Origin of the sequence: Candidatus Villigracilis proximus (genome assembly GCF_016717045.1) — a bacterium.
GTDB lineage: Bacteria > Chloroflexota > Anaerolineae > Anaerolineales > Villigracilaceae > Villigracilis > Villigracilis proximus.
In genome coordinates this window covers 1-57,671 of sequence record NZ_JADJUO010000009.1, presented here as the reverse complement: position 1 = coordinate 57,671, position 57,671 = coordinate 1, and the positions used below count along the sequence as shown (strand labels likewise).

General features: G+C 48.7%; 62 protein-coding genes and 1 pseudogene (1 of these 63 running past the window's edge). 10 read left to right on the top strand and 53 right to left on the bottom strand.

Annotated elements, in window-relative coordinates; genetic code table 11:
- On the top strand, positions 1–1,115 hold the 3' portion of the coding sequence (locus tag IPL71_RS11345; protein WP_345321637.1) for an NAD(P)/FAD-dependent oxidoreductase. The gene continues 106 nt to the left of window position 1, outside the view; 1,115 of the gene's 1,221 nt are visible here — the last part of the coding sequence; its start codon lies off the left edge, out of view; the stop codon is at positions 1,113–1,115.
- A gap of 29 nt (positions 1,116–1,144) precedes the next feature.
- On the opposite strand, the gene IPL71_RS11340 is transcribed toward IPL71_RS11345, so the two are convergent.
- The 11 genes from IPL71_RS11340 to IPL71_RS11290 all read right to left on the bottom strand — a co-directional run bounded on the left by IPL71_RS11340 (position 1,145) and on the right by IPL71_RS11290 (position 8,457).
- Positions 1,145–1,321: an SDR family oxidoreductase gene (locus IPL71_RS11340; protein WP_345321636.1), complete on the bottom strand. Its 177-nt coding sequence runs from the start codon at positions 1,319–1,321 to the stop codon at positions 1,145–1,147.
- A 75-nt stretch (positions 1,322–1,396) separates the two neighbouring features.
- Positions 1,397–2,179, bottom strand: a complete 783-nt coding sequence (locus tag IPL71_RS11335) for a hypothetical protein (RefSeq protein ID WP_345321635.1) — start codon at positions 2,177–2,179, stop codon at positions 1,397–1,399.
- 16 nt (positions 2,180–2,195) lie between these two features.
- A complete protein-coding gene (locus IPL71_RS11330; RefSeq protein WP_345321633.1) occupies positions 2,196–3,131 on the bottom strand; it encodes a hypothetical protein in 936 nt (311 codons plus the stop codon).
- A gap of 87 nt (positions 3,132–3,218) precedes the next feature.
- Positions 3,219–3,986, bottom strand: coding sequence for an SDR family oxidoreductase (locus tag IPL71_RS11325; RefSeq protein WP_345321631.1), 768 nt, complete (start codon positions 3,984–3,986; stop codon positions 3,219–3,221).
- Positions 3,983–4,492 carry a DUF3592 domain-containing protein gene (locus IPL71_RS11320; protein ID WP_345321630.1) on the bottom strand — a complete coding sequence of 170 codons (510 nt, stop codon included), beginning with the start codon at positions 4,490–4,492 and terminating at the stop codon, positions 3,983–3,985. The genes IPL71_RS11325 and IPL71_RS11320 overlap by 4 nt, the downstream gene beginning before the upstream one ends.
- A 161-nt stretch (positions 4,493–4,653) precedes the next feature.
- Positions 4,654–6,024, bottom strand: a complete 1,371-nt coding sequence (locus IPL71_RS11315) for an alpha-amylase family glycosyl hydrolase (protein WP_345321628.1) — start codon at positions 6,022–6,024, stop codon at positions 4,654–4,656.
- Positions 6,025–6,077: 53 nt separating this feature from the next.
- On the bottom strand, positions 6,078–6,449 hold the full coding sequence (locus IPL71_RS11310; protein ID WP_345321626.1) for a nitroreductase family deazaflavin-dependent oxidoreductase: 372 nt from the start codon (positions 6,447–6,449) through the stop codon (positions 6,078–6,080).
- A gap of 8 nt (positions 6,450–6,457) precedes the next feature.
- The gene (locus IPL71_RS11305; RefSeq protein WP_345321624.1) at positions 6,458–7,033 is read right to left on the bottom strand and encodes a hypothetical protein; all 576 of its coding nucleotides are present in this window, start codon (positions 7,031–7,033) and stop codon (positions 6,458–6,460) included.
- A gap of 45 nt (positions 7,034–7,078) precedes the next feature.
- On the bottom strand, positions 7,079–7,531 hold the full coding sequence (locus tag IPL71_RS11300; protein ID WP_345321622.1) for a YqhA family protein: 453 nt from the start codon (positions 7,529–7,531) through the stop codon (positions 7,079–7,081).
- 92 nt (positions 7,532–7,623) lie between these two features.
- A complete protein-coding gene (locus IPL71_RS11295) occupies positions 7,624–7,941 on the bottom strand; it encodes a hypothetical protein (protein ID WP_345321620.1) in 318 nt (105 codons plus the stop codon).
- A 3-nt stretch (positions 7,942–7,944) separates the two neighbouring features.
- Complete coding sequence (locus IPL71_RS11290) at positions 7,945–8,457, bottom strand: MBL fold metallo-hydrolase (protein WP_345321618.1); 513 nt, start codon at positions 8,455–8,457, stop codon at positions 7,945–7,947.
- Positions 8,458–8,608: 151 nt separating this feature from the next.
- Between IPL71_RS11290 and IPL71_RS11285 the strand changes: the two genes are divergently transcribed.
- The 6 genes from IPL71_RS11285 (at position 8,609) to IPL71_RS11260 (ending at position 16,857) form a co-directional block, all read left to right on the top strand.
- Positions 8,609–9,934, top strand: coding sequence for a hypothetical protein (locus IPL71_RS11285; RefSeq protein ID WP_345321616.1), 1,326 nt, complete (start codon positions 8,609–8,611; stop codon positions 9,932–9,934).
- The gene (locus IPL71_RS11280) at positions 9,885–10,292 is read left to right on the top strand and encodes a transposase (RefSeq protein ID WP_345321615.1); all 408 of its coding nucleotides are present in this window, start codon (positions 9,885–9,887) and stop codon (positions 10,290–10,292) included. Before IPL71_RS11285 ends, IPL71_RS11280 begins: the two co-directional genes overlap by 50 nt.
- A 90-nt stretch (positions 10,293–10,382) precedes the next feature.
- Positions 10,383–11,126, top strand: a complete 744-nt coding sequence (locus tag IPL71_RS11275) for a 5'-3' exonuclease (protein ID WP_345321614.1) — start codon at positions 10,383–10,385, stop codon at positions 11,124–11,126.
- Positions 11,127–11,132: 6 nt separating this feature from the next.
- Positions 11,133–13,205, top strand: a complete 2,073-nt coding sequence (polA, locus tag IPL71_RS11270) for a DNA polymerase I (RefSeq protein ID WP_345321804.1) — start codon at positions 11,133–11,135, stop codon at positions 13,203–13,205.
- 106 nt (positions 13,206–13,311) lie between these two features.
- On the top strand, positions 13,312–15,624 hold the full coding sequence (locus IPL71_RS11265) for a tetratricopeptide repeat protein (protein WP_345321611.1): 2,313 nt from the start codon (positions 13,312–13,314) through the stop codon (positions 15,622–15,624).
- 204 nt (positions 15,625–15,828) lie between these two features.
- Positions 15,829–16,857: a COX15/CtaA family protein gene (locus IPL71_RS11260; RefSeq protein ID WP_345321609.1), complete on the top strand. Its 1,029-nt coding sequence runs from the start codon at positions 15,829–15,831 to the stop codon at positions 16,855–16,857.
- Positions 16,858–16,992: 135 nt separating this feature from the next.
- Here IPL71_RS11260 and IPL71_RS11255 read toward each other — a convergent pair whose 3' ends face one another.
- The 7 genes and pseudogenes from IPL71_RS11255 to IPL71_RS11225 all read right to left on the bottom strand — a co-directional run bounded on the left by IPL71_RS11255 (position 16,993) and on the right by IPL71_RS11225 (position 25,785).
- On the bottom strand, positions 16,993–17,454 hold the full coding sequence (locus tag IPL71_RS11255) for a hypothetical protein (RefSeq protein WP_345321607.1): 462 nt from the start codon (positions 17,452–17,454) through the stop codon (positions 16,993–16,995).
- Between the two features lie 280 nt (positions 17,455–17,734).
- Positions 17,735–18,739, bottom strand: a complete 1,005-nt coding sequence (locus IPL71_RS11250) for an ABC transporter ATP-binding protein (protein ID WP_345321802.1) — start codon at positions 18,737–18,739, stop codon at positions 17,735–17,737.
- Between the two features lie 87 nt (positions 18,740–18,826).
- Entirely contained in the window at positions 18,827–19,408 is a 582-nt protein-coding gene (locus IPL71_RS11245) for a DinB family protein (RefSeq protein WP_345321605.1), read from the bottom strand.
- 273 nt (positions 19,409–19,681) lie between these two features.
- Complete coding sequence (locus IPL71_RS11240; RefSeq protein ID WP_345321800.1) at positions 19,682–20,638, bottom strand: ABC transporter ATP-binding protein; 957 nt, start codon at positions 20,636–20,638, stop codon at positions 19,682–19,684.
- 47 nt (positions 20,639–20,685) lie between these two features.
- Positions 20,686–22,029 (bottom strand): annotated as a pseudogene (locus tag IPL71_RS11235) (ABC transporter permease).
- A complete protein-coding gene (locus tag IPL71_RS11230) occupies positions 22,026–23,159 on the bottom strand; it encodes an ABC transporter permease (RefSeq protein WP_514130770.1) in 1,134 nt (377 codons plus the stop codon). The pseudogene IPL71_RS11235 and the gene IPL71_RS11230 overlap by 4 nt, the downstream one beginning before the upstream one ends.
- Positions 23,160–23,223: 64 nt before the next feature.
- Positions 23,224–25,785 carry an ABC transporter substrate-binding protein gene (locus IPL71_RS11225; protein WP_345321603.1) on the bottom strand — a complete coding sequence of 854 codons (2,562 nt, stop codon included), beginning with the start codon at positions 25,783–25,785 and terminating at the stop codon, positions 23,224–23,226.
- A 372-nt stretch (positions 25,786–26,157) separates the two neighbouring features.
- Between IPL71_RS11225 and IPL71_RS11220 the strand changes: the two genes are divergently transcribed.
- Both IPL71_RS11220 and IPL71_RS11215 read left to right on the top strand, forming a co-directional pair.
- Complete coding sequence (locus tag IPL71_RS11220; RefSeq protein WP_345321601.1) at positions 26,158–29,931, top strand: sensor histidine kinase; 3,774 nt, start codon at positions 26,158–26,160, stop codon at positions 29,929–29,931.
- Positions 29,928–30,599 (top strand): response regulator, encoded by a 672-nt coding sequence (locus IPL71_RS11215; protein WP_345321600.1) that lies wholly within the window; start codon positions 29,928–29,930, stop codon positions 30,597–30,599. Before IPL71_RS11220 ends, IPL71_RS11215 begins: the two co-directional genes overlap by 4 nt.
- Before the next feature lie 72 nt (positions 30,600–30,671).
- On the opposite strand, the gene IPL71_RS11210 is transcribed toward IPL71_RS11215, so the two are convergent.
- The 35 genes from IPL71_RS11210 to IPL71_RS11030 form a co-directional block, all read right to left on the bottom strand.
- Positions 30,672–31,418 (bottom strand): thioredoxin domain-containing protein, encoded by a 747-nt coding sequence (locus IPL71_RS11210; protein WP_345321598.1) that lies wholly within the window; start codon positions 31,416–31,418, stop codon positions 30,672–30,674.
- A 92-nt stretch (positions 31,419–31,510) separates the two neighbouring features.
- Positions 31,511–32,188, bottom strand: a complete 678-nt coding sequence (locus IPL71_RS11205; RefSeq protein ID WP_345321596.1) for an alpha/beta hydrolase — start codon at positions 32,186–32,188, stop codon at positions 31,511–31,513.
- Positions 32,088–32,351, bottom strand: coding sequence for an alpha/beta hydrolase (locus tag IPL71_RS11200; RefSeq protein WP_345321594.1), 264 nt, complete (start codon positions 32,349–32,351; stop codon positions 32,088–32,090). Before IPL71_RS11200 ends, IPL71_RS11205 begins: the two co-directional genes overlap by 101 nt.
- 1 nt (position 32,352) lies before the next feature.
- Positions 32,353–32,958, bottom strand: a complete 606-nt coding sequence (locus IPL71_RS11195; protein ID WP_345321592.1) for a V4R domain-containing protein — start codon at positions 32,956–32,958, stop codon at positions 32,353–32,355.
- Positions 32,955–33,824: a GNAT family N-acetyltransferase gene (locus IPL71_RS11190; protein ID WP_345321590.1), complete on the bottom strand. Its 870-nt coding sequence runs from the start codon at positions 33,822–33,824 to the stop codon at positions 32,955–32,957. The genes IPL71_RS11195 and IPL71_RS11190 overlap by 4 nt, the downstream gene beginning before the upstream one ends.
- Entirely contained in the window at positions 33,821–34,342 is a 522-nt protein-coding gene (locus tag IPL71_RS11185) for a hypothetical protein (RefSeq protein WP_345321588.1), read from the bottom strand. Before IPL71_RS11185 ends, IPL71_RS11190 begins: the two co-directional genes overlap by 4 nt.
- 114 nt (positions 34,343–34,456) lie before the next feature.
- On the bottom strand, positions 34,457–35,131 hold the full coding sequence (locus IPL71_RS11180) for a helix-turn-helix domain-containing protein (protein ID WP_345321586.1): 675 nt from the start codon (positions 35,129–35,131) through the stop codon (positions 34,457–34,459).
- A 54-nt stretch (positions 35,132–35,185) separates the two neighbouring features.
- Positions 35,186–36,505: a TadA family conjugal transfer-associated ATPase gene (locus tag IPL71_RS11175; RefSeq protein ID WP_345321584.1), complete on the bottom strand. Its 1,320-nt coding sequence runs from the start codon at positions 36,503–36,505 to the stop codon at positions 35,186–35,188.
- On the bottom strand, positions 36,492–36,800 hold the full coding sequence (locus tag IPL71_RS11170) for a DUF6812 domain-containing protein (protein ID WP_345321582.1): 309 nt from the start codon (positions 36,798–36,800) through the stop codon (positions 36,492–36,494). Before IPL71_RS11170 ends, IPL71_RS11175 begins: the two co-directional genes overlap by 14 nt.
- 280 nt (positions 36,801–37,080) lie before the next feature.
- Positions 37,081–37,668: a response regulator gene (locus IPL71_RS11165; protein ID WP_345321580.1), complete on the bottom strand. Its 588-nt coding sequence runs from the start codon at positions 37,666–37,668 to the stop codon at positions 37,081–37,083.
- A gap of 38 nt (positions 37,669–37,706) precedes the next feature.
- Positions 37,707–38,156 (bottom strand): response regulator transcription factor, encoded by a 450-nt coding sequence (locus tag IPL71_RS11160; protein ID WP_345321578.1) that lies wholly within the window; start codon positions 38,154–38,156, stop codon positions 37,707–37,709.
- Positions 38,125–38,403: a response regulator gene (locus IPL71_RS11155; protein WP_345321576.1), complete on the bottom strand. Its 279-nt coding sequence runs from the start codon at positions 38,401–38,403 to the stop codon at positions 38,125–38,127. Before IPL71_RS11155 ends, IPL71_RS11160 begins: the two co-directional genes overlap by 32 nt.
- 32 nt (positions 38,404–38,435) lie before the next feature.
- The gene (locus IPL71_RS11150) at positions 38,436–39,623 is read right to left on the bottom strand and encodes a GAF domain-containing sensor histidine kinase (protein WP_345321574.1); all 1,188 of its coding nucleotides are present in this window, start codon (positions 39,621–39,623) and stop codon (positions 38,436–38,438) included.
- 1 nt (position 39,624) lies between these two features.
- Positions 39,625–40,647, bottom strand: coding sequence for a sensor histidine kinase (locus tag IPL71_RS11145; protein ID WP_345321572.1), 1,023 nt, complete (start codon positions 40,645–40,647; stop codon positions 39,625–39,627).
- Positions 40,648–40,717: 70 nt separating this feature from the next.
- Positions 40,718–42,310 (bottom strand): amidohydrolase, encoded by a 1,593-nt coding sequence (locus IPL71_RS11140; RefSeq protein ID WP_345321571.1) that lies wholly within the window; start codon positions 42,308–42,310, stop codon positions 40,718–40,720.
- A gap of 87 nt (positions 42,311–42,397) precedes the next feature.
- Complete coding sequence (locus IPL71_RS11135; protein ID WP_345321569.1) at positions 42,398–43,279, bottom strand: ParB/RepB/Spo0J family partition protein; 882 nt, start codon at positions 43,277–43,279, stop codon at positions 42,398–42,400.
- A gap of 58 nt (positions 43,280–43,337) precedes the next feature.
- Complete coding sequence (locus tag IPL71_RS11130; RefSeq protein ID WP_345321567.1) at positions 43,338–44,108, bottom strand: ParA family protein; 771 nt, start codon at positions 44,106–44,108, stop codon at positions 43,338–43,340.
- A complete protein-coding gene (locus IPL71_RS11125) occupies positions 44,105–44,962 on the bottom strand; it encodes a PfkB family carbohydrate kinase (protein ID WP_345321565.1) in 858 nt (285 codons plus the stop codon). The genes IPL71_RS11130 and IPL71_RS11125 overlap by 4 nt, the downstream gene beginning before the upstream one ends.
- A gap of 102 nt (positions 44,963–45,064) precedes the next feature.
- Positions 45,065–45,925, bottom strand: a complete 861-nt coding sequence (jag, locus tag IPL71_RS11120; protein WP_345321563.1) for an RNA-binding cell elongation regulator Jag/EloR — start codon at positions 45,923–45,925, stop codon at positions 45,065–45,067.
- A gap of 12 nt (positions 45,926–45,937) precedes the next feature.
- Entirely contained in the window at positions 45,938–46,723 is a 786-nt protein-coding gene (locus tag IPL71_RS11115) for a YidC/Oxa1 family membrane protein insertase (RefSeq protein WP_345321561.1), read from the bottom strand.
- A gap of 12 nt (positions 46,724–46,735) precedes the next feature.
- Positions 46,736–47,083: an outer membrane protein assembly factor BamB family protein gene (locus IPL71_RS11110; RefSeq protein ID WP_345321559.1), complete on the bottom strand. Its 348-nt coding sequence runs from the start codon at positions 47,081–47,083 to the stop codon at positions 46,736–46,738.
- On the bottom strand, positions 47,047–47,811 hold the full coding sequence (locus tag IPL71_RS11105; RefSeq protein WP_345321557.1) for an outer membrane protein assembly factor BamB family protein: 765 nt from the start codon (positions 47,809–47,811) through the stop codon (positions 47,047–47,049). The genes IPL71_RS11110 and IPL71_RS11105 overlap by 37 nt, the downstream gene beginning before the upstream one ends.
- Positions 47,812–47,866: 55 nt before the next feature.
- On the bottom strand, positions 47,867–48,073 hold the full coding sequence (yidD, locus tag IPL71_RS11100) for a membrane protein insertion efficiency factor YidD (protein ID WP_514130773.1): 207 nt from the start codon (positions 48,071–48,073) through the stop codon (positions 47,867–47,869).
- A gap of 82 nt (positions 48,074–48,155) precedes the next feature.
- The gene (gene rnpA, locus IPL71_RS11095; RefSeq protein WP_345321555.1) at positions 48,156–48,506 is read right to left on the bottom strand and encodes a ribonuclease P protein component; all 351 of its coding nucleotides are present in this window, start codon (positions 48,504–48,506) and stop codon (positions 48,156–48,158) included.
- 44 nt (positions 48,507–48,550) lie between these two features.
- Positions 48,551–48,721, bottom strand: a complete 171-nt coding sequence (rpmH, locus tag IPL71_RS11090; protein WP_345321553.1) for a 50S ribosomal protein L34 — start codon at positions 48,719–48,721, stop codon at positions 48,551–48,553.
- A gap of 173 nt (positions 48,722–48,894) precedes the next feature.
- Complete coding sequence (add, locus tag IPL71_RS11085; protein ID WP_345321551.1) at positions 48,895–49,908, bottom strand: adenosine deaminase; 1,014 nt, start codon at positions 49,906–49,908, stop codon at positions 48,895–48,897.
- Between the two features lie 66 nt (positions 49,909–49,974).
- Positions 49,975–51,225, bottom strand: coding sequence for a Zn-dependent hydrolase (locus tag IPL71_RS11080; RefSeq protein WP_345321549.1), 1,251 nt, complete (start codon positions 51,223–51,225; stop codon positions 49,975–49,977).
- A gap of 182 nt (positions 51,226–51,407) precedes the next feature.
- Positions 51,408–52,133 (bottom strand): response regulator transcription factor, encoded by a 726-nt coding sequence (locus IPL71_RS11075; protein WP_345321547.1) that lies wholly within the window; start codon positions 52,131–52,133, stop codon positions 51,408–51,410.
- A gap of 1 nt (position 52,134) precedes the next feature.
- A complete protein-coding gene (locus IPL71_RS11070) occupies positions 52,135–52,377 on the bottom strand; it encodes a hypothetical protein (RefSeq protein WP_345321545.1) in 243 nt (80 codons plus the stop codon).
- A gap of 16 nt (positions 52,378–52,393) precedes the next feature.
- Entirely contained in the window at positions 52,394–52,906 is a 513-nt protein-coding gene (locus IPL71_RS11065; protein ID WP_345321543.1) for a double zinc ribbon and FHA domain-containing protein, read from the bottom strand.
- A complete protein-coding gene (locus IPL71_RS11060) occupies positions 52,903–54,222 on the bottom strand; it encodes a vWA domain-containing protein (protein WP_345321541.1) in 1,320 nt (439 codons plus the stop codon). The genes IPL71_RS11065 and IPL71_RS11060 overlap by 4 nt, the downstream gene beginning before the upstream one ends.
- Positions 54,191–54,385, bottom strand: a complete 195-nt coding sequence (locus IPL71_RS11055) for a DnaJ domain-containing protein (protein ID WP_345321538.1) — start codon at positions 54,383–54,385, stop codon at positions 54,191–54,193. Before IPL71_RS11055 ends, IPL71_RS11060 begins: the two co-directional genes overlap by 32 nt.
- A gap of 6 nt (positions 54,386–54,391) precedes the next feature.
- Complete coding sequence (locus IPL71_RS11050) at positions 54,392–55,309, bottom strand: PP2C family protein-serine/threonine phosphatase (protein WP_345321536.1); 918 nt, start codon at positions 55,307–55,309, stop codon at positions 54,392–54,394.
- Between the two features lie 11 nt (positions 55,310–55,320).
- Complete coding sequence (locus IPL71_RS25900; RefSeq protein WP_514130769.1) at positions 55,321–56,406, bottom strand: outer membrane protein assembly factor BamB family protein; 1,086 nt, start codon at positions 56,404–56,406, stop codon at positions 55,321–55,323.
- Positions 56,406–57,068 carry a serine/threonine protein kinase gene (locus IPL71_RS11030; protein WP_345321534.1) on the bottom strand — a complete coding sequence of 221 codons (663 nt, stop codon included), beginning with the start codon at positions 57,066–57,068 and terminating at the stop codon, positions 56,406–56,408. Before IPL71_RS11030 ends, IPL71_RS25900 begins: the two co-directional genes overlap by 1 nt.
- Positions 57,069–57,334: 266 nt before the next feature.
- Here IPL71_RS11030 and IPL71_RS11025 point away from each other — a divergent pair.
- The coding region (locus tag IPL71_RS11025) for a metallophosphoesterase family protein (RefSeq protein WP_514130768.1) at positions 57,335–57,671 on the top strand (337 nt) is incomplete at its 3' end.

Sequence of the window (57,671 nt, the reverse complement as noted above, 5' to 3'; positions counted from 1 at the left end):
CGCTTTTATATCAAGTTGCCATCGCCGGCCTGCTTCCCTCTCAAATCGCACAGCCGATACGCACCATCTTTCGCAAACAAAAAAATCTCACCTTCCAAATGGGAGAAGTGAGCACGATCAACTTCGATGAAAAATATGTCAAACTCAACGGGTCGGTCATCGCCTATGATTACCTGGTGCTGGCCGTGGGCGGACGTACCAACTTCTTTGGCTTTGATGTCATTGAAAAGGAAGGCTTCCAACTCAAGGATCTGGAAACCGCGGTCAAAACCCGAAATCATTTGCTGCGCATGTTCGAGCAGGCCAGCCACGAAGGCGACGCGGAAAAACGCAAATCCCTTTTAACTTTTGTCATCGTCGGCGGCGGTCCCACCGGCGTGGAAACCGCGGGCGCGCTGGCTGAATTGATCTCGCATGTGATGGTCAAGGATTATCCGCGCCTGAATTTGAACGAAGCGCGAGTCGTTCTGCTTGAAGCCGCAGCGCACTTGATCAGTTCTTATCCCGATGAACTGCGCCAGGCCACATCCAAACTTTTGAAAAAGAAAAATGTGGATGTTCGATTAAATACAAAACTGGAGAATTACAACGGACAGGAAGTGACTCTGCTCGACGGCAGCAAAATAGAAACGCAAACGTTGATCTGGACTGCCGGAGTCAAAGCGACTGAAATCGTGGAAGGACTCAACGTGGAGAAAGCCAGCGCCGGAAGAGTGCGCATCCTGCCTACCTTACAACTGCCTCAGCATCCTGAGACATTCGTGATCGGGGATGCCGCTTTCCTCGAAGAGAATGGTCAAGCCTTACCAATGATCTCCACGGTTGCCATTCAGCAGGGAGTGTTCACAGCCAAAAACATTCTCCGATTAATGAAGGGACAGTCCCCCGCATCCTTCCACTACAAAGACCCCGGTCTGCTCGCCACCATCGGACGCAATGCCGCCGTGGCCCGCATCTTCGGCATCTCCTTCAGCGGATTCATCGCCTGGGTGATCTGGGTCTTCCTGCACATCTACCGCATCATCGGCTTCCGCAACCGCATCATCGTCCTCTTCAACTGGGCCTGGGACTATGTCTTCTATGACAATCAGGTCAGGTTGATCACGAAGGAATAAAAGGCCACTCTCTTCTTTGTTTTATAAAATTAACAAAAAGAAAGAGGACTAGGGTTTATGACAGAGTTCAGCGTTCTAGTGGCTCCCCCATCTACATCAAGGACAGCGCCTTGAATATAAGCAGCCTGCGAAGATGCGAGGAAGGCGACGGCGCGGGCAATTTCTTCCGGTTCGCCAAAGCGGACGATGTTTAATTTCTTCGCCATTTGAATGACTATTCCTTCAAGACTGATATTTTGTTGATCAACGCGCAAAGCGATCTACATTCAAAAAGCAAGGGATCAGGGGTTTAGGGATTTACCTACTCCCTTTTTTATTTTTTTCTGAATACTTTTATATTCTAAAAACATAAACGCCAACGTCAACACCAGTGCGATCAAAGGCATTGGCAATTCATTCATCTTTACATACCACTCAGCCAAAGGATTGGGCAATATGACAATATCTGTGTCAATGGAGGAAACGTAGTCCGCTCCTGTTGACAGTAATTTACCATCAGACAGCAGCGCAATGGGCTGATGATAATCAGTTTGAAAATTTGAATTATCCTCTGTATACACTTGTAATGTATGGGCAACACCGCCCCATTCGGGCTTGAAAACCGAGATAAAAGAGGAATTCTCATTAATCCAAAGCCGCCCGAGAGCATCTACTTTTATGTGCATATAATGAATGTAAGGCTTATCAGCGATGACGACGGGCAGATGGGTTGTATCAACAACACCTGAAAGAGAGATTTTTTGCACTGACCAGCCCGATTGATCTTGTATAAGTAGGAATAAGTTGCCATTCAAATCAAGACTGAAATCTTTAAGAGTAAAAAAATCTGTTTTATCCGGCAAGAAATATTCCTGTTTCTGCCAGGAACCATATGAAAACAGATAAACAGTGTATGCATCTTCACCAGACATTAAGACCAGAAACTCACCTTTACTCAACTGGTGTATCCGCCTGAACGAAAGATCCTCTTTTAAGGCACTTTCGGGTCTGGGGATATCAAACCATTCACCTGTCTGGCCGGATATATGAATTAAACGCGTCGAGTCCTCGACCAGAGCGATCACCCACGCCTCGTCGCCGTCAATGACCATTTCTTCGGATATGAAAGAATTGTTGTAAATTATTAGTATACGGAATGATCTGCCACGTGTTCGTGTGATACATAACCCGATCTTCCATCCATATTATCGGGTTGCCAGCCTCGTCTGCGCTGATTACAGAAAAGTAGGTGATTTCAGACTCAGGCAATTCGAATTCTCTTTCCAAGCCGTCCACGCCCCGGTAATAAACAAAATAACGGTCAGATGGAAATTTCTCAGATAAGAGCCAGAGACTGCCATCTGGGACAGAGTAGGAGCTTCTTAAATTTTCAAAAGCGGGAACCTTCTCCTCAACCTCCCAGGCATTCACAATCAGGGAGCGAAAAAATAAGTTCGAGTCAGTTATTATGAAAAAAAATACAATCGCATAAAGAATCAGCACCGCGACCATCCTAACTCTTGTTCTTTTTTTCCATTCAAGCTCGAATGCAAAAAATCCCTCTTCAAAACATTGCTCAGGCACGCGGGCGCGCAATTCTGTCAGGATATATTCTTTATCTCTCTTTTCAAAAGAAAATGGAGCCAACCACATGGAACTTCCATTCGCGTCAATGATTCTCCAGGTTTCGCCATTCAATACCTCATGCTTAATTTTGGTAATGGATTTGTAGTCTATAGTAAAAGGTCTGTAAAACCTGGGAAGAAACTTTCCGGCACCATGTATTGATCGTAGCTCAAGCGCCGTAGGCCCAATCACAAGTTCCATTTTATGCAGGGCGTATAAAATTAGTGTCTGCCAAAGCGCAAAAGCCAGAATATAGAAAAACACAAAACTTATAAAAACCGGCAGAATAAAAAAATCCTCAAAAAATAAGGACTGCACAGCGAGGTATCCCAAAAAAACTACAGTTCCATAAAAAAGGACAACTATGAATATCAAAGAAATTTTTGCAGAAAATCGAGGTTTGAATTTCATATGTATTTCCTCCCGAGGTTTGGTTGAAAGCTTAAATGTAGTGAAATTATAGTACCAAAGCCGGGCATTTATCTCCCGGCTTTATGTTTACAGCGTTCTAGTGGCTCCCCCATCTACATCAAGGATCGCGCCTTGAATATATGCAGCTTGTGGTGATGCGAGGAAGGCGACGGTGCGGGCGATCTCTTCCGATTCGCCAAAGCGGGCGATGTTTAGTTTCTTCGCCATTTGAATTGTGGCTTCTTCCATGCTGATATTTTGTTCGGCGGCGAAGGATTTAATTCTGGTTTGCAGTCTTTCGGTTGCAATCGAGCCGGGATTAATCGCATTGACCCGCACGCCGTCTTTTATTCCACGGTCAGCGAGGACTTTGGTGAGATTCATCAGCGCGGCGTTGACGGTGCCGCCGATGGCGAATTCAGCAGAACCAGTCCGCCCGCCGATGCCGATGATGTTAATAATGCTGCCTTTACTTTGCATCAGGTGCAGCCATGATGCGCGCGAAAGGCGCATGGCTCCATAAAATTTTAGGGCGAAGCCGTCTGTCCATTCTTCGTCGGTCAGGGAGAGGAAGTCACCGCGTTTGGTGGCGCCGGCATTGTTGACCAGCAGATCGAGCGCGCCAAATCTTTCAAGCGTGGCATCCACTACGCGGGCGGCTGAATCAGCGTGGCGCATGTCAATGGACAGAGGCAGGCTTTCGGTCGGGAGAGATGCGGAAAATTCATCCAGCGCAGAACGGGCTACAAGAGTCAACTTCATTCCTTCGGCAGATAATATGCGGGCGATGGAATTTCCAATTCCTTTGCTTGCACCAGTGATGATTGCGATTTTGTTTTTCAGTTCAAGGTTCATGCACTGATTATATCTTCACCGCGACGCCAGGCGCGGACCATGAAAAAGGTGACGATGATGGATGTGCAGATCATGGAGGGAATGAGAATGATCGGCATCAACCATCGCTCAAAAAATTTATTGATCTGCGCTGTGTTCGGATCAGCCGGATCGTACAACACAGTCACTTCTTCATTCAAGCGATACGCGGGCGGATCGGAGGCGGTGCCACCTTCAAAGGAATACGTGCGGCCATCTACTTCAAATTCGACAATCGGGACATAGGTGCAGCATCCCCCATCACCGTCACTCTGTTCATTAAGACGCACAACAATGCCGGTTGTGGTTTTGCCGTTGGTTTGCAGTTGCCAGCTGACATACGCAGCATACACGCCCCACAAACAAAATGCCATAAAAAACAAATTGGCAAATATTGTGGCACAGCCAATGTATAAACGGTTTGCACCACGCACGACTTTTTCAGCGGCGTTCACGGCCTTATCAACATTCTTTTCGTATGCGTCCATAGATCACCTCTAAAGTTTCTGGTTCTGATAAAGATTAAACGCTCTCCCGTAATTAACGGGAAAGAGCCTAAATACAAAAAAAAGGATTTAGTTTGCAGGCGTTTTTCCTTCGTGCTCTTTGTGTCCTTCGTGGTTAAGAAAGGTTTTCCGCGAAGCGATTCTCACCGCCTACGGATTGACGACTCGAAAATAATTTCTAAGTTTTTGGCATACACCGCATATCCGCGCGGACCGGCGAACAATTGCGTGCGTCCATCTATATCGGTGCGCTGGGCAATGGGCTGGGCCATGTCCACTTTGCTCCACCATGCCACAGGTACAAGCTCGGTATTGCGCCACTGTGTGTTGGCCCACGCGCCGTTCCAACGGTCGCCGCGATTATTTAAGACATAGATCAAACCGGGCTGGTCGCCATATCCGCTGCGTTGCATGATATAGAGATCATCTTCCAAATACAATACATTGGTTGAACCGGCGGCATATTTTTCGTGCGCACTGACCAGCGCAGCGATTCCATGCGGCGTGCCTTCAAGTGCCAGATTGAAATTATAGTAATCCTTCCAGAACACACATGGGTATCCCTCATGGGTCATGATGTAGGAATACGCCAGCAATTTATCATTTGTGATCGGGCGCCCTTCATCACGCAGGTCGTGATTCTCAACAAATGTAACCGCACTATAGTTTTGCTTCTGCAAAATGGATTCGCCCTGAACCAGATTCTTCAAACTAAATCCATATTGATCGCATAAATTCTTAAGCAATTCACGCAGCGGAAAATCAAACACATCCACGGGATTGGTATTTGAAAAATTTGCCTGATTGACCCAATTGAGCGTGTTGCCCGCGCCGTCCCAATATTCCGCAACGCCATACGGCTTAAGATATTGTCCATCGCGCATGTACCGATATTCTTGAATCGATTGGATCGTGGATGCCGTAAAACCTTTCACAAAGTCATAACGAAAACCATCGAAACCAACTTCCTCGATCAGCCAGCGCGTGAATTTCAAAATCTCAGCATACACATACGGATTGCGATGCGAGAGATCGGGCATGTCACCGAAGGTCATCTCGTCCCATGATTCATACATACTTGGATGAAACGATTCCCAATTGCGGATGAATTTTCCGCTTTTCGGATTGAACGATGTCCAGCGTGACTGGCCTGTAATGGGATTTACTTCCTGTGCATCTGCGCCTGAATTGTGATTAATGACAATATCCGCGATCAGACTTAACTGATGCCTGTGTGCGCTTTCAATAACAGACTCCAGCTCCTGGCGCGTGCCAAACCAGGTTGGAACGCCTCCCTTTTGGTCAAACTCACCGAGGTCATAATAATCATAAGGATCGTAGCCCATCGATGGTCCAAAAAGATTCGCAGCCTTATGGATCGGCGGAAGCCACAAGGATGTAAATCCCGTCTTTGCCAGCGCGGGGATCTTCTCGTTTATATAATTCCACCATTGAAATTCTTTTTTGTCTTCACGGGGACAATCCCAGTGAAACGTTTGCATCATGACGCCCATGTTAATCCTCCTGAAAAAATTTGCAAAACGCGGAATTATCTCCGCGATCAACACTACAGACTCAACTCAATCCCCACCACCAAAGCATCCCTGCCCCAGTCACTTAATGGCTGGCCTTCCTGCCAATCCTGATATTTTCCTGCCAGCATATGGCGTGCCATCGTTTCTTCTTTGTCATCGCTCACGATGCGCGCAACGCCCGTAAAAATATACTTTGCGATTCGTACCGTCACGTTGGGATTTGCAATTAGATTTTTAACCCAATGCGATTGATCTCCGCCGCCTGACAAAAGATAGAGCGAGTTTCCATGAATTCCAAACCAGATCTCGATCTCATGCGGATTTCCACTCTTGCGGCCGATCGTGGTCAGATAACAGTAATCCTGTTTTGTAAGTTGCGAGAGAAGTTCGGTTAAGTTTTCCATCAACACCTCTAATAATCATACTGATTGATATCAATCGCTTCATTTGAGAGAAAATACGTCTGCGCGGGCAGAAGCAAATGCTTACGCTTCCAGGTGGCATACACAGTGGTACAGGAGGAACGCGGCAATCGTTTGATAAGCGCCGAGTCATATAACATAATGGAACGGCTGGTGATATTTTCGATCACAGTCCAATGGTCGTGATAGCCCTGTAGACCCAGAATGATGGCACGGTTTGAAGTGCCATCTAAAAAATTCTGCATCGATTTCCAAAATTTTGTCAGATCGGGATTTTGCACACCGCGCCAGGGAATTTGTACGTTGGATATTCGCTGCTTGCCCACCACCTTGTCTAATATCGTTAACATTTCGGTGTGGATAATTCCCCCGATCAATAATTTACTCAATAATTTTCGACGTGTAAGAAAATGAACGAGATCATCGAATAATTGCTGTGTCTCTTCATCTGATGAATGATTGATAAACCGCTCGGCATTGATAATGCTGTATAAACCGCACAGTGAATCCAAACCGCCTTGTTGGAACGGGGGAAAACTTGATATATCCCGTGAATATCCTTTCATAAAGACCTCCTTTCTTTATTATCACACCAGGATGCAAAGCCGGGATCAATCCTTCTTTCCGAAATATCCAAACGCGATCAGCACCGCAGACATTAAGGCTGTTGCGATGCCGGTCCGCAGCAGGTCATTGGTATCCTTCACTTCCAGCAGTTTCTGCAAAAACTTAACGCCCATCACCAGCACGATCATGCTGCTCAACTTGGCCTTCAATTCATACAGGTCATGCGCCAGCATCCACTGGGGCAGATCAAGCTTACCGATGAACAATTCATACAGACTGACCGAAAAGATCAATAAGGCCGTTGCAATCAGAAAACTATCCACGATCTCGATCAAGTCCACTGTGATGGCTTTGTCTTTGCCAAGAGAAGTGATCACCAGAGAAATGGTGTTCACTGTGTTCAGCGTGCCCCATGCAAACGCCGCGAGCGCCGCCAGCAGCAAAGAGATCACGCCGATCAATGCAAGATATTTCGATCTTTCCAGAATAAGTTTCATGTCAATTTCTCCAAAGGTGTTTCCATGATGCAAAATGTTGCAGGCAAGGTTTCTGCACTGCAACATTTTCTATTTTCGTCATATCCCGTCAATTATTCTTCGCCGTGCATCTTGCGGTACAACGCGCGCAAATTGCGTCGATGCAGTGTCTCAGCCAGACCGCCGAGGTGGACACGGCTCTTTCCGCATTCCTCGATCGTGATCGCATCAAGATACTCATCCACATTCTTGCGCTTGCCCGCAGATTTTACAGCCTTCTTGATATTGTTCAGGTAATTCAAATTCTCTTTGACCGCCGCATCGATCTCACCGCGCACAATGATATCGCCGTGGCCCTGAATAATATTCTCCAACCCCAGTTTTCCGATCCGCTTGATCGAGGCGAGCATGTCATCAATGTCGCCATCCACAATCTAAGGCAGCGACATGAAAGCATCACCCGCGAAAAGTACTCGATCTTCCTCCACCAGCACGGAAATCCCATCATCGCTATGGCCAAAAGATTGTGAGAAGACAAGATTCTTCTTGCCCACACGCATCGTCAACTCACCAGAATCAAATGTCAGATGAGCAGGAACGATCTTCACCTGCCGCAAATTCGGGTTCTGCTTGCGAGCCGCTTCCAAAGAAGGAATACCGCGCTCGATCAATAATTCACGACATTTGGCATGACTGATCACCGTGGCGCCGGGGAAAAAACAATTTCCCCAGGTATGGTCGGCATGATAGTGAGTATTGATCACATAGCGCACCTGCACGCCCAACTCATGCTCAATGAACTCACGCATTCCCAGCGTTTCTTCAGGCAAAGCCAGGGTATCGATCACCACCGCCCATTGCGGGCCTACAATCACTCCAGCCGTCACCTGCGCATATACTTCACTTTGGAACCAAAAAACGTTTTCAGATACTCGTTCGCGATGCATACATCAACCTTATACATGAATTTAAACCATATATGTTAATAGCACAAATCAAGACAAATTACAAGTCATATAGACAAATTTTTGGCTGGAGATTGGAGAGCAGACCTTTATTTGCTTGATTAGGCCAGTTATAAGTGATAAACTTTGTACAATGCCTGTGGATATTCTTGTCGTTACCCCTTCTTCCACACTTGGAGAAACCATCCGTCGTACATTGGAAGAGACGGATCTATATCGCATCCATGTGGTTAATAACAAGGCATCTGCTGTTGTGCGTGCAGACGAAATTGGTGCTCCGCTGGCCATGTTCGATCTGGCTCTCGGTGAGGAATGGGTGCAGGAAATTGCCCACGCCCTGCGTACCGTTCGACCAGGCATTAATATTATCATCCTGTGTGATGATAATATCATACCGCCTCCATTTGATGGTTTGCGCCCCTGGATTCTCGTCCGCAAACCTTTTAGAATGACGGATTTTATGACCGCAATCAGTCAACCTCAATCCTCCCCCTCGATTCCGCAATCCAACACGGTTACAGCTTTGCCGTGGTTAAGCGATGTAACCAAAGCCGCTCAGCATCTTACGCGGCTCACGCTTGAGTCATCTGCGCAGGCCGCGTTGATCACACGCAAAAGCGATCTATGGGCATACGCGGGCGGACTTTCAAACAGCGCCGCAAAAGAAGTGGCTCAAACGGTCACCCGCAACTGGGATGGACAAAAAGGTTCAGACCTGCTGCGCTTCATCCGGCTTGAAAGTACAAAAGCCGAACACATGTTGTACGCCACACGCCTCGCAACCGACACGGTGCTTGCGCTTGTCTTTGACGCAGAAACTCCCTTCAGCACGATCCGCAGTCAGGCCAGTCAACTAGTGACAGACCTCGGCAACGATAAAACCGATTCACAAAAAGCCCCGGCCAGACCGGCTTCAAAATCAACTGTTGATTTCCCTGCCGACATGACGGATGAGGAAGCTGAAATGGATGTTCCTCCCATTTCAGATATTCTTTCCAATGTGCCGCCGCCCAATCCCGAACCCGCAACCTCCCGCGACTTTGGACAGCAGCGTAAAAAAGCAAACTTTGATCCCAACGAAACACGCATCTCTGAATCGCTTTCAAACGCGTCGGTTTTCAATCGGGATGCTCCCCCCTCTTTCAGAGAAATTTCACCCTCCATCAGACAGGATCATCCAGTGATGACAGAGCAGCCCCGCGGTCCAGTAATGGATACGCAGGCTCAAACATCATTCGATGAAGTGGATGTTACTGCGCCTGCGCGTCCACGTCCGCAGCAACGACCGCAAACTCCAGTTGGAAGACCCGCGCCCGGTGATTCAGATGTGACGCGCGAAAGCCCAACCACAGATGCCGCGCGTAAATTACTGGTAGAACCAACCACGGCAGGACTGTATCATCTGACCTATGCCTGTCTGCTCGTGCCGACGCTTTTCATCACACTATATCACCGGTGACCTTTCGGAACATCTCAGTGAATGGCTGCCAAATATTTGTGTGGCTTTCGGCTGGCGATTGGAATATCTCTCTGTACGCCCCGAATATTTGCAATGGGTGGTCAATGTGCAGCCCAATACTTCGCCGGGTTACCTCATGCGCATCATGCGTCAACAAACTTCTGAAAAGATTTTCAGCGACTTTAATCGTTTGAAGAAAGAAAATCCATCAGGCGATTTCTGGGCTCCAGGATATTTGATCATGGGCGGCACACAACCCCACCCGCCGCAACTGGTTCGCGATTACATCCGCCAAACCCGTCAACGTCAGGGGCAGGAAATTCAATCCGAGCCGCGCAGTCCACGGGTACGTGACTGAAGAAGAGGCGCAGAGTATAATCAACTCTGCGCTTTATTTTTTAACCTATCCATCCAATTCAATCCAACTCCCATATTCACAACTTCCCCTATGCCACCTACACTTTACTTAATTGACGGACATGCTCTTGCCTATCGTATGTATTTTGCCCTGACCGCAGGCGCAGGCAGCCAGCGCTGGCAGACCTCCACCGGCGAACCCACAGCTGGAGTGTACGGCTTCGCGCGCGAACTCGTCCGCATTTTGGAGCAGGAAAAGCCCGAATACATGGCCGTGGCCTTCGATGTCGGCAAAACTTTTCGCGATGCCATCTTCCCCGAATACAAAGGCACACGCGAAAAAATGCCCGATGACCTGCGTCCGCAGTTGGACCGCATTCGCCAGATGGTGGATGCCTTCCACATGCCGCGCCTTGAAATGGAAGGCTTCGAAGCAGATGATGTACTCGGCTCCGTGGCAAAGATCGCCGCTGAGCAGGGACTCGGCGTAAAGATCATCACCGGTGACCGCGACCTTTTGCAGCTGGTCAACGAACGCACCGCCGTTTATCTCGCGGGCGATGACCAAACCTACATCACCGATGCAGATGTAATCAAGAAGCTCGGCGTGCGTGCCAATCAGGTGGTGGATTACAAAGCCATCGTGGGCGACACATCCGACAATATTCCCGGCGTGAAAGGCGTGGGCGAAAAAACCGCCATTTCATTGCTTGAAAAATTTGGCACACTTGATGCCATTTATGCAAATCTTGATCAGGTTGAAAATCGCTGGAAAGGCAAACTTGAAACCAGCAAAGAAGCCGCAGACATGAGCTACCACCTCGCGCTCATTTGAACAGACCTGAAGATCCCGATTGATCTTGAAGATGCAAAAGTAAAACCATTTGACGGAACCGCCCTCGAAGAATTTTTCAAGGCGATGGAATTCCGCACCCTCTTGAACAAAGTCCCCGCCATCAGCGGCGGATCAATTACCGCGCCCGCACCTGCTCCTGCTTCGATGAAACCTGCCAAGTCTGCCAAAACCAAAAGCGGACAATTCTCCATGTTTGTCAACGAGCCGCAGGTTGTATATGAATCAAATGCGCAGAAGCCCAACATCGAAGTTGTGATCGTGGACACGCCTGAAAAATTAAAAGACCTCACAAAAGAACTAGCGCAGGCAAGCGTCATTTCATTTGATACAGAGACAACCTCCACAGAAGAAATGCGGGCTGAGATCGTGGGTATTTCACTCGCCATCAAACCCGGTGCCGGATATTACATTCCCGTGGGACATACCTCTGGCAATAACCTGCCCATCGAAACTGTGATCGCCGCCCTCACCCCGTCCATGACGGATGCAAAGATCGGCAAGGTGGCGCATAATGCAAAATATGATTACATCATCCTCGCCCGCTATGGACTGGTCATCACACCCTTAACTTTTGATTCCATGCTGGCCGAGTTTGTGATCGATCCATCCTCACGCAGTTTGGGATTAAAGAATCTGGTTCAGACCCGGCTGGGCGAAGAGATGACTCACATCGAAGAGTTGATCGGCAAAGGCAAGAATCAACTCAGCATGGCGGATATTTCCATTGAATCAGTTGCACCCTACGCCGCCGCAGATGCCGAAACCGTTTTGCGCCTGATGCCAATTCTGCAAAAAGATATTGTCCGTGCCAACGGAACAAAGTTGCTGGCAGAAATAGACCTGCCGCTTACTCCAGTATTGGCTGAAATGGAAATGACGGGAATTCTGCTTGACCTGCCTTTCTTCCAGAAAATGTCTGAGGAACTTACACAGCGCATTGCCGATATCGAAAAGCGGGTTTTTGAATCGGTCGGCAAACCATTCAACATCAATTCAACCCAGCAGCTTTCCGATGTGCTCTTTACACATCTGCGTCTTGAGCCGCCTGATAAAAGCAAAAAAACCGCCAGCGGACATTACTCCACATCTGCCGATGTGCTTGAGAATATGCGCGGCAAACATCCCGTTGTGGATATGATCCTCGAAAATCGCGAACTGTCAAAATTAAAATCAACTTATATCGACGCACTGCCCGCGGCAACGGATTCACAAACCGGACGTGTTCACACATCCTATAGCCAGATCGGCGCAGTGACGGGACGCATCTCATCCTCCAATCCCAATCTGCAAAACATCCCCATCCGCACCGAGGAAGGCCGCCGCGTGCGCAATGGATTCATCGCCGAAAAAGGCAGCGTGCTGCTTTCGGTGGATTATTCACAGATCGAGTTGCGCATCGTGGCGCACATGGCAAAAGATGAATCAATGCTCGCCGCATTTAGAGCCGGAGAGGATATCCATGTCACCACCGCCGCAGCAGTCTACGGCGTGGAAAATGATGCGGTGACCAAGGAAATGCGCCGCCATGCGAAAGCCATCAACTTCGGTCTCATCTACGGCATGTCTGCCTTTGGTCTGGCACGTTCCACCGAGTTGACTCTCGCCGAAGCAGAAAACTTCGTCAAGACTTATTTCACAAAATTCCCGGGCGTAAAAAAATATCTGGATGAGATTCGCCAGCTTGCCGGTCAGCAGGGATACGTTGAGACTTTATTAAATCGCCGCAGATACTTCCCCGCGCTGCAAGGCAAGATCAATCCGCAAATGAAAAATCGCGAAGAACGCGAAGCCATCAACGCCCCTATTCAAGGCACAGCCGCAGATATCATGAAGATCGCCATGCTGAAGATTCCTTCTGCGCTCAAGGCCGCCGGATTAAAATCCAGAATGCTTTTACAGGTACACGATGAACTCGTATTGGAATGTCCGAAGGATGAAATGCAAAAGACCGCGCAAGTCGTTCAGGAAACCATGGCAAACGCCTACCCGCTAAGCATTCCACTTGAAACTGAAGCAAAAGCAGGCAGAAGCTGGGGCGAGATGCAGGTCTTAAAATAATTTACACAAATCATACAATAGAACCATTCGTGAAAAAACTTTGCAAGGTTATAATTACATTGAAATAATAAACATCCAAAGTATTTGACAGTAGAATTGGAAACTTATGCCCGGACGAGAAGACACCTTCCAAAAAGCAATGAACGACGGCCACTCAGCGGCCTGGGATCAAGAGTGGGATAAAGCCGCCGCTGCCTATCGCCGCGCCTTACAGGAATTTCCCGATCATCCAAAGGCACTTAACAGCCTCGGCCTTGCGCTTTATCAACTAGGCAATGTTGATGAGGCCTTGCAAATCTACATCAACGTTTCAAAAATTTCACCAGACGATCCCGTTCCAGTGGAAAAAGTGGCGCAGCTTTCCGAACGGACTGGTGACCTGAAGACCGCCGTGGAAGCAGCCATGCGCGCGGGAGACCTCTTTCTCAAACAACGGGATACTGAAAAAGCGCTCGAAAACTGGGTGCGAGTTACCAATTTAAATCCCGAACACGCCATTGCCCACTCGCGCCTCGCTCAAGTACATGAAAAACTCGGGCACCTGCAGCAAGCTGTTGTGGAATACCTTGCCATTGCCAGCATCATTCAACGCGCAGGCAATGCTGAAAAAACAAAAGAGATGGTGAATAAAGCACTGTCGCTTTTACCCAACAGCCCCGAAGTAAAACAAGCGCAGACCTTGCTCAGCACAGGTCAACTCCTGCCCAAACCCATGCGCGGAAAGGGCGGGACGGGGCCGATTCGCATGGCGCAGGTAAAACAATTACAGCAGCCCCAATCCTCACGCGCATCAGGACTCGACCCTGTAGCGGAAGCGCGCCAAAAAGCATTAACTCAACTGGCAGAGCTGCTCTTCGAATACTCCGACGACAGCCCATCTGCCCAGGAACGACGCGGAATTTCAGCCATTATGAAAGGCACCGGCGGCCTCTCCCTGCAAAATTCCGAACAAACCAAAACAGTATTGCATCTCGGACTCGCCATCGATGCGCAGACCAAAGGCAATGAAACACAAGCCGCCGAAGAAATGGAACACGCCATTGAAGCGGGATTCAAACATCCCTCCATTTATTTCGCGCTTGGCCTTTTACGCTTCAAAGGCGAGCGGCTTGAAAGCGCCCAACGCTTCCTGCAAAACTCCGTCAAACATAATGATTACGCACTTGGCACACGTCTGCTGCTGGGTCAATTACATGTAAAGAAATCCCAATGGAACGCTGCCGCGCTCGAATATCTTGAAGCCTTAAAACTTGCCGACTCAATGACCATGTCAGCCGATAAAGCCGACGAAATGCGCCAACAATACGAACCATTGATCGAAGCGCACGAGAATCAAACCGATGAAACTGTCCTGAAAAAAGTATGCAACAACATCAATGGACTGCTCATGCGCCCCGATTGGCGCGAACAACTTCATAAAACACGCGAACAAATGCCGAAACAGGAAGGCGAGATGCCCGCCGCGCTTGCAGATGTGATCCTGCAAGTACAGTCCAGCACTGTGCTCGACTCCATGAACCGCATCAATCAACTGGCGCGTCTGGGAAGTCTGCGCTCCGCGATGGACGAAGCCTACGATGCGCTCCAGCACGCACCCACCTATCTGCCCCTGCACTCCCTCATGGGCGACCTGCTCGTACAGGAAGGCCGCACACCAGATGCCATCACAAAATTTAGCGTAGTGGCGCACTCCTACAGCGTGCGTGGCGAAGTATCACAAGCCACAAAACTACTGCGCCGCATCCTGCAGCTCTCTCCCATGGATCTCGGCTCACGCAACCGCCTGATCGAACAACTTGTAGCCCGTGGACAGATCGATGATGCCGTGCAGGAATATCTTGAACTGGCCGCCATCTACTATCGCCTCGCAGAATTGGATATGGCACGCAAAACCTATACCACCGCCCTGCGTGTGGTTCAACAAGGCAGCGCCAACCGCGACTGGAACACCCACATCCTGCAACGCATGGCCGATATTGACCTGCAACGACTGGACTGGAAACAAGCCCTGCGCGTCTACGAACAGATCCGCACCCTCGCCCCGGAAGATGAAACTTCGCGCAAACAATTGGTTGAACTTAACCTGCGCATGGCACAAACCGACAAAGCCATGAGCGAGTTGGAAAACTACGTCAGCTACCTCGAAAGCCAGAACAAGAATGATATCGCCATTCTGTTCATCGAAGAGATCATCAAAGACCACGCCGACCAACCACTGCTCAAACGCGCCCTTGCCGCACGGCTGCATCACTCACACCGCACCGACGAAGCCATCGCCATATTAGACACTCTCGGCGAAACCCTCATGCAATCCGGCGAAAAACAAAGCGCACTCGAAGTCATCAACCAGATCGTTTTGATGAACCCGCCCAACGCAGAAGAATATCGTCAACTGCTCATTCAAATGCAAAACAGATAATATATTGATGAAAAAAAACTGTCCGCCAAACTCATGGCGGACAGTTTTTCGTATCCCACTTAACTGTATCCTGCCCCCGTTTCGATCAACATTCCCACCCTTTTACAAATGACAACCATCCCACGATCTGTGACAAATATTCAAAGGGAAAAAATAACCTGCGTGCTATAATCCCAGCGATTTCAATATTGGAGAACCTATAAAATGCTAAAAACTCAAAACAACGCTGTGATGAAATGGCTGTATATCTTCGCCGTCGTCGTGGCATTTCTCGTCGTCTTCGGCGGATTTGTCCGCCTGACCCGCTCTGGCCTTTCCATCGTGGAATGGAATCCTATTAGCGGAGCCATGCCACCCATCGGCCAGCAAGCCTGGGAAGAGGAATTTGCCAAATATCAACTCACGCCCGAATACCTAAAGATCAACACCGGCATGACGCTCGAACGGTATAAATTCATCTTCTATATGGAATGGTTCCATCGTAACGTTGCCCGCACCGCAGGGTTGGTCTACGCTTTTCCTGTTTTCTATTTCCTCTTTAAGAAGATCATTCCGTTCAAAGAGTTTGGGATTTATTTTTTGATGGGAATGCTCTTCATCTCCCAGGCATTTGCAGGCTGGATCATGGTCGCCAGCGGACTTGTTGACCGTCCCGCCGTCAGTCACTTCAATCTGACGATCCATTTGCTATTGGCACTCACCTTATTCGGCCTCGCACTATGGACTGCCTTTGGGCATAAATATGGCTTTCACGATTCAAGCAAAAAAGCAAAATGGTCGCTGCCCACCAAATTATCATGGGTTGCACTGGGCCTTCTCGTGATCCAAATCACATACGGCGGATTCACCGCCGGCCTTAAAGCTGGCCACGTTTCTGATACCTGGCCCTTGATGTTGGGAGCATTAATTCCGCCAAATTTGTTCAACTCATGGATCAACGTATTTGAAACGCCGCAGACGATTGTCTTCATCCATCGCTGGTTTGCGTGGACGGGAATGATCCTCGTACCGGTGGTGTATTACATCGTCAAGAAACAAAACTATCCCGCCGATATCCAAACCGGACTCAAATGGTTGATCGGTGTGGTCGCATTGCAGATCACATTAGGCGTGCTGACCATTCTGTCTTATGTCAACATCGTGATCGCATTGATCCATCAGGCCAACGCAATCTTGCTGCTCGGCCTCGCCGTGTATTTCATCCACAGGTTCAGAGCGCTGGACGAAAAATAAAAGAATAAATTCAACAAAAAAGATGGAGAAGCATTTTATGCTTCTCCATCTTTTTATGTATCACCCTCGAAGCCAGAAAATATTTGGCGCAAGGCGTGCCACAGAATCTCAAATAATACACAAAATTAACTTTTACTATTTGGCAAGAGTAGCCTCCCAATAGCTTGTTATTGATCCTGCCGTGACAGTGCCTTCGAGTTTAGTATCTGAAACAAACGTTCCACTAATATATATTGCTTCGGTAAAACTGCAAGATTGCTCTATGCTGAAAGAAAAGAGTCCCTGATTGATGGGAATGCCCTGGTCTCCGATAACCAACGAACAGGATGTAAGATAGATTTGATAATAATCTATCATTTTTCCATTCTCACTAATTAACAACCTTACATTAGCACTTTCATGCTTATTTAGGTCAAGTGGAATACTGATATCTCCTACCCAGGCACCAGCAGCTACAGGAGAGGTAAACGGCTGTGAGGTAGATATACTCGTTAGGGTAGGCGTCAGCATAAGTGTCGGCCTTACCTGCTCCGGCCCACAACCCGTTATCACCAAACTAATGACCAAAGAAAAAATGGTTATTGTTTTAGCATTCATTGGCTTCTCCTTATTTTGTCGTGTGTCCATCCATCAATTAAAAGGCGCGTTGTCTGATTTCGAGATGGCACACTAGCCGCCCAATTGTATATCACCTGCGGAAGTTCACCATATAGGCCACAGCGATCACGCTCAGAAACAATCCCAGCAACGGAGGATGTCCACGAGAGGAAACTCAGGAAGAAGCCAAGGGGCAAAATCCGCATGACCATCAGCACGGGTAGGATAAAGCCCATTGACATTAGAATCAGGCCGAGGGTAAGCAGGAAGCGTGGAGATCTCATTGGGGTTGATACAGCCAGCAGGCCACAAAATGTTCGGGGGCAGGTTCAAATTCCAGGGGTTCCTTTTCATCACACAGCCCTGCAATAATTCTTGCGCAGCGCGGATGAAAACGGCAGCCCTTCGGCGGGTTAACCAAACTCGGCGGCTCACCCGGAGGAACCTCTTTGAATGTATCGGCATTGCGCGCATCAGGATCGGAAGTGGCAGCGAGTAATGCCATCGTATACGGATGAAAGGGATTCTCAAGCAGGCTGCGCGTTTCAGCTTTTTCGATCAGGTTCCCAGCATACATGACAAAGATGCGCGCGGAAAAATATTTCACAGTTGAAAGATCGTGCGTGATGTAAATCACCGAGAGTTGATATTTTTCCTGCAAAGCACTTAATATCTTTAATATCTCAACACGCACCGATGCATCCAACATGGAGACGGGTTCATCGGCCACGATCAATTTGGGTTGCAGGATCATGGCTCGCGCAATGACAATGCGTTGCTGCTGTCCGCCGCTTAGCATGTGCGGGAATTTAGTTAGATAATCATCGGCCGGATGAAGTTTTACTTCGCTCATCACGTTACGAATTCGCTCAAGCCTTTCCTGCTTATCCTTTACACCGCTGATGAGCAGCGGCTCTTCAAGAATTTGCTGCACATTCATAAAAGGCGGAAGCGCGCCGTACGGATCCTGTTGGACATAACCAATATCAAAACGATAATCGCGCAAAGCGTTGCCTTTTAAAGTGGATAAATTCTTCCCTTCAAAAATAAGTTCACCGCTGGTAGGGAGATGCAGCGCAAGGATGGTCTTCATCAAACTGGATTTTCCGCATCCTGACTCACCGACAACTGCCACCGTCTCCCCTTCTGCCAGATCAAAGCTGACACCGTCCACGGCTTTGACATAGCCCGCGTGACCGAAGCCAAAGCGGCGCAATTCATACCAGACATGCAGATCACGAATCGAGAGCAAGGTCTCATGCGGTTCTTTAATCGTAGCTGTCATCTTATTTACCTTTCTTAATTCAGTGATCGTATCTGCATTCATAAGCACGGATTCCTTTATGGCCAAAACTTCGGAAAGCCTGTTTGTTTATTTTCTATTTTCCGTAGCCGATCCAAAACCGGTCTGCAAACCTTTCAAACATTCCATCATGCCCAAATGACGGCAATCATGCGAAAGAAAGACGAGCAGATTTAAGCGGATATTTTGCAGCTTCTTCTTCAACTCCTCATCCACATTGTCGAAGTTGGGATAGCGCTCATCAAGCAATTCAACGAATTGCTCCAACGCTTCATAGGAACGGCACAGATATTCCACCAGCTCGTCTTTGCGTGGAATGGGCAGTGTGGCAGCGATCTCATCGGAAAGGCCGGTTCCGACTGTGGCATTCAGCTCAGTGGGAAAGCCCCATTTTTTCGCCAGGTCTTCTTTGGCCCAAATCTCTTTGGCTTCACCAAACTCTTCGCCGAGTTGAGGCGTGCGCTCCAAAATTACGGTTTTCAGAAAATCCGATTCGCGTGCAAGATGCCAGAGATGGAATCCGATCGAAGTGCTGTAGCCTTTCGGCTTCCAATATAATTGATCTTCATCAAGGCTTTGAGCAAATTCGATCACAACCTTATGAATATCCTTGAACATAGAATGAACATCGTAAAGAGCTTGTGGTGACATGGAGTTTCCTTTTATTATTTTCTGTATCGCACGTGCAAACCCTAAAGGTCTGCCTTGCTTTCATAAAAACCTGATTAACAAAAAAGACCTTTAGAGACTGTTTAATAAGTCTGTTTTTTTGACCATAACACTTGCGCCGCACGCCAGTGCAGGTGAGGCACAAAGTCTCTAAGACTCTAAGGAAAAAAACTTCGTGGCTTTGTGTCTTTGTGACTTAGTGGTTAAGTTATTAAACAGCCTCTTAGGGTTTTTGCGAGAGAGTAGAGAATTGTTTTATTCATGCAGCCAGCATTTCACCTTGCGGTTTCCTTTTTGAAAAACAGGAGGTTCTTCTGTACATTTCTCAAAGCGGAATGGACAACGCGCCGCGAAGCGGCATCCCTTGGGCGGATTGGCAAGGCTGGGCGGTTGACCGGTAATAAACATCGGGTCAGATTCACTCCTCAAGCGAGGGACGCTTGCCATCAGCATTTGCGAGTATGGATGCAAAGGCGCGGGGAAGAAATCTTTTGCATTGCCTGTTTCCACGATCTGGCCTGCGTACATAATAGCGACTTCATCCGCGAGTTCACTGGAGGTGGCGATATCGTGCGTAATGAGGATGAAGGATGTTCCAAGTTCATGTTTGATGCGTTTTAGCACATTCATGATGTTGGCTTGAGTCAACAGATCCAAAGCGGAAGTGGGTTCATCCAGAACGATCAAGCTGGGAGAAGTGATCAGCGCCATCGCTAGTGCCACACGCTGACGCATCCCGCCGCTCAATTCAAACGGATAGCGGTCTACAAAATCCAAAGGCACGCCAACGTGTTGGAACATTTTATAAACAAGCTTCAGCGATTCAGCTTTGCTTAATCCCAAATGCAAAAGAGCGGGTTCGGCAACCTGATCCCCCACCTTGAGGACGGGATTGAGCGCGTTCATGGCGGCTTGCGGCACAAGTGACATGCCCACCCAGCGCACGTTCTTGCGATACTCGTCATTGTTAAGAGTCATCACATCCACGCCTTGCAGAAATACTTTGCCGGTGTATTTATCCACGTTGCGCGGAAGCAGACGCAGCAGCGCTTTTGAAAGCGATGTTTTGCCGCAGCCCGATTCGCCGAGAATGACAACGGCGCGGTTGTAATCCAGATCAAAGTTGACACCGTCCACGGCTTGCACGGCGCCGGTCTGCGTGCGGAAGTGGAGAACAAGGTTCTCAATATGCAGAAGTCTGGGGGCGTCCATTGTTTTTAACACGGGATTTTCCAAAAGCAGATTTCGCGACTCCATCGTTACACCCCTCTCAAGCGCGGATTAAAAATACGGTCCAATGAATAGCCGAGCATGGCGAAGGCCAGCCCGGTCAGCATCAGCAAAACAGAAGGCTCAAGCACCCAGTAATATTGTCCTTGAAAGAGTGCGCCGTTTGCGCGGGCATCGTCGATCACTTTGCCCCAGGTGGGCAGAACGGGGTCGCCTAATCCCAACACAGCCAGTGAGGCTTCGAGAAATACGAAGGCGGGAATGACCGTCACCAATTGCGGAATGAGAATTGGAATAATACGTGGGATCAGATAACGAAAAATAATGCGCCATTGACTCGCACCATAAGAACGCGCTGCTTCAATATATGGTGACTCTCTCACTTGTAAAAAATTGCGCGGTAGGCTTTGATCTGTCCGCTGAAGATGTTGAGCAGAATGGTCACGCTTAGAATCACCCAAATACTGCGTGAATAAAATGTACCAACCATAATAAGTATCGGCAGAAACGGAAGCACCAAACTGATCTCCGTCAGGCGTTGAATTAATTCATCGAGCCAGCCGCCGAACCATGAACCTACAGCCGCGATGATCATGGTGATGATGGTCGTGCCAAATGCGGCGAGTAAACCAAATGCCAATGCAACCGGCATACCCCACAACAAAGCCACCGAAAGATCGCGGCGCTGATGATCTGTCCCGGCCCAGCCGTGCACCTGCCCATAGAGTACGAAATCTGCATCGATAACCGAATCAGGCTCAAAGGTCAGCGCAGAGATGCGCAGGGTGTAGAGTCCGCGCTGCGCCAGACGCGAATCATTTTCCGGCAGGAGGAATAATCCCTCGGCAGGAGTTTCCCCACCCAGACGACGCTGCAATTTGGCATCCTGCGAAAAATAGAGCGTATCTGTCGAACCGATAGCTGTATCAGCAATTCGAATTTCTCTCCCATCGGGCGTGATCCACAAGATCGAAACATACGGTTCCTTGGCCGTGAATGTGGACGTGAAATAAACTGCGAGTTCCTTGGGGAAACGCATCAAACGAATAATCAAAAGTGTAGGTGAGAAGTGTTTCAGAAATGCCGTCACCTTTATCGGTGATGATCTTTTCAGCGCTGCCTTCGGAGGAACTCAAGACAATTGACTCAGGCAATTTCTCGCTGCGAAAATAATTTGTCCACGCGGGCGGAGCGGCAACCGGATTCTTGTACCAGACCCCTTCCCCGCCGCGCCACAAACGAATCGCTTCGTTATAGGGAATGCTGGTTACGGCGTAGACAGAAATAGCCAGAAAGCCAAAGATCATAATCATGCCCGCGATGGCAGATGGATACTGCGCGAGGTCTTTCAGCGATTTGCGAAATGCGATCATTGCTTGTTTCCTTCAGAGCCGATCTTCACACGCGGATCAACAAGAGCAAAAATAAAATCAAGCGCGAACACAGTGATCGCAAGCAGATAGGCAAAGATGACCGTTGAACCGACGATGACAGGAATATCGAATAAACCAACTGCCTGAAATAAAGTGCGCCCCAGGCCGGGCCAGTTGAAAACCGTTTCCATGATCGGTGCACCTGTCCATAAAAAAATGAGAATAAGAGCAAAGTTGGTGATGATGGTGGGAAGTGTGGGGCGCAGAATATAGCGGCGTTCAATGTCGCGGTCGCTTAATCCTTTGGCGCGTGCCATATCCACATAATCTTCACTTGAGAAAATAAGAAAGAACGTGCGCCAGTTGTACGCGCTTAAGAAGAGCGTACTCAATGCGATGGCAATGGTCGGCAAAATAAGATGATCCATCAAACTGAAAAAATACAGCATGGACGAATCTGGCGGAGGCGAATCGACCATGCCGCCAAAAGGAAACCAGCCCAGCACCCCCGCGAAGATCACGATCAGAAACAATCCATAAAACCAGCCGGGCGCGGAGGAAGTGGGAGCGAGGCCAACAATGAAACGGTCCCAAAAGCTGCCATAATTGCGTGACAGGTTAAGTGCGATCATCACACTTCCAAAGAAGAGAATGATGTTTGAAAAACCGAACAGCATCAGGGTCGGGGCGAGGCGCTCAAGGATGATGAGACGCACCGTGCGCGAGCCGCTGTCGCTCGACATCTTCTGTGCGCGGCCGAGATTCAAAGTCAACGCATCTGACATGTAATTCACCGTGCGCAGCATGAAAGGCTGATCGAGTCCGAGTCGTTTTTCTTCAAGACGGATCATTTCATCGATCCGCGCTACTTTGGCTTCCTGTGTCAGGTTGTCAAGCATATTCGAGCCGTTGACGCGCAGCATGATGCCCTCACGAATTTCCGCCCTGCGGATCGTATCCACATAGCCGCCCATATTGGCAATCAGAATGGTGAGAAAAATGCCAATGACCACGGTGACAAATAATGAGATCAGGCGCGCGGCTGTATATTTCAAAAGACGCATAAAACCGCTGGATGATTTTCTAACCGGAATCACAATCGGCTCAATAGGTTGTGCTGAAGTGGTCATGGCATTTCTCGCTATTTCGAGTGAGCAGTCACCTTCCTAAGGTGACGGTCTACTTTTAGATCAACTACTTGGTTACAACAAACTCAAATGAACCGAACGAAGCAATACTCACCACAGAGGGGGCAACGATAAACTCAATACGGTTCGCGCCTGTTTCAAGTTGGGATGTAGTACCCGCATCAAGCGTGACCTGATACTGGCCCTCGCCAACAGATTCAGCCTCGCCTGAGGTGACAAGTTCACCAGCGGTGTTGAAGAGTAGATATTTCACCTGGCTGATGTCTGCGCTTGCATAGGGTTCACCCTTGAAGGTGACAAATGCATCGAAGGTAACTTCACTGCCAGCAGCGACTTGTCCGGCGCCGTCCACTTCCACTACGGCAACTCTTGGTTCGCTGAAACGTGACCATTTGTCTGAGTTGTCTGTATATTCAGGATTTCGGGTCAGAGTCAGTGTTCCTTCGACAGGGAATACTTTATCGAGGAAGAACGGACCGGTGTTGACCCAGAAGTGATTATGTTCCGCGTAGAATGCGCCGAGGTTGGAGTAACGCGCAGCGGCATCGTCAGCGGTGACAAATTCGCCCAATGTCGCGGCATACGGAATATAAGATTCAGCAGAAGCCTGATCGAGATATTTCTTCAGAATGTCGAGGCTTGGTCCACTGATCATGGAAAGCCATTCCACTTCGAGCGCGCCGGCTTTATCGGTGGAGAAGGCCAATTCATTGTTACCTTCAGCCAAAACGCCGAGTGCCAATGAATGCCAGGCGCCTTCACCATAGGAATATTGCGGCCACCAGGTTGCATTTGGATAGGCCTGATTATTGGAAACAATGGTTTCCGCATCAATGTTGAAAGCATCATCATACGTTTCAATCACGAGCGGCTCTGTCGAAACAATACGGACGCCCTTGAAATGTGCGAGGTAACCTTCCAACGCGGCAACAGTGGCTTCATCGTAGATGGCGCTGTCAGTGTAGGAAGCGTCAAAGACCAGGATCATGCTCATTACGAAGTCAGCTGCGGAAAGATTGCTTCCGTCGTGCCACTTGACTGAGTCAAACATCCCGGCGGGATAGTAAACAGTCGTCTTCGTCAGTGAAGTTAAACCGTCGGGGAATTTTTCTCCAACAGTGATGAACTTCTGAGCCTTGGCATCCCAATCAACCCACGCATCTTCAGGGACTGAAATGGAACTTGCAGTATCCAATGTGACCCAATCAAGTGTATTGGCAACTGGCAGACCTTCCACAACGGTCACATCTGCGCGCTCAAGACGCTGTGGTAAAGCCAGACCGGTAAATGGATCAGAGATCACGCCGTTATCACTGGTGGCGCGCTGCGGGAATCCATCCATGATCCAGTTCGTGCCTGCCAGCGGATTCCATGGTTCAACCATGATGCCAGGCTGGGTAATGCGGACTTCGCCGCCTTCTTCACCGTCAAAGCGCAGAGTTTGACCCCAAACTTGCGAACCCTGCACGCCGCCCGCGAGGTCACTGGCAACGATCAAATTACCGGCACGCGGCACAAATGCAACTTCATCCACGCACCAGACTTGATACGACTCTTCCATCGAAAGACGCAAAGCTGTATCGAATAGATCACGGCGTTCTTCAAGTGTCGAGAAATTATTTCCTTCCAAAGCAAGAGCAGCCGCATCCAACTCAGGGACAGGCGCATAAGCCTGCCAAAGCGGACCTGAACTGCCGCGCGGTGTAAAGTATGCGCTGAATTGATCGCCTTCATCACGGTCAATGGAGGGCGAGATCCAGCCGCCGGTATAGAGATGCCATAAACCATCAGCGGGGTTGCTCTGATTCCAGATTGGTGAAGCCTCAGAACGAGTCTTAAACTGGCGATCCAATGTGAAACCAACACTTTCCAACTGGCCTGCAAAATAATCACCGATCGGTCTGCGGTTATCTTCAGTGCGGATGATGTAGATCAATACAACTGGCTCACCATTAATGCTCCACTTGCCATCCACCAATTCGGCGCCCATGGCGGTCATCTCAGCGGTGATTACTTCCTGTGCCTTCTCAGGGTTATATGCATACTTGGCTTCCAGTTCGCGCATAATATCAGCGTAACGCGCATAATCCGGGAAGACCGTGGTCAACACTGTGAAGCGCGGCTTGGCAAGACCTTTATAGATCTCCTCCACAATATAGTCGCGATCCAACAGCCAGTGCATGGATTCGCGTATCTTGCGATTCGAAAACGGATTCAAGCGGCCGTCTGTAAATTCAGATGGATTCATCATAACGGTATTGCTTGAGCCAACCGCATCTGAAGAAGTCAGATCAGAGTTTGCCTTCAACAATTCGTATGCGGGAGCCTCTGCAACTGAATCAGCGTGCATATCCAATTCACCAGAGCCCAAACGGGTGATCGCAGATTCAGCAGAACTATCTTCAGACAAAACGATTGAATCAACCCACGCGCCGGTATGATCTGTCATCGGGGCTTCAGTGGCGGCTGCGGGCGCTTCGGTTGCAGTCGTTGGCGCATCCGTTACTGCCGGGGCGCTGGTCGCCTCAGAAGTGGCCGGCGCACATGCGGCCAGCATCAAACCAAGTACCACCAGCAAACTAAATAATACATAAATCTTTTGTTTCATTCTCTTATCTCCTTTTTAAATTTAAACCAATGAAAAGAAAGGCAAAAAATCTAGACCAACCACCTCCTTCTATTTTTCGTTTGATATGGTGTGAGGCGGAAACCAGTGCGTAATGCTGATATCCGCCTCACGCGCCAAACCGCGGTTGCTTTCTTGAGGAGAGAAATGCCTCCGCTAGGAGTAAGCCAATCATACAAACTCCACGCCTGCCTGTCATGCGTCTGCGTGTCCATCTTTGCACCCACGCTTGAATGGTTTCCCCACCTAAAAAAAGCGGCAATCTCCACCTGCCCGGGCAACAAAAAAACCCCACTACAGGAGGGGGGCTGAATCGACATGGCATCTACAAACAGCATATAATTAACAAACATCATGCGAAAATATCTTATTTATGCGACTCTATGTCTTACCCTGCTGATCGCCTCATGCGGATTAGCAAACCCTGCCGCCACGCCGCAAAATACATCCACGCCCGCTTCATCCTCTGGACCTGAAACTGGTGCGGCCTCGATCAGCACTTCCTACACGAGTACAACAACATACAGCCAGGACATCCGCTTTGAGCATTTCAGTCTTGAAGAAGGACTATCTCAAAGTGTGGTGAATGTCATCCTGCAAGACCGAACAGGCTTTTTATGGATCGGCACTCAGGACGGCCTGAACCGCTTTGATGGTTATGGATTTAAAATCTATAAACCCGACACATCCAACCCCAACAGCCTGAGCGACCTTTGGATCACCGCACTCACAGAAGATAAACATGGCAATCTATGGGTTGGCACCCGTCTCGGCGGATTAAATCGTTACGATCCGCGCACTGGGAAATTCACACGCTTCATGCACAGAGAAACAGACCTGGAGAGCATCAGCAATAACCAGATTCTCGCCCTGCTTGCCGATGAAACAGGGATATGGGTTGGCACTGAATTGGGTCTCGATTTTCTAGACTACGAAACAGAAAAATTCACACATTACCGCGAATCTTCCGGAAGCCCCAATGGGCTCAGCAGCAACTGGATCAGCGCCCTCGCTTTCGATCCCTCAGGAAATCTATGGATCGGCACAAAAGATGCAGGCTTGAATTTCTACGACAAAACGAAAGAAACGTTCAAAACCTTCAAACATAATGAAACTGTGGCAACCAGCCTCAGCAACAATCGCATCCTTAGCATCCTCGTCGACAAACAAGACCGGCTATGGGTTGGCACCGCCCACGGATTAAATTATTCAGAAACATCAGGTCAGAATTTTTTAAAGTTTATTTATGACCCCAACGATACAAACAGCATCAGCGACAATATCATATACACGATCCATCAAGACCATTCCAATGGAATATGGATCGGCACAAAAAATGGATTGAACCGCTACGATGAACAACAGGCTAAATTTATCCGCCATCAACATCAATACCTGATCTCCAACAGCCTTTCAAGTAACAACATCCTATCCATTTTTGAAGATGATAATAATATCTTATGGATCGGAACCAATGGCGGCGGATTAAATAAATATAACCGTCAGCAGGATCACTTCTCCTACTATCGCGAGAATCCCGGGCAGATCAACAGCCTAAGCGGTAACTTTGTCCTGCCAATTGTGGTCGGCAACAATGGCATTGCCTGGATCGGCACAGAAAACGGATTGAATCGCTTCGACACCGCCACCAATCAATTCAAACTCTACCAGCACAACCCCAACGACCAGAATTCCATCAACACAAACGACATCATTTCCCTCACTGTGGACGGCAATGAAAATCTTTGGATCGGCACAACCCGTGGACTTGATCGTTTTACCCCCGGAACAGAAAAGTTTATCCACTTCATGCCAGACTCCATCAAGGAAGACAGTCTCTCCGGCGCTCCAGTTTACGTGATCTATGAAGATCATGCCGGCATCCTCTGGATCGGCACCGGCCGCGGCCTCGATAAAATTGACCCGCAATCGCAAACATTTATTAATTACAAAGACGAAAACGAAGAAAATGCGCCAAACAACTTTGAAGGTGAAGAAATTATTTCCATCCTGGAAGATGAAAACTTCCGCCTGTGGATCGGCACATTCAATGATGGATTAAAATATTTTGATCCCAATAGCGGCATAATCACCAGTTATGTCAACGACCCTGATGACCCAGCAAGTCTGGGCAACGATACTATTTTAAGTTTGTACATGGATACTCAGGGAACCTTATGGGTGGGCACAGCAGGCGGCGGTTTGAATCGGTATAACGCTGAAACAGATACATTCACACGTTTCACAGAAAGGGATGGCCTGTCCAACAATGTTATCTACGGCATCCTTGAAGACAAAACCGGAAATTTATGGGTCAGTACGAATTTTGGCATATCCAGCTTCAATCTGAAAACGCAAACTTTCCGTAACTACACATCCAATGACGGCCTGCAGAGTAACGAATTCAATCAGAATGCCTACGCCAAAGATCAAAAAGGAAATTTATACTTTGGCGGTATCAACGGGTTTAATGTTTTCCTGCCGGATGAGATCAAAAAAAATCACATTCCACCCAGAGTGATACTCACATCCCTCACCATGGATGGAAAACCCATCTCAGAGGAAACTCCGGCTGAAAGTCTGCAAGAGATCACCTTGAGATGGCCTCAGAATTCCTTTGAATTTGAAATTACCGGGCTTGCGTTTGGGCAGCCTGGAAAAAACCAGTATGCCTATTTTCTTGAAAATTTCGACCCGGGCTGGAACGACATTGGCAGACGGCGTAACGGTAGATATACAAACCTGCCCGGCGGAACATATGTACTCAAGTTACGCAGTTCCAATAGCGACGGCGTGTGGAATGAAGAGGGACATTCCATAAAGATCACGGTCATTCCCCCATTCTGGCAAACCTGGTGGTTTCGCAGCTTATTTATTCTTGTATTCAGCACACTGATCGCCGGCGGATATCGCTGGCGTGTAACAAGCATTCAAAGACGCAACCGCGCACTGGAGCGCCTCGTCCAAAACCGGACCGCTGATCTTGAAAAACGCAATCGTGAGATCGAAGCCCTGTATCAGGCAGATGAAAAGATCCTGCGCAACGTCACACTGAATCAAGTCTTCCAAACACTTGTGGATGTTTCCATTTCCATGCTCAAAGCAGATCGAAGCGCGATCTTTATCTGGCATAAGGAAAAACAAAAAATATTACCGCATGTCAGTTACGGTTTCAGTCCCAAAACTTTATATGCATTAAGTTTTGAAGCCGGTGAAGGATTGGTTGGTCAGGCCATGAAGACAGGTGACCCCATCATCATTTCAGATATAAAACTAAACACCCTGCGCGGTGACATTCAAACTGTCATTCGCAACGAAGGCATTCAATCTTTTGCGCACTTCCCCATTGTTGTGGACGGAAAAGTCGTTGCGCTTTTCAACGTGGGCTACACACGCCCCAATGCGCTTAACGAAAGCACGGTACGGCTTTTCACGGCTCTTGTTCATCGTGCCGCGCTTTCGATCGCGAATATGCAATTGTTTGAACAGACCAAGGATCTGGCAGTGATGGAAGCACGCAACCGTCTCGCCCGTGACCTGCATGACAGCGCCAAACAAAAAGCATTCGCGGCTCTCGCGCAGCTCGGCACCGCCAACGGCATCTACAAAACCCGGCCGGATGAAGCCAATATCCATATTGGCGAAGCGGAGACTCTCGTCTATGATGTGATCCAGGAATTGACCTTCCTCATTCAGGAAATTTATCCGATCGCATTACAGGAAAGAGGTCTGCCAACAACGTTGAAGGAATATGTCTTCGAGTGGGAAAACCGCAACGATGCAGTGGTCAAGCTCACGATTCAGAATGAGCACTCTCTTCCATTGGAAACAGAACAGGCTGTTTATCGCGTGATTCAAGAAGCGCTTGCAAATATTGCCCGTCACAGTAAGGCAAAGCGGGTGGATATTTCACTGATCTATTCCGTTGACCTGCTCCACATCACCATCGCAGACGATGGATGTGGTTTCGATATGGAACAAAAAGCAAAAGGGATGGGGTTCCGCTCCATGCGTGACCGCATCAGCAGCGTACGTGGAACTCTTCAAGTTCAAAGTGCATCCGGGCAGGGAACGCGCGTCATCGCGCAGCTCCCTATTATAAAAAACAGCGCAGGAGATAAATCATGAAACATCACCGTACCAGCATATTGATCGCAGATGACCACGAAGTGGTCCGAAATGGCATTCGCTCATATCTCGAAACCATCTCCGACTTTCACGTCGTGGGCGAGGCTTCTTCAGGCGAAGAAACTGTAAGTTTGGTTTCTGAATTGATCCCCGACATTGTTTTACTTGACTTGATCATGCCAGGCATGGACGGCATTGAGACCACACGCCGTGTAAAGCAGATCAGTCCGCGCACACAGGTGGTGGTATTGACCTCCTATCATGAAGATGTACACATCTTCCCTGCGCTCAAAGCCGGCGCAATTTCCTATATTTTAAAAGATATGAAAATGGAAAAACTTGTGGATGTGCTGCATCGTGCAGTACAAGGCGAAGTTACCCTGCACCCCACCGTAGCTGCGCGTGTGCTGCAAAATATTCGTGGTGACAACAGCGAAGAACAGCCGCTATTCACTGAATTGACCGACCGCGAAACAGATGTATTGAAGTTGATCGCAAACGGGCTCACCAACAGCCAGATCGCCGAAAAGCTTGTCATCAGTGAAAACACAGTCAAAGGCCATGTCAGCAATATACTCAGCAAATTACATCTGGCAGACCGCACCCAGGTGGCTGTCTATGCCTGGCGGCAGGGGATCGTTCATAGAAAAAGTGCTCCGGAAAAATAATCCGCACAGCTTGTGTGAATCAAAAAGGACACGGTCAATGACAACCGTGTCCTTTTATAATTTCAAAAAATATTACTGCCCGATCTCTGCCAAAATCGTTTCGATTTCCTGCTGGAAGGCGCTGTATGTTTGCGCTCCTGAAAGTATCCTGGTTTTGGTTTCGCCATTCACAGTATAGGATAGGACAAACGAAGGCGTAGCCTGAAGGCCGGCAGCAAGACCATCTTTCGCATCCTGGGTAACCAGCTCTTTATAGTCGCCGCCATTAAAACAGGATCGGAAGGTATCCATATCCAGTTCCAATTTTTCTGCAAATGCGCTCAAACGGCGGTCAGTGTAAGCGCCCACGTTTTCACCTGTTTGATTAACGAAAATAGTATCGTGCATTTCCCAAAACTTCTCCTGATCTCCTGCGCAATAAGCCGCTTCGGCAGCGCGGGCAGATTCAGCGCCGATAAAATCGCCAAAAGAGTTGTAAACAAAATACACAGTTCCATCAGCCACAAATGTTTCCATTAATTTTGTTTCTGTATCTTCAAAGAACTGGCGGCAATACGGGCATTGAAAATCGGAATATTCGTCAACCCGAATGGGGGCATCGGGATTCCCTGCCGCATTAAATTTTACATTCGAGCGGGAAACTTCAGGGGCGGTGGAGATCGCGCCAACCGGCTTGAAATTTGGATAGATGATCAAAAAAGCAACAAGAACCGCAACAGCGCTTATCAAACCAATGGCGATATACCGGTTACGTGTTTCCTTGCGGCGCATCTGCTCACGGCGAGATTGGCGCTTACTCATTTCTTTCGGGTTATTCATTCTCTCTTACTCCTGTTATTTTTAATGGGATGGCTGCGAATTGTGCCACGCTGAAATGGATTTGTCCAGTAAAGAGTTAATAGGCTCTTATTTTATTCCTGCAAACGCGCATTCATCCAAAGTTTCATGGTTTTGAAAACTTCTTCCTTCTCCGGCTCGTTATGCAGTTCATGATAGGCATCGTCCCATAATACAAGCGTGCATTTTTCCTTCAAGGGCGCGGCAAACTCTGTGCTGCTGGAAGGGAAGGCAATCGCATCCGCTTTTCCGTGCAGGAGCAATAAGGGCAGTGAAAATTCACCAGCATGAGCAAGAGTCCAGGTAGTGACACCGATCATCTCCCTGCCAAAGCCAAGCGATATTTTATCGTGTACCAATGGATCATTGAGGTAGGCTTGCACCACTTTTTCATCGCGTGAAATGGCTTTTGCGTCAAGTCCGCTGGCGATGGCGGTATTTGGGGTCAAGGAACCAAGCACCTTTGCCATCATAACTTTTATCTTTTGTTGTTCAATGGCCGTATGCAGCCCGGAACTGGTGGCAATCACCCCTTTGATATTCGGCTTACGCAGCAAACCATAATGCAGCACTTGAATTCCGCCGAGGCTGTGCCCGTATAAAATGATCGGCAAACCCGGATACCGTACACGTGCCTGCTCCAACAATACGTCAATATCCTGCATGAAATCTTCGATCGAGGATATATGTCCGCGTGGACCACCGGAACGGCCATGACCACGCAAATCTGCGCCGAAAGAGAACAAATCCATCCTTGGTGAATGCTTCAGCAACATGTGCGTAGCGTGAAGAATGTTCACCCAGCCCATGTACAAGACAGACCACAGCCTTGGGCTGTATGATCGTTGGTTCCCAGCCTTGCGCAAAAATATCCAGCCCGTCCTGCGCTTTCCAATTTGTTTCGTAGTGATTCATTTTAACCTCCAATGGTGATCTTAAATTCGCATTGACGCGCGCCCATTGCGCGGCAGGCACGTTCTTCGATATCATGTTCCTTCCCGTCAGCCCAATATAAACATTCACGAATTAAACCGAGGGTCACAAAGCAGATCGGGGTATCGTCAGATTGGCCCAAAGTGGCGGGAGATGATTGGTCAACAAGAAGCAGGTCGAGGTCCAGATTATGAACCGTTACGTCGCCTGGCACGGCGCTTAAAAATCGCGCGAGCAATTCCAGGGCGGGTTTTCGTCGCAGAGATTTGGGAAGTCCATGAAGAAATACTGCCTGCGCCTTCAACCCAAATGCTGAGTCATTCAATAAATGATTCCAAAGCCCCGCTCCAATACGCAACAAAATACCGCGCGCGCCGCGTCCGTAATAAATGCGCAGCGCAGATTGCAAACGTGAATAGGCCTGGGCAGTTTGTGAATCATCCAATGCGCTAAAGTGGGCAGGCTGCGTCCATTCTTCCGGCAGACCTGATTTTTCGAGAACCGCCGCCAGCGTATCGTGTCCTAATTCGGTAGAAAGCGTTTCGACAAATCGGGTGACGATGCGCGCGGGAAATTTTATTTCGGTCATTGAATACCTTTATTTGTCGGATACACCAGCACTGGAAAACACTCACCTGTACGCACGAAGCCCATTTTTTTATAAAGCGCCAGGGAAGAAACATTGTCAGACTGTGTATTGACAGAAAGCCTGCTCGTTTGACTCATACCAAGCGAGCGGATCAGATCATCCACCAAAGCTGTTCCTACCCCCCGGCCTTGCGCTTCGGGACTCACCCCAAGCCTGGCTAGGTGTGCCCCAAGCACATTGCCTGTGCTGAGTTGATATCCGATCACACCTGATTCATCTTCCGCGACTGCGGCACGCACGGCCTGTAAGCGTGCGCGTTTCAAAGAATCCTGCGTGTTGTGCCAGAACCAGCCGAAAGCGGCGAGGTCTACTTTTGTTACAGCAGAAAGATCATTTTCCTGCATAGGACGAATCTGAAAATCTCGCGGCGCAGAAAAAGAGCGGATATTTTCATTCATGAGCTGCAATAAAACAATATTTTGTTTTAATTCAAATCCGCTGGAAATTAAAAGTGTTTGAAACCATTGTTTAACGACAATGGATGTGATCTGGGTGTGCGGATCAACGCGCAAAACTTCACCATGCGCCGTGTTCCAAAGAGCAGACCAGGCTTCAGATGCTGAAAGATGCGGGTCATAACCAAAGAGACGAATCCATGCCACCTGAGGCGGATCTACAGGACAGGCCAGTGCTGCGATAATACGTCCGTTTTCTTCGAGCACCCAATAGTTTAAAGAACCGATCCACTCAAGCGGCGAACGCCAGTCCAAATGACGATGGGCATTCGCTTCATAAAAGAGGAGGTTGGCGATCTGCTGATAATCTTCAGCCACCGCGCGGCGCACCTGCAAACCGATATTGATCATTTTATAAAACGAAGGAAGAATTTTAGAATACGTTCAAAAAAACTCGGGTTGTCTTTGGCATCGAGCGAGCCCATCATCTTAAACGCTGAGTCTGTGACCTTGCCTGTTTTTAGTTTAATGGCGGCCGCCGATTTCATCACCATGGCACGCAAGTCACCTTCGCCGATCTGGGAAAATAACTCGGCAGAGCGTTCATAAGCAGCAATTGCTTCATCGTACCGGTTAAGACCTTCAAGTGCGGCGGCTTGATTTCCCAACGCCATCGCCTGACTCTTAATATCCTGCACACCTTCATAAAATTTATCGGTGCCAAGCACCGCGTCAAGAGATTCCTGCGGCCTGCCTGCCTGAAGCAAAGCCACGCTCATATTATTTTTCATTTCAGCCGCCAGCGACTCAACGCTGCTTTGAGCATACCCTTCCGCAGCCTGACGGAATAGGTCAGCGGCTTGATCAAAATTTTTGTTTTTAAATGCCTGTTTGCCTTGTTCTGCAAGTTGAGCGGGTTCAATTGTCATTGTATTTTTTCCAAATTTATCAGTCGATTTATACATCGTCCCGCAGGTTTTATCTACAAATAAACTTGTACATAGAAACCTGCGGGACGTTATTCATAAGCCGGGTAATTTTATTTAAAGCGTAATATCCAGCAAGCCTTCAGCCACAGAGCGCAATTTTTCACGAGACATATCACTGAGTTTCATTGCCAATTCCAGGTATGGACGGTTAACAGGCTGGCAGACGAAATCCTGCATTTCATCAGACAGTTCAAGGAATTTTTGCAATGCACGCTGGCTGTTCATCCACTGTCCCACCGGGCCGCTTTGATCGAAGAAAGTTTCAATCCGGCTGCCCATCATGGTCAGGATCACTTCCAATTCGGGCACGGGAATGGCGCGTTCGCCCAATTCATATGCCTTGAGATGTGATTGTGAAACGCCTGTCTTTTCTGACAAATGGCGAATGGACATATTCACATTATTACGCTCCTGCCTGAGGAGCGCGCCGATCATGCGCTGACGCAGGGCGATCAGGCGCACGGTATCCAATGACTCTGAAAGTGTTGACGAATCTGACCGGGTCTCACTCCCCCAAAATTGAGTGATCGGCAGCTTGAGATAAAACACAAGCGTTTCGAGCTCAGGCAGAGACGGAGCGCGGCGGCCTTCTTCATAAGCGCGGAACAGGCCCGGCTTTATGCCGATCGCATCGGCACATTCTTTAATACTACGGCGTTCTGCCATGCGGGCATCTCGTATGAGCAAACCTAATTTCTTTTCACGTATGATGATCTGAGCGTTATGCATGGTTCCTCAAAATAAATAGAAAATAAATGGATGCCTAGATTATAGCAGAGTGTTTCAACGCCGAGTATTCTGATTGGCAGATAATCTTGGAGCAAAGACATCCGCGCTGAGTTTGAAACCGGCCGCTTCAAGACGTGGTGTGAAGTTGGGTCTAATTCCTGTAGCATTCACTTCGCCTAGAACTTTTCCTTCGGTGGTAACGCCCGATTGAACAAACTTAAAAATATCACTCAAAACAATAATTTCACCTTCCATGCCCGCCACTTCAGTCACAGCCGTCACTTTGCGTTGACCATCTTTCAGACGCGTCTGCTGCACGATCAAATCCACCGCAGAAGAGACTTGCTGGCGCACCACTTTTAGCGGCAAATCCATGCCTGCCATCAGCACGAGTGTTTCAATACGAGACATGGCATCACGCGGTGTATTCGCATGGACGGTGGTCAACGATCCATCGTGGCCTGTGTTCATGGCTTGCAGCATATCCAGCGCCTCTCCGCCACGCACCTCCCCCACCACGATACGGTCAGGACGCATGCGCAGGGAATTTTTTACCAACTCACGAATACTGACTGCATGAAGACCATCTGCATTGGCTGATTTGGTTTCCATCCGCATCACATGATCCTGTTGAAGTTGTAATTCAGCAGCATCCTCGATGGTAATGATGCGCTCATTCTCAGGAATAAATCCAGACATCACATTTAAGAGGGTGGTCTTGCCTGAGCCGGTGCCGCCTGAGATGATGATGTTAAAGCGGGCCTTCACACAGGCCTCCAGGAAATCAGCCATTTGCTTCGTCATGGAGCCAAACGCGATCAGGTCTTCCGCTTTTAATTTATCCTTGCGGAATTTCCGAATCGTAATGGATGGCCCGTCAATTGCCACAGGGCGCACCACTGCGTTCACACGTGAACCATCAGGCAACCGCGCATCCACCGTGGGAGAGTCAGCATCCACACGGCGGCCCAGCGGTAATATAATGCGGTCAATAATTCGCAAAACATGATCGTCATCATCAAAGGTGATGTTGGTCTTGGTCAGCTTCCCTTTTTTCTCAACGAATATCTTCTTGGGGCCATTGACCATGATCTCCGAGACTTCCTCATCGTCCAGCAATGACTGGATCGGGCCAAAGCCAAGCAGGTCATTTAACACTTGTTCAAAAATTTGTTTACGCAGATCCTCAGGCAGTTTTATCTGAGTCTGCTCGTATATCTGACCAATACTCTTCATCACAAATGCGGCGCGCTGATCCGCAGCGATTCCTTCGGATTCAAGAACGCGCATCAAATTATCTGCAAGATATTTTTTCAGGCGGGAAAGATCCTGACCTGTGAGTCTGGCCGGGGCAGACGGATTAGGAGTTGTCATGCGCCCCATCCTCCTGGATTTCTTCATCCACCGGCATCAGCCATACAATTTGCGAGCGCAGGATCGCCATAAATGGAGAAGTAAAAAGAATCTGACCATCCACATCGTGAACAGCGGCCTGAGTAACCGCCAGAAATTTTTCGTCTCGCTCAAGCTCATTCTTTAATCGTTCCCCCTGCCGAACATGGATCATGCCGCGCACCAAATGAGTGGAAGTTTGGATCACAGCCGATATGGGTAGTTTTTTTACAACATCAGTATAGAACTTGCCTTTCTCGTCATATTCGATTGTCATGGTGATGCTCCAATGTAGTGAGCCGGCAGCGCAAACAAAGACAGCCGGTCACGAGTAGAATTATTCCGCCCGCGATCGATGAGCCAGGGCAGACATGTCCTTTGCAATCTCCTTAAACACAAGCGCCGCCGTATCCTTGGGAAACTTCAAGACATAGGGCTGATTATGGTTATTTGCAAATGTAAAATTATTTCCCAAATAAGGAATCGTGGAATTGATCTCAATCTCCAGAATTTTTTCGGCGTCTGTTTTGCTTAACCCTTCCAGCCCCACTGCCCGATTAAGGGATCGTAACAATATTTTGATTTCCGGTATATCCTACGATCGGCGCGATTGAACCGATCGGCAAAACCATATCCGCCACAACAACACGCGCTTCGGGTTGGTTCTGTGCAATATTCATGGCAATATTCGCGCACAAAGACGATGTGCCCACCCCGCCCTTTGCACTTAATATAACCATCAATAGCCCGCCTTGCTTAATGGCCGCGTTTGAAATCCCCAACAAACGATTGATCGTTTCAGTGAGCATGGGCACGGCCTGCCCGGACTTTGTAATGTATTCATTAAAACCCGCATCGAGGCAGGCTTTAATCCGAACAACACTGGGATCACTGCTGAGAGCGATCAAAGGCATTTGCGCAGTGCGCGCATCCTGCCTTAATTTTCTCGCGATCTCCTCCCCGGTTATGTCGGTGATCGTCGGATCAATCACAACCACATCAGGGCGGTCGCGCCATGAATAGATCAACCCTTCCTTGCCGGAGCCAGCCTGAATTACTTCATATTTTTGTTCCGACAAAGTGCGCGCAATAAAGTTACGGCTGGCTACATCGGCATCAATGACAAGGATTTTCTTTTCAGGCATGATTTACCTTCCCGCGCACACTTAAGTGCGTGTTGAGTTCACGCTTCAACAGGCGGCATGAGATAGCCCAACCCCGAACGCGTGACAATATGGTGTGGGTTATGAGCATCCTCTTCCAACTTTTGGCGCAGACGGGCAATGCTTACCCATAAAATTTCCTTATCGTTCTTATATTCCGCTCCCCAAACACTGGTCAGCAAATCTTCTGAAGTTAGTATCTTGCCTATATTGTGGGCAAACTGAAGCAGGAGCCGGTATTCAGTGGCCGACAGAGAGACTGGCTCTTCGCCGATCCAAACTTCAGCGCGGGCGAAATCGATCTTTAATCCTTCGTGTGTAAAGAAGCGTGCCTGCCCTACTTCAGCCGGTGGCTGCGCACGGCGCAGCACAGCCCGCACACGCGCCAGCAGCTCAGTTGCAGAAAAGGGTTTTACCAGATAATCATCTGCGCCAAGATCAAGTCCCGCGCACGCGATCCTGTTCTTCACCGCGGGCAGTCAGAATCACGATCGGCACATTTGAAAACTCACGCAGCCGCTGGCACACACCGAAACCATCCAAACGCGGCATCATCACATCCAACAAGACCAGGTCAATCGGCTGTACAGAAAACACATCCAATGCCTGCACGCCATCCTGCGCGGTAGCCACCTCATAACCTTCAGTGCGTAAATTCGCCTCCAAAAGGCGCAGGTAACGCGGCTCGTCGTCTACGATCAAAATTCGCTTCGCCATACAATCTCCTTAAAACAAAAGATGAAAGCTGGTTAGAGCGTTGGCGCTACGGGCAGCTCAATAATAAAAGTTGTCCCTACATCCAACACTGACTCTACCCAAATATTACCATGATGTGCCATAACAATTTGCTTGCAAATATACAGCCCCAGGCCTGTGCCGGTTACTGTGCGTTCACCGGGCACACGATAGAAACGTTCAAAAAGAAAGGGCAGATAATCTTCAGGGATGCCTTCCCCTTTATCAGCAAATGTGACCCGGACCTTGTCTCCATTGGAACGCATGGTGATCACAAGCTCGGAATCTGGCGCGTACTTTACCGCGTTACTAAATAAATTTTCAAAGACCTGTGAAAGCCGCACAGCATCGCCAAGGATCGGCGTTAACAGATCAATATCAAAAGACACTTTCAGATTGGGGTAATGTGTATTAACACGAGTTGCCACATCACGAACCAGCGCGTCAATTCTGACGGGCGAAAATTTAAATTGCAGAGTTTTGCTTTGCAAGCGCGCCGACTCAAGCATATCTTCGATCAGGCGCGTCAGCCGGTCTGCCTCTTCATCAATAATATTAAGAAACTCGCGTTGAGTGGCTTCATCCCACACTGTATCCTGACGCAAAAGACTGGTGCTATATCCCTTAATAAAACCAAGCGGAGTGCGCAGTTCATGTGAGATCGTGGAAACAAAATCATCCTGCAAACGCATTTGCCGTTGGACTGAATCCAATTCGGCGCGCGCTTCCTGCAAATCCCGGCGCTCGATCAGTGCCGCAGTCCAAAATGTTTGCAGCGCCGCAGTTTGAATATGCAGCTCTGAATATTTGGGGCCGCCAAATCGAATAAAGACCAGCGCCCCATTTAATTTTGAACCAATGTACAACGGGAAACCCAAAAGATAAGTTAAAGTCAGCCGATTGGCATGACCCCGGGCAAGCATCGGCTCATCCAAAACCATTTTTCCAGTATTGAGCACTTCATTCGCCGCATTTTCACCCCACGCCGAATCAGCCTCGGCAGTCTTACCGCGCCCCACAGCACGCGCGTACGCAACATCCAACCCGCTTGTGCGCGGGTCTTTAAGATAAACAGCCACATTATCAAAAACAAAAGAACCGCGCAAGGATACAAACAACGTATCCAGGGCGGCCTTCCAATCTTGCTTCTGTTGAACTTCCTGAAATATCCCGTGCAGTTGAGAAAGAGTAAATGAGTCCATATTATTCACGCACCGCCAGCAATGGGAATTTAAAAATAGAACCTTTTCCTTGCACTGATTGTACATCCAATAACGATCCGTGGGCTTCCACAATTTGACGAACCAGAGAAAGCCCCAGCCCGGTGCCGCCGTAATGGCGTGTGGATGAACCATCCAATTGATGGAATGGCTCAAAAATTTCCTTCAACCGATCCAGCGGGATGCCGATGCCGGTATCTGTAACGGTTAGGATGACAAGGTTATGGCCTTCTTCCTGAAGGGCGATCACCACGCTTCCACCCGACGGGGTGAACTTGATCCCGTTATCGAGAAGCTGATTCAACACCCAGCCAATTTTCTCAGGATCAGCCTGTACCATTGGGATATTCTCCGAAATTGCCGCACGGACTTGCACCCCGCGTTCCTCTGCTTTGTTGGATGCAGAGGTCACCGCAAGCGATACAATGCGGCGAATATCCACTTTATCCAATTTCATGCTCATCTCACCGCGTGAAGCAAGCGAGAACATGATCAGATCTTCGATCATGCTTTCAAGTTTGGTCGTTGCACGCTGACTGACCTGCAAGGCGTGGCGTTGATCTTCTGAGATCACACCCAGTGATCCGGTCACCAGTAACTCAAGATAACCTTTGACATGAGTTAATGGAGTGCGTAATTCATGTGAGATGTTTGCCACAAAATTCGCCTTCATTTTGCTCAACTCTGAAAGCCTTTGCAGCGCCTCATTCAACTCAGAAGTACGCTCTTTTACGCGCTGATCAAGGTTGCGGTTTGACGATTGTAATGCTGAGCGCAATTGAATGATCTGCTCGGTGACCACCTGATCAAGCGCATCACGATCCAGCAGATTGAGGTCCATCAAAGCCTGCCCCAGCAAATAATGTTCACCCCTGGCAACTTTTTCCTGCTGGTAGGCAAGCGCTGTCTGTAATTGCTCTTCAGTAATCAACTTTTTTTGGACAATATATTCGCCCATGCGAGGGATCAGCATTTCGGGGGTAAGTTTTGGCAGGCTCTGTGACATGGATTCACTCAATCTCTTTATTCTCGCGATAAAGTATCGTGATGGATTTCAAAATTATTGTAATTTTCTATCAGAATGAGGTGTAGACCCACTCTCCATTGACCATTGTTGCGGCGGCGTGCATTGTTAATAATTCATCGGGATGGACGGTGAAGATGTCTTGCTCCAACACGATCAGGTCTGCGTGATAATTTTCTGCAAGTTTGCCAAGGCGATGTTCTGCGTTGGCGGCGTAGGCGGCACCCACAGTGTAAGCGGATAATGCCTCAGCTAAAGTTAATTTCTGTTCGGGGTACCAGCCTTCGGCGGAGGGTGATCCGTCTGGTCTGCGTCGAGTGACTGCGGCGTGCAATCCTAAAAATGGATTGGGAGATTCGACGGGCGCGTCTGATCCAAAAGCGAGAGGTGCGCCGTACTTCAATTGCGTGCGCCAGGCATAAGCCAGCACGGAGCGGTCACCCCAGAAACGGTCAGCAGCGAACATATCAGACGGCGCATGGATGGGCTGCATGGATGCGACCACATTCAATTGCGCGAGACGCGGCGCATCATCGGGATGCAAAATTTGTACATGCTCGATGCGGTGACGCAAATGCGGCAGACCGTTTTCTGTTTCATATTTACGAAGCTGCTCAAACGCGTTGAGCACTTCATGATTGGCACGATCACCAATGGCATGGACAGTCATGCTTAACCCAACATCGGCGGCTTTGCGGCAATGCTCAAAAAGTTCCTCGCCATCCATGTTGAGAATGCCGCGATTTTCTGTTTCATTGACATAAGGTTGAAACATCGCCGCGGTGTGCGGACCAAGTGCGCCATCCATAAAGGCTTTGACAGAACCGATCCATAACATTTCATCGCCAAAGCCGGTGCGCAAGCCAAGCTCGAAGGCATGGTCAACGCTTTCAACGGGGATATTCTTATTTACACGTAATTTTAGCTTGCCTTGTGAATGCAAGTGTTGCAATGCCATAAAGGAATCACGGCGGTCAAAATCATGAATACCGGTCAAACCCATCTTCCATAAAATGGGTTGCGCCTTTTCGATCGCATTTGCGATCTCTTCAAAAGACGGTTCTGGAATTTCATTATCCACCAATTGCATGGCAGTTTCAAGCAGGATTCCGGTTGCGCGATTATTTTCGTCGCGCTGAATTTTTCCATCTTTAGGATCAGATGTATCGTTTGTGATATTGGCCCGGTTTAATGCGGATGTATTCGCCCAGGCGGCGTGCAGTGATTTGGCTGTAAGATAGACGGGGTTATTCGGGGCGATTAAATCCAGCTCAGTTGCATTCGGCCATTCGCCGCCTACTGACCATTCATTTTGATTCCACCCGTGACCAAGAATCCACTCGCCGGGTTTTGCTTTTTGTACACGTTCAGTCACGCGGCGCAGACATTCTTCCTTGGTGGGTGTTTCACAGTCAATTTTGCCAAGAAAAAGCGCATAATGTTGAATGTGAATGTGCGCATCGGTCATGCCGGGCAAAATTGTTTTGCCTTGCATGTCCTGCTTTTCCACCTTGCCATGCGCAAGAGATTCAAGCGCATCTTTCTCACCTACTGCAAGGATACGTCCGCCTGCGATCAAAATCGCGGAGGCTTTGGGTTGGGATTCATCAAGCGTGTAAATATTTGCGTTGTAGAGTAGTTTCATAGTTGAGTAGTTGGATAGTTTGATGATTGATTGGTTATGAAGCTGGTAGTCAAAGACTACAAGACCAACAACTAAATAACAAGATAACTAGGTAAGTTTTTCCAGAAGCGCATCCAACTCTTCACCCGAATAATAATAGATGGTGACCGTGCCGCCTTTTTTGCCGTGCTTCAATGCGACTTTGGTGCCGAGGCTGTGTTGTAGACGTTTTTCGACATCGTTGACATCTGCGTTTTTGCCGGGTTTTTTGGCTTTGATCGATTTTTGTCCGCCAAGTTTACGCACATACTCTTCAGTCTGGCGCACGTTGAATGAGAGGTTGATCACCGTCTGTAAAGCGGATGCTTGCGCCTTTTGTGTGGACAATGCCAGCAGCACACGCGCGTGACCTTCGCTAATGGTTCCATCTACAAGCGCCTGCTTGACCACATCCGCAAGGCCGAGCAGACGGAGGGTATTTGTCACTGTTACCCGATTCTTGCCAACACGTTTTGCAACCGCTTCATGCGAAAGCCCAAATTCTTCGACAAGTTGACGATAGGCTTCGGCTTCTTCCATTGAGTTCAAGTCTGCACGCTGAACATTTTCGATCAGCGCAACTTCGAACATTTCCTGATTGTTCGCCTGACGCGTAATTATAGGGACGGTCTTCAAGCCCGCTCTTTGCGAAGCCTGCCAGCGGCGTTCCCCCGCGATGAGAATAAATGTCCCATCAGATTTGGGGGTGACGATCAACGGCTGGATCACACCATGCTCACGAATCGATGCCGCCAATTCAACCAGGTCTTCTTCCTTGAAATGAATACGCGGCTGGCGCGGATTCGGCTGAATCGCATCCACTGCCACTTGCTGCACACCACCGCCGGCCCCGGCATTTGCTGCGGGAACAGCAGATGTATTTTTTCCGCTATTCGGGCCGGAGGGAATGAGTGCGTCTAATCCTTTGCCAAGACCTGTTCGTTGCGCCATATTTGTGTTTCCTTTTTCATATCCATCATTAACCACATAAGCTTAGTGGTTAATATTTTTAAATGCCGTCACTCTTCAACAATTCCTTCGCCAATGCTTCGTAAGCCAGCGCCCCAACAGAGGTGGGTGCATAAGCCGAGATCGGCAATCCATACGAAGGCGCTTCTGCGAGACGAATACTGCGCGGAATTACGCTCTTAAATACCTGATCGGGGAAATGCCTGTTCACTTCGGCAACAACATCCGTTGAAAGATCTGTACGGCTATCGAACATGGTCAAGACCACGCCGCGCACGACCAGTTCAGGGAAAAGCAGGGAACGCACACGCTCGATCGTTTGCGTTAATTGACCGAGTCCTTCTAACGCAAGATATTCACATTGCACAGGAACAATGACACCATTGATCGCAGCCATCAGCCCGTTGACCGTTAACAGTCCCAGTGAAGGCGGGCAATCGATCAGTACATAATCAAATTTATCAGAAACCAGTTGAATGGCTTTTCGCAGACGAACCTCACGCGCAAGTTCGTCCACCAGTTCAATTTCCGCGCCAGCCAGTGACGGGGAAGATGGAAGTATCGATAACTTCAAGCGTTCATTTAATAAAATATAAGAGGCGATATTTGGGTCACCAAGTAATGCTTCATACGTTCCACCCTGCACGCCAAGTTTATCCACGCCCAAACAGGATGTGGCATTGGCTTGCGGGTCGAGGTCCACCACCAGTACACGTTGACCCAACTGCGCCAGATACGCGCCAAGGTTGATCGTCGTCGTGGTCTTTCCCACGCCGCCTTTTTGATTCACAAGCGTATAAATCTGCGTCACGATAATACCTCCATCAAACATTCTTCGATTTCCTGTGAAGTTGGAATTCCATTCAAACCAATGCGCGTCACAGAGCGCGCCGCCAGTTGAGTTGCAAAGCGCGCCGCTTCCCACGGATCACGCGTACGATACAAACGCACAAAAAATGCAGCCGCAAAAATATCGCCCGCGCCCGTTGAGTCCACTTCCTGCATCACTGGCGGACGAAAACGGCGGCGGTCTCCATTCCAATGCAGCACTGCGCCCGCCTCCCCTTCTGTCAGGCACAGGAGACGTGTCTGGTGTGCCATCTCTTCGACTAATTCCAGATCGCGGTTGATATCTTCCACACTCATCACAACGGCTCCAGCGTGACGTAAAGCCTGCTCACTCGCATTCGCGTCCCAGGCAGTTGCTGTCACCTGACCTTTTTCATCCCACGCGCGCATCCAGCCCTGTGGAGTGATTCCCAGCAAGGAACCTGATAACTGTTCCGGCAATGACGTATCCAATTCACGCGCAATGGGAGCAAGATGAATGATCGGCGTGTTGCGCCAGACCTGTGGAATGTGCTCCAGATGAATCAGCGCGGCTTGATGATGTAATATTTGCCTGCGTCCATTGTCTGTTTTTATATTTTCAAAAGTAGTGCTGTGTTCAGAATGGACATTTACAAGTTGAATCCCATCCAAAGCCTGTAAGGGTGCACCCTCGCCTGAAGAGGTGACGATGCCCACACGCATTCCCAGCATCCGCGCAGTTAACGCAGCGAATGAAACTGTCCCGCCAAGTTGTATGCCTGTGGGTGTGATATCAGCGGCAATATGACCCACGACAAGATAATCCACGGGCTGAAGGGAAGCAAGCTCAAACATGAATGAATTATACCGTAGGGGTAGATGAATGGATGAAGGATGAAATGTGAAGGATAAAATAAAAAGACCGCCTTTCGGCGATCTTTCAAATATGCGATAACTTTATTCTTTCGGCAGAATGACCACTTTGCGGTGCGGCTCTTCGCCCGTACTTTCAGTTGTGACTGCGGGATGTCCGCGTAATTCAATATGGATCACACGACGTTCGCTGGCAGTCATCGGTTCAAGTGTGGCTTTGCGGCCAGTTTTGATCACCTGATCCACCATGCGCCTGGCGATCTGGCGGACTTGCTTCTCGCGGCGTTCGCGATAGCCTTCCACATCCACCACCAGCTGCACCCATTGCTGAGTCTGTTTGCCGACGATCAACGAAGCGACATATTGAAAAGCATTCAATGTTTCTGCCTGTCGGCCGATCAACGCGCTTAAGTTGTCACCGCGCACGTCCACTTGAATGGTGCGGCGGTCATCAGTGCTGCTTTCATCATAATGCGCTGAGACTTGCGCTTTCATGCCCAGATGATGAATTAATTTGGAAATCACAGACTCTGTGGTGTCCAAAACCGGATCAGCGCCATGATCGTCCATTTTTTTCTCAACGACAGGAGCAGATTCAGTTTTTGCAGGCGCGGGTTTCTTTTCAGCGCGGCGCGGCTTGGGTTCAGGTTTCGCTTCGGCTTTAGGAACTGGTTTGGCATCCTTCGCTTTCGGCGCTGACTCTGCCCGTTTGACAGGAGCAGGCCTGGGCTTGGGAGGTGAAGCGGGTTCCACTTCCCCGGGAGGCGGATTAACGGTCAGACGCACGCGCACCTGACGGCCGCCGAGTCCAAACAATCCCTTACTGCCTGAATCCAAAACTTCAACAGAAACGGCGTCTGCCGTTAGTCCAAGTTGAGATAGTCCCTGCAAGAGGGCTTCTTCAACGGTTGGGGCAATGATCTCAAGCGTGGTTCGCTCGCTCATAGGAGGACCTCCCTATTTTTTGGTGGAAGATTTTTTATTGCCGCCGGGCAAAAGATTGCTCCAATTGGCACGGCCTGTTGCGGCATATTGAATAATACCCAACAAGTTACTTGTAATGAAATACACCGCAATACCCGATGCAAAGTTCAAAGCAAACCAGCCAAGCAGGAGCGGCATATAAATGCTCATCATGCCTGTCATTTGGGCGCTTTGATCGTTGGGGTTGGTTGAGGTGGGCATGGTCAATTTGGATTGAACATACGTGGTCAATGCCACAACCACTGCGAGGGTGGGCAATGCGAATCCGAGTATTTGAACAGACTCAGGGCGGCCCAGATCCATCCATAAAAATGTGCTGTTGAGCGGGATGATGCCTTCCACATTCTGGAAGGGATATATTGCGCGTGCGAGTTTAAGCATATCAAACGGCGTAACAGAAAGCGCGTGTGTAATGCTTTGATATAACCCGATGATGATCGGGAATTGGATCAAGGTCGGCAGACAGGACGCAAACGGATTAATGCCGCGCTCTTTATAAATGCGCATTTGTTCCTGTGCAATGCGTTCCTTATCTTTGGCATACTTCTTTTGAATTTCCTGCCATTCCTTATCGTTCTGCAATTCCTGCATGGCTTGCGCGCCTTTTACTTGAGAGGCATTCAACGGCCAGGTGATTACTTTGATCAGAATGGTAAACAGAATGATCGCCAGACCAAACATATGCGGGCCATGACCAAGGATGTCATAGATCCACAATAAAAGATTGGTCATGGGGTTGATGATAATGGTATCCCACATGGGTCAGTTTCCTTATTTCTCTGGCACAAACGTCCAGGCTTGCTTGCCGTCCGCGTCATAAGCGGCGAGGACAAAGTCAGCCTGATACGGCGCAACGAGAATCAAATCACCTGAAAGAACAGGTGTGGTGTATATCTTACCGCCGACTGTTTTTTCCCAGACGGTCTTCCCTTCACGATCCAATGCGACGAGAGTCCCCGCTTCAGTCGCAACGTAAATCTGGTCGCCCACTATAAGCAAACTCGCCACGACGGGACCATCCGGCTGTACGACATCCCAATTTTGGGAGCCGGTGGCAAGATCAAGCGAATAGACTTTGCCATTCAGATCTGCGTAGTACAGTGTTTCACTGTCAACCACGGGTGAACCCCAGATCCAATTTTCAGTAGTGGCAATGACTTCATGTTTATTATTCGCCTGACAAATTCAACGGTGGAAGCGAACGAACCTACATACACACCGTCAGTGCCAACTGCAGGACTGCTGGGAGCCGCGCCGCCCAGGTCAATGGGTTCGGTGACGACACTTCCCTTTGCCGGATCAATAATATGTAAATGATGATCGAGAGAGGTGATATAGAGCAATGTGCCATCTGTGGAAGGCGCAGACCAGAGCGCGCCGCCCAATTCGATCGGGTCGGCGATTTCTTTTCCATTCATATCAAGAGTATAGAGAAAACCGTCTGTATTGGGAATGTAGATCGTCTCATTCCAAACAAGCGGTGAAGCCAGCCATGCGCCTTTGCCTTTGGTAAATGACTCAACCCATTTCTCCTTGCCAGTGGCAGGATCAAGGCTGACAAAGGGATGGCTCGTGCCTGCGCTGCCGATCAAGAGTTGACCGTCAGCAGTAAGCACCGGAGTGGCGTAGTACAGTAACTTGGAATTTGCTTCTTCAGGATAACGCCAGACCTCTTTTGCGGTTTTCAAATCCACCGCATAAACAAAAGAGCCATTGGAAAGATATGCGCGTTCGGCATCTGCGGCAAGTCCGTGCCAATTGTTGGAGACTGCCTGCCCTGAGCAGGCGCTTAAGATCAGCGCACTCAGCGCAATTAACGAAATCAATATCAATCGTTTTGTGTTCAATTTGGTTACTTCTCCTCATCGATCATGACAGCAATAAACGGTCATGAGAAAATTGCTAGGGAACGGGGTCGTATCCGCCGGGATTGAACGGATTACAACGTAAGACGCGCCAGGCTGCCATAAATGAACCTTTGAGCGCGCCGTATTTATAGATGGCCTGATAACCATAATGAGAGCAGGATGGGTAAAAACGACAGGTGTTCGCGGGCAAACCCGGAGAGATCACCATTTGATATAAACGAATCAAAGCCAGCACAACAATGCGCGGCCAATTGACCAGCGTACGCGGCAGATCACGCAAACGCGGTTCGCTGGAATATTCATGCAAATGGGTTTCTTCTTCTTCAGGATTCATCCGCGGGAAGGATTTGGGCGCGTCGGAACAAATTGTCTAACGCAGCGCGGGTATCTTCTAAGGTGGCGGTCACAAGCGGTCGACGGGCAATCAGGATCAGGTCCAGACCGGAGGCGAAGGATTTCAGGTAGGGTCGTAACGCCTCGCGCAAAATCCGCTTGGCCCGATTACGATAGACTGCATTGCCTGTCGTTTTACCTGCGATGACTCCCACACGAATATGAGTGGATGTTTCGCTGGCATGTGCAACTAACACGACAAGCGGGTGGGCATATGACTTACCAATTCGCCGCACCCGCTTGAAATCTTCAGATCGGGTCAGACGAAATTTTCTCTGCACCCGTGCCTCAATGTGTATCTCTGCGCACTATAACACGCAGAGACCTACCAACGAGTCTTCTTTACATGCTCGTTGGACTTAACTGTTAATCTATAGCGGCCACGCAAACGGCGGCGCTTGAGCACGTTACGGCCATCGGCTGTGGACATGCGTTTTCTGAAACCGTGGACACGTACACGGCGGCGAATCTTGGGCTGGTATGTTCTTTTAGGCATTCGAAATACTTCCTTATGTAAAGATGATTGCAAGTCCCACTTTCGGGATCTGGCTGTCAGTTAGTGGCGCAAAATTATACCTCAAGGGTTCTGATTCGGTCAATTTGAATTCTACACCACTTCCCCACTCTCTAAAACGGGAGGGCTTTGCAAATTTACAGGAAATCCGCCGATCAGGCGAAGTATTTATCCCATATTCTTTGTTTTGCAGACTCTTCAATAAATGAAGATTCAAAAGCGAAGCGATTGCAGGCAGCAATCTCCTCCATGCTCATACCCAGGATTTCGTGGGCAATACGATATTCATTGTTGACATTCGTTTCCAAAACTTCAGGGTCATCCGAATTAATGGTTACACGCACGCCAAGGTCGAAAAGTTTTTTCAGCGGATGCTCCTCAATTGTCCGCACGGAATTGGTCAGGTAATTACTCCAGGGATTCACTTCAAGAGTAATATTTCTTTCTTTAATTAGTTCAACTACTTTCATATCTTCAATGCTGTGAATACCGTGGCCAACACGATCAGGCTGAAAAGTTTGGATGGTATCCCAGACCGCTGAAGCGGGTGTATCTTCGCCAGAGTGAATGGTGACTTTTAATCCAGCTTCTTTCGCTTTCAAGACTGGCTTTACAAAATCACTCATTGGGTAAAGCAATTCCCCATCAGCCAGATCAACAGCTTGAATATATTTTCTGTGACGTATGGCCCAATCCACGGTTTTGACGCAGGACTCAGCACCCAGTCCACGCGATGTAATGGCAATGACACCGATCGCCATATCAAACTGACTTTCAGCGCGTTCTTTGGCGCGAAGCAGGCCATCCAAACACGCATCCCAATCTAAGCCATGACCACGAAACGCCCAATCCGGTGAAAAGCGGACTTCAAACAATTTAATATTCTGTTTCGCACAATCTTCAAACAACTCCCAGGCGATGCGCTCCACCACGGCCGGCGAAGTAATACTGTTTTGGAAAATTCCAAAAGCAGCCAGTACCGCTTCAAGATCACGCAATTGAGTATGCACTTTAACATGCTTATCCAATTCGTCAACTTCATAGGCAGGTAATTTCAAATTGTAGTCATGTGCTATATCAATAATCGTCTGTGTGCGAATCGCACCTTCAAGATGACAGTGAATTTCCGTCTTCGGAAGATCGTTATATTTCGGATCAAAGTTTTTCATAGAATATACCTATTAATTTGAATTGTCTCATTTTACTCTTACACACCACCAAATTACCAAATCAACTTACGCCGCCAAACTCAGAACCGTTTGTAACAATACATTCGCGCCATTCACACAGTCATCCCATTTCGTGAATTCACGCGGCGCATGGCTGGCTCCATCCACAGACGGGACGAAGATCATCCCGATCGGGCAAACATCTACAAGAGATTGCGCGTCATGAATCGCGCCTGAAGCAAGCACAGTACTGGACAATCCCAAAGTATCACATGAACTCCGAAATGTTTTCTGAATATCTGCGCTCATCAAATTGGGTAAATGTTTCCCCAGTGGTTCTGTTAATAATTTTAAACCGAATTGTTCGGCCTTATCATTTGCCAACTTCATTAAAGCAATGTCCAACTTCAAAAGTTGATCTTCATCCGGCGAGCGAAACTCGAGCAATAAATCTGCACGGGCCGGCACGATATTCGAAGCGCCGGGAGCAAACTCGATCTTGCCAACATTCGCAACGCAATTCGGAAAATCACGCATCACGGTTTCGCGCACCGCCAAAATAAATGCACCCGCCCCCTGCCCTGCATCCAACCGATCTTCCATCGAGGTTGAACCAGCATGATCTGCGCGGCCAATAAAACTTAAACGATACGAGCCATATCCCACAATGGCAGAGACAATGCCAATATTAATTCCAGCGCGCTCCAAACGTTTGCCTTGTTCAATATGCAACTCTAAATATCCGGCGATCGATTCTTTGGAACGACTCGCGCGCAGCATATTTTCTTCAGAAAGTCCGGCACGCATCAAGCCTGCTTTAAAGTTTTCACGTCCGCTGTATGGATTCTTTAAATCTTCTGGATGAAGATTCCCGGCCAGCGCGCTGCTACCAAGCAGACTCGCGTGCGTGCCTTCTTCATCTGTAAAGTCGATCGCTTCAAGATTTAACCGTAAGCTGATCCTGTTTTCTTTGACAGTTTTCAACACTTCGAGCGCCGCCATTACGCCAAGCGCCCCGTCAAACCGCCCGCCGTTGGGGACGGAATCAAGATGTGAGCCGAACAAGAGAGTCGGCGCATCCTTGATTCCACAATCCAGAAACGCGGAATGATTCCCCGCGCCGTCCATGCGGAATTCAAAGCCGGCGTTTTCAATTTCAGCCTGAAGCCATTTGCGGGCGGCGAGATGTTCTTCGCTAAAAGTGACACGGCTCACGCCGCCATCTCCCGTCGCGCCGATGGATGCCAGGTGGATAAACGAAGCAGACATACGGTCCGCATTGATGCGAAGCGGCAAAGTTGAGAATGATTCAGTCATGTGATAAGTCTCCGATCATAGGTACAAAGTCAGAATCAAAAAGGAGTCGAACCCGGCTGGCTCGACTCCTTTTACCTGAAAAATTTATGCGCCCAGATATGTAACCAGTGAAACAATTCCATATACTGTGCCAAAGCAAACAAGACAAACGAGGAGCATTTTACCAATTGTAGTAAATTGATTCATGGCTTACCTTTACCACGTTTGTAATCTACAAAGCGATAGCCAACACCGCGCTCAGTGAGAATGTATTTGGGGTCGGCGGGATCTTTTTCGAGTTTCTGGCGCAGATAGTTTATGTAAAGGCGGACATAATGCGGCTCATCGCGATATTCATAGCCCCAAACTTTTTGAAGCAATTGATCATGCGAAACCACCCAGCCTGCGTTTTGCACAAGGTGAAAAAGCAGACGATATTCGGTGGGGCGAAGTTTTACGAGTTTGCCTTCGAGCCAGATCTCGCGGCGGTCAAAATCTATTTTGAGACGTTTGTCGATTTCGAGCAGTCCGTGCATGGAGCCGGTGGCACCTTCCGTGCGGCGCAAGACGGCCTTCACCCGGCTGACCAATTCACGCGGACTAAACGGCTTGGTGACATAATCGTCCGCGCCACGTTCAAGTCCGCGCACACGGTCATCTTCTTCACCTTTGGCGGTTAACATTATGACGGGCACATTGGTGATCTCGCGAATGGTTTCGAGCACTTCAAAACCATCCAGATCGGGCATCATCACATCCAACAAAATAAGATCAGGCGTGACATCGCGCAATTTTTGAATGGCCTGTTTTCCATTAAAGGCCTCACTTACTTGAAAGCCATCATGTTCAAGATTCATGCGGATGAAGCGCACCATGCGCTCTTCATCATCCACAACAAGGATACGGCGTCGCTCAACAGACTCAGACATTTTATTCCCTCACGAAACCAATGATCTTTTCTTCCTCGGTGCCTTCGAGAATTTCGATGAAACTGATTTTCGCCAGCGGCCAGATGACCTTGGTCACATTATTATCAATATAATGCAGGTCTTTTCCATCTTTTTGACGCGGGTTCGAAACCATAATAATGGTGTCTGCGGGTTTGGGCAATTCTTCGATTTCCCCTGCGATGGATGTTTCCCCGGAAACATGTAATATGACAGTATATGCCATGATCTATTCTCCTTCGTTATTCATTCTTTACTAAAATTTGTATCTTCAACTTTCCCAGTGCCAGAATATCCCCATGCTTTAGTGATTGCTCTACATTGGGAGAGAGGCGTTTTCCATTAATAAATGTGCCGTTTGCAGAGCCCAGATCCATAAAAACCATGCGCCCGCCTTCACGTTTGATGACAGCATGGAGACGCGATACGCCTGCAGCATAGGCCTGATAGGCTGAAAGATCAATATCAGGCATGATCGGCTGTCCTTCGCTGACACGTCCAAGGGTGAATTCGTTACGCGCTGAAAGCGGAAGCACCTGGCCGGTATCCAGCAAGTGCAGGCTGCCCCAGGCATCGCTGCCGTCAAATGATTGATAAGTATCTGTTGCGGGTTTCGATGAACTGGCCCTGTTGAAGTGATCTGTCCTGATGGTCTGGGTGGTAAGTGTATCTTTACCAATCAGTTGAGCGCCGCACTCCGCACAAAAGATCGCTCCGGCCATGTTGGCATGTTTGCAATTGGAACAGAGAATCATTTTCCCTTCTCCTTCACGCCGCTTAATAAAAGCGCGCGAGTACTGTATTTAATATCCTTATTGCCGCTGGCGCTCCAGGAATGCATTCTTTCAAGATTATCCGCTTCAAACAAGGCAGTCTTTGCCAGTGAATGCTCACCCTGTGACAGCAGATGAGTAGCCAGATTATGCAGGTGGCGCACAGCCGTATCATATTGTCCATCGTCTGCCGCAGAACGGGCACGATCCTGCATTCGATAAAGAGTAAGGCGTGAAAGGGCGCTCAAAATACGCGTTGGAGGAGGTTCGGCGGAAGGATTTACTCGAACCTCACGATCAAGTTTTATACGAATTGGAGGAATCGGCGTTGAACGGGCTGCAATGGATAACTTAAGTGAACCTTCCAACAAGATGAACACATCATCAACCAATGCTTCAGGGCTGACGACAAATTCGATCAGCACATGCAAAGGCATATCTCTTAAAATGGGGCCAAGACGCATGGGAGTTTCCACTGAACGTTTCCGCCTTCGGGTGTGAAGCCGAAAAGCGTAATTAACCTTTACATGTTCCTGCGGCTTGAAATCTAGAATCACATCATCTGCATAGGTGCTGGCAAGCGCATTGAATTTATCCACCAGGAAACGCTGGATATCCTTTGGCTTTGAAATGTATGCAGAAGACCCCCCCGTTTTGCTGGCTAGCGCATCGAGAAATATATCATTCCATTCGTGACCAATTCCCATGCCGGTGATGCCGATATTTTGAGCGGCGGCTTCTTCCGCAAGGTTCAGGCAGTCTTGTTCATCGCCGTAGGTTTGTCCATCAGTAAGCAGAATAATATGATTAATACGTGATGGATTCAATGTGCGCCGAATTTCCTGCATCCCCGCTTTCAGACCGTTGAAAATCTCAGTGGCGCCGGAAGGCTGTATCATTTGAATACGACCTTCCTGTTTTCTTCTATCCGTTTCGATCGAGGCGGGAATAATGACTTCAGCACGGTCACTAAAAGCAACCACGCTCAACACGTCCTCAGCGCGCAAGCCGCGCAGCAACTGGATCGCAGTGGCTTTTACCATGTCCATTTTATCGCCCTGCATGGAGGTGGAGCGATCCAGTACCAGACAAATATTGAGCGGAGGAGTGGGCAATTTTTCAGATTCTTCGCGCGGACTGATCTCCAACAGTACGTACAGTAATTGTTCTTCGTTTAATCGCACAAGATTGGGACGGCTAAAAAAAACCTCGTGTTTTACAACCGAGTTTGATTCAATATCGGGGGGTAATGTCGCATCATATAAATTACGACGCTTGGGATTTGAAAAGGACTTCATACGCCTGCTGTACTTCAAGAAATAATTCTGTTTCCCCGGCAGCTACATTTTTATCCGGGTGCAGTTTCTGGGCAGCTTCAAAATAAGCGTGCTTAATATCCTCCGGCGATGCATCGCGGAAGACACCCAGTACAGCATAATAATCCGGTTTTTTGGCAGACATGACTGACTATCCGATCATTTGTGCGAGAATAACCGTAATATTGTCCGGGCCGCCTGCCGCGTTGGCGGCTTCCACCATATTTTGACAGGCACGGTGAAGATTGGGCGCTTCAATAATGGAGCGATAAATATCCTTCTCATCGATCACACCCCATAAACCGTCACTGCAGATCATCAAATAGCCGGACTGCGGAAAGGGGACTGTGAAGATATCAGCTTCAAGGGCTTCGCCCTGACCCAGAGCGCGGATCAAGACATTACGATGAGGAAAATTTGCGGCTTCATCTTTGCTGAGGTGTCCGAGCTCTTCCAGTCGTTTGACCAGTGAATGGTCGCGTGTGATCGGGTCTACTCTTCCATCGGGATACACTGAGTAGGCGCGGCTATCGCCTACGTGGGCAATGGTCACCTGTTGCCCCAGCACCAGCGCGGCGGTGACCGTGGTGCCGCTGCCGGGCGCTTCACGTTGAACATATTGATGCGCTTCGGTGATGGAAGTTTCCATCAATTCCTGAAGCGATTCTTGCAGTGTCTGTGTCGGCAAATTAAAAAGATAGGAGTGGAATTTTTTCATGATGTTGCCACCCATAATTCGCACGGCCGCATTGCTTGCCACTTCGCCAAATTGATGACCGCCCATGCCATCTGCCACCACATACAGCCCAAAGGGGATGCTCTCCGCGCTTCCAGAGATGGTGGCGGTAAGTGCGAGTACGCTATCTTCATTATGTTCGCGCTGCTTCCCAATGGATTGACCGACACTGGCCACCAGTTGTTTCATTTCATACTTTGAACTCTGGCTGCCAATAATCGAGCTAATCTGTTGATCTGAAAGCGGCGCAGTGGTAGCCATATCAACCTGGGTCGGTTGTTTTTCCGGTTCACTCTTTTTGGTTCCAAACATTTTTCTTAAGAAATCAGCCACTGGAGCTCCTTTTAGGCAAATAAAGCATAAACATGATGGTCTGTCGATCCAAAATAAACAATATCATCAAATACGATTGGTGAACCGGTAATGGCTCCCTGGGCTTCAAACTTCCAGCGTAAACGACCAGTACGATATTCGAGACAATACATATTTCCATCCACAGAGCCGCAATAGATGGAGTCTTTGTAAATGGCAGGCGAACTGCTTACCTGATTTTCAGTGCGGAACCGCCATACTTCCTTGGCGGTTCGCAAATCTACACAATAGATAAATCCATCCGCTGCCCCAACAAATGCAAAATCATCTGCAATCGCCGGAGATGAGACAGACCCTTGCTGAGACGGAATTTCCAGATCGGCCAGCCATTCTTTGCATCCAGTGAGTATAGTGTGCCATCCAGGGAGGCGGAAATAAATAGCCTGCCCCTTGATGATCGGTGAGGATGTGACCGCGCGCTTGGATTGGAAGCGCCATTTCATTGTGCCGCGAAAGTCAACCGCTAAAAATGTGCCGCTTTCGTTTCCAAAATAAATCAACTCATTCGCGATCAATGGCGTTGAATGGATTGGAGCTTCTGTGGAATATTTCCAAATGGAGCGGCCGCTGCCAGCGTTGACGGCGTGCAGGTCTTGATCATCAGAGCCAAAGAAAATATGTCCTTCTGCGATACGGGGCGAGGAATATATCTTCCCTTCCGTATAATACGTCCACAGTACTTTTCCAGTACGCTCGCTTACGACATGCAGACGTTTATCTTCCGAGCCAAAAAAAACATTATTGTCATACACGATGGGACGTGTAACAATGCCGCCGTCTGTGGCATATTTCCACTGGAATTTTCCATCCGCCGCGTTCAATGCGTACAAATTATTATCGTAGCATCCGATATAGAGCATACCTTGATTCAAAACAGGTGTGCCTCGAATCTCATCTTCGCATTTGAATGACCACAACGGCTTGACACCGCCGCTGGAAACAGGCAGCGCTGAGGTGATCTTGGAGAGTGCACCCGTCTTGCGCGCCACATTCATCAGGGCTTCCTTCATTGCAGCAGCGCTGGGGAAACGATCTGAAGGATTATATTGCAGCGACATCACAACTGCTTCAATCCAATCGAGATGTTAGAGTTGATCCGTCGCATTGGGCGCCTCGGCAAAGAAACGGCGGTTCCAGACGGATCACGCCGTGTCAGCGTGTGATGCAGGGTTGCACCTAGTGAATAAATATCAGCCAGTTGAGTGGCTTCACCACGATATTGTTCAGGGGGTGAATATCCCTCAGTGCCGATCATCGTTCCTTTTTGACCGGTTTGGAAAGTCTTCGCGATACCGAAATCCACCAGTACGACATCCCCATTGTGATTGATCATCACATTCGAGGGTTTCATATCACGAAAGATGATCGGATCTGGCTTGTGAGCATGGAGATACTCCAGCACGTCACATAATTGGATCGCCCAACTGATAATTTGATCCTCGGGCATAAACCCGTTCGCGTCCCCGATCACTGTTTCCAGGTCTTTCCCGTGGATATACTCCAAAACAAGGTAGGAATGATCGTTCTGGGTGAAATAATCATAAATACGCGGAATGGCCGGATGATTGAGCGTGGCAAGCATATTCGCTTCCCGCTCAAAATTCTGGACAATCGTTTGGCGCACAAGCGGATCAGGAGCAGCGTTGATCATTTCCTTAACCGCCACCAACTTCACCACATTAGGAAAGTGCAGATCACGGGCACGATAAACAGACCCCATGCCGCCGACACCGATCACATCCTGAACGTTGTACCGGTTAACAAGCGTAATGCCAGACTGAAGTTGTTGGCGGGGGCGAGAATTATCCTCTGAGCCTGAGCCGATGGGTGAGGTGATATTTCTTGTTTCCAGGGAAGACTCCTACGCAATAAAGCGAATTCGTTGAATTATAGTGTGCAGAGTGCGATTTGCAAATACCCCATAATTGCAATTTTGTCGGTAAATTACTTGCATGGATTTGCTTTCTACGGCAAAATAAAAGGACTGTGAAAATTCTTGCGGTTAGCGATCAGGTTCTGGAACGTGTATACACGCTCTCATCCAACGGCCATTTTCAAGGGACAGAACTCATCCTCGGCTGTGGCGATATGTCCTATGCATATCTGGAATATCTGGTTACGGTATTAAACATGCCGATGTTCTACGTGCCGGGCAACCACGACCCGCAATTCGACCTTCGCGCAGCACAAGCTCATGCCGAAGGCGGAACCAATCTGGACCTGAAAATTGTGCGCCACAACAAATTCCTGATCGGCGGCTTCGGTGGATCCATCCGTTACCGCCCGGATGGCATCAATCAATATACACAGGCCGAAGCCTACA

Excerpts from the sequence above, each read along its gene's own strand:
- IPL71_RS11340 (WP_345321636.1), bottom strand. The coding sequence starts at position 1,321 with ATGGCGAAGAAATTAAACATCGTCCGCTTTGGCGAACCGGAAGAAATT.
- IPL71_RS11330 (WP_345321633.1), bottom strand. The coding sequence starts at position 3,131 with ATGAAATTCAAACCTCGATTTTCTGCAAAAATTTCTTTGATATTCATA.
- IPL71_RS11325 (WP_345321631.1), bottom strand. The coding sequence starts at position 3,986 with ATGAACCTTGAACTGAAAAACAAAATCGCAATCATCACTGGTGCAAGC.
- IPL71_RS11320 (WP_345321630.1), bottom strand. The coding sequence starts at position 4,492 with ATGGACGCATACGAAAAGAATGTTGATAAGGCCGTGAACGCCGCTGAA.
- IPL71_RS11315 (WP_345321628.1), bottom strand. The coding sequence starts at position 6,024 with ATGGGCGTCATGATGCAAACGTTTCACTGGGATTGTCCCCGTGAAGAC.
- IPL71_RS11310 (WP_345321626.1), bottom strand. The coding sequence starts at position 6,449 with ATGGAAAACTTAACCGAACTTCTCTCGCAACTTACAAAACAGGATTAC.
- IPL71_RS11305 (WP_345321624.1), bottom strand. The coding sequence starts at position 7,033 with ATGAAAGGATATTCACGGGATATATCAAGTTTTCCCCCGTTCCAACAA.
- IPL71_RS11300 (WP_345321622.1), bottom strand. The coding sequence starts at position 7,531 with ATGAAACTTATTCTGGAAAGATCGAAATATCTTGCATTGATCGGCGTG.
- IPL71_RS11290 (WP_345321618.1), bottom strand. The coding sequence starts at position 8,457 with ATGCATCGCGAACGAGTATCTGAAAACGTTTTTTGGTTCCAAAGTGAA.
- IPL71_RS11285 (WP_345321616.1), top strand. The coding sequence starts at position 8,609 with ATGCCTGTGGATATTCTTGTCGTTACCCCTTCTTCCACACTTGGAGAA.
- IPL71_RS11280 (WP_345321615.1), top strand. The coding sequence starts at position 9,885 with ATGCCTGTCTGCTCGTGCCGACGCTTTTCATCACACTATATCACCGGT.
- IPL71_RS11275 (WP_345321614.1), top strand. The coding sequence starts at position 10,383 with ATGCCACCTACACTTTACTTAATTGACGGACATGCTCTTGCCTATCGT.
- IPL71_RS11265 (WP_345321611.1), top strand. The coding sequence starts at position 13,312 with ATGCCCGGACGAGAAGACACCTTCCAAAAAGCAATGAACGACGGCCAC.
- IPL71_RS11260 (WP_345321609.1), top strand. The coding sequence starts at position 15,829 with ATGCTAAAAACTCAAAACAACGCTGTGATGAAATGGCTGTATATCTTC.
- IPL71_RS11255 (WP_345321607.1), bottom strand. The coding sequence starts at position 17,454 with ATGAATGCTAAAACAATAACCATTTTTTCTTTGGTCATTAGTTTGGTG.
- IPL71_RS11250 (WP_345321802.1), bottom strand. The coding sequence starts at position 18,739 with ATGACAGCTACGATTAAAGAACCGCATGAGACCTTGCTCTCGATTCGT.
- IPL71_RS11245 (WP_345321605.1), bottom strand. The coding sequence starts at position 19,408 with ATGTCACCACAAGCTCTTTACGATGTTCATTCTATGTTCAAGGATATT.
- IPL71_RS11240 (WP_345321800.1), bottom strand. The coding sequence starts at position 20,638 with ATGGACGCCCCCAGACTTCTGCATATTGAGAACCTTGTTCTCCACTTC.
- IPL71_RS11230 (WP_514130770.1), bottom strand. The coding sequence starts at position 23,159 with ATGACCACTTCAGCACAACCTATTGAGCCGATTGTGATTCCGGTTAGA.
- IPL71_RS11225 (WP_345321603.1), bottom strand. The coding sequence starts at position 25,785 with ATGAAACAAAAGATTTATGTATTATTTAGTTTGCTGGTGGTACTTGGT.
- IPL71_RS11220 (WP_345321601.1), top strand. The coding sequence starts at position 26,158 with ATGCGAAAATATCTTATTTATGCGACTCTATGTCTTACCCTGCTGATC.
- IPL71_RS11215 (WP_345321600.1), top strand. The coding sequence starts at position 29,928 with ATGAAACATCACCGTACCAGCATATTGATCGCAGATGACCACGAAGTG.
- IPL71_RS11210 (WP_345321598.1), bottom strand. The coding sequence starts at position 31,418 with ATGAATAACCCGAAAGAAATGAGTAAGCGCCAATCTCGCCGTGAGCAG.
- IPL71_RS11205 (WP_345321596.1), bottom strand. The coding sequence starts at position 32,188 with ATGGATTTGTTCTCTTTCGGCGCAGATTTGCGTGGTCATGGCCGTTCC.
- IPL71_RS11200 (WP_345321594.1), bottom strand. The coding sequence starts at position 32,351 with ATGAATCACTACGAAACAAATTGGAAAGCGCAGGACGGGCTGGATATT.
- IPL71_RS11195 (WP_345321592.1), bottom strand. The coding sequence starts at position 32,958 with ATGACCGAAATAAAATTTCCCGCGCGCATCGTCACCCGATTTGTCGAA.
- IPL71_RS11190 (WP_345321590.1), bottom strand. The coding sequence starts at position 33,824 with ATGATCAATATCGGTTTGCAGGTGCGCCGCGCGGTGGCTGAAGATTAT.
- IPL71_RS11185 (WP_345321588.1), bottom strand. The coding sequence starts at position 34,342 with ATGACAATTGAACCCGCTCAACTTGCAGAACAAGGCAAACAGGCATTT.
- IPL71_RS11180 (WP_345321586.1), bottom strand. The coding sequence starts at position 35,131 with ATGCATAACGCTCAGATCATCATACGTGAAAAGAAATTAGGTTTGCTC.
- IPL71_RS11175 (WP_345321584.1), bottom strand. The coding sequence starts at position 36,505 with ATGACAACTCCTAATCCGTCTGCCCCGGCCAGACTCACAGGTCAGGAT.
- IPL71_RS11170 (WP_345321582.1), bottom strand. The coding sequence starts at position 36,800 with ATGACAATCGAATATGACGAGAAAGGCAAGTTCTATACTGATGTTGTA.
- IPL71_RS11165 (WP_345321580.1), bottom strand. The coding sequence starts at position 37,668 with ATGCCTGAAAAGAAAATCCTTGTCATTGATGCCGATGTAGCCAGCCGT.
- IPL71_RS11155 (WP_345321576.1), bottom strand. The coding sequence starts at position 38,403 with ATGGCGAAGCGAATTTTGATCGTAGACGACGAGCCGCGTTACCTGCGC.
- IPL71_RS11150 (WP_345321574.1), bottom strand. The coding sequence starts at position 39,623 with ATGGACTCATTTACTCTTTCTCAACTGCACGGGATATTTCAGGAAGTT.
- IPL71_RS11145 (WP_345321572.1), bottom strand. The coding sequence starts at position 40,647 with ATGTCACAGAGCCTGCCAAAACTTACCCCCGAAATGCTGATCCCTCGC.
- IPL71_RS11140 (WP_345321571.1), bottom strand. The coding sequence starts at position 42,310 with ATGAAACTACTCTACAACGCAAATATTTACACGCTTGATGAATCCCAA.
- IPL71_RS11135 (WP_345321569.1), bottom strand. The coding sequence starts at position 43,279 with ATGGCGCAACGAACAGGTCTTGGCAAAGGATTAGACGCACTCATTCCC.
- IPL71_RS11125 (WP_345321565.1), bottom strand. The coding sequence starts at position 44,962 with ATGTTTGAGCTTGCTTCCCTTCAGCCCGTGGATTATCTTGTCGTGGGT.
- jag (WP_345321563.1), bottom strand. The coding sequence starts at position 45,925 with ATGAGCGAGCGAACCACGCTTGAGATCATTGCCCCAACCGTTGAAGAA.
- IPL71_RS11115 (WP_345321561.1), bottom strand. The coding sequence starts at position 46,723 with ATGTGGGATACCATTATCATCAACCCCATGACCAATCTTTTATTGTGG.
- rpmH (WP_345321553.1), bottom strand. The coding sequence starts at position 48,721 with ATGCCTAAAAGAACATACCAGCCCAAGATTCGCCGCCGTGTACGTGTC.
- add (WP_345321551.1), bottom strand. The coding sequence starts at position 49,908 with ATGAAAAACTTTGATCCGAAATATAACGATCTTCCGAAGACGGAAATT.
- IPL71_RS11080 (WP_345321549.1), bottom strand. The coding sequence starts at position 51,225 with ATGACTGAATCATTCTCAACTTTGCCGCTTCGCATCAATGCGGACCGT.
- IPL71_RS11075 (WP_345321547.1), bottom strand. The coding sequence starts at position 52,133 with ATGTCTGAGTCTGTTGAGCGACGCCGTATCCTTGTTGTGGATGATGAA.
- IPL71_RS11070 (WP_345321545.1), bottom strand. The coding sequence starts at position 52,377 with ATGGCATATACTGTCATATTACATGTTTCCGGGGAAACATCCATCGCA.
- IPL71_RS11065 (WP_345321543.1), bottom strand. The coding sequence starts at position 52,906 with ATGATTCTCTGTTCCAATTGCAAACATGCCAACATGGCCGGAGCGATC.
- IPL71_RS11060 (WP_345321541.1), bottom strand. The coding sequence starts at position 54,222 with ATGAAGTCCTTTTCAAATCCCAAGCGTCGTAATTTATATGATGCGACA.
- IPL71_RS11055 (WP_345321538.1), bottom strand. The coding sequence starts at position 54,385 with ATGTCTGCCAAAAAACCGGATTATTATGCTGTACTGGGTGTCTTCCGC.
- IPL71_RS25900 (WP_514130769.1), bottom strand. The coding sequence starts at position 56,406 with ATGTCGCTGCAATATAATCCTTCAGATCGTTTCCCCAGCGCTGCTGCA.
- IPL71_RS11030 (WP_345321534.1), bottom strand. The coding sequence starts at position 57,068 with ATGGGGTCTGTTTATCGTGCCCGTGATCTGCACTTTCCTAATGTGGTG.